The sequence below is a fragment of the Paraburkholderia sp. RL17-347-BIC-D genome (assembly GCF_046027915.1).
Lineage (GTDB): Bacteria > Pseudomonadota > Gammaproteobacteria > Burkholderiales > Burkholderiaceae > Paraburkholderia.
Window position 1 is genome coordinate 115,344 of record NZ_JARESS010000017.1, and the last position, 57,671, is coordinate 173,014.

Below are 57,671 nucleotides of genomic sequence, written 5' to 3' on the forward strand. Positions count from 1 at the left end.
ACGTGAGATTCGTCTGCGTGCCGACGATGCTCACGGCCGCAAGCAGCGGTTGCGCACGCAATAGCGATAGCGTGCCGCCTCGTTCGGCCAGGACGGCCCAGCCGCACGACCAGTCAGCGACGCCATTGCCGCACGGCTGACCCGCGGCAAGACAATGCCGCGCGGCGTCGATCCGGCACACGGTGACGCGTGCGCCTCGGCGTAACGCCTCACTGCGCGCATAAGCGAGCGTCGACGCAAGCGCCTTTGCGCGGGCGTCGACCTGGTCGCGTACGTACCACGCTACGAACGACGGCGTGGCCATCACAGCGATGACAGCCAGCAGCGCGACCACGGCCAGCGTTTCGACAAGCGTAAAGCCGCGGCATCGCGGCGGACGGACTGCATTTCGATTCATCTGCATCCCTGATCGATTCGAAGAATGCAGTCAATCTAGCGATTTGCAAATCGCCCAACAATCGGCCGAATGGCCAGGTAGCACTCAGACGCTATCCCGCGCAAGAATGCACGCGACGAACCATAACGGCAGCGGGGGATACAGATGCGCGAAACAACGCGGGAGAAAACGGCGACTCAAACGCGACGCGAGATGCGACTACGTTCAGCGTTTGCGGGGGGGCTTGGGAGGAGAAGAGGCGCGGCGAAATTCTTCGATCACGTCTTCGAATTCGGAGACGTCTTCGAAACGCCGGTAGACGGAAGCGAAACGAACGTAGGCAATGGTATCGAGCGCACGCAACTCGTTCATCACGAGTTCGCCGAGACGCTCGCTGCGCACTTCGCGCTCGCCGCTGCCGAGCAACAGATACTCGATGCGGGCGACCGCCGCGTCGATCGCGTCCGCTGCCACCGGGCGCTTGCGCAGCGCCAGTTGCATGCTCGCGACGATCTTGCGACGGTCGAATTCGGTGCGGCTGCCATCCTTCTTGACGACCGACGGCAACGCCAGCTCGACCCGCTCATATGTCGTAAAACGTTTGTCGCAGGCCGGGCAGCGGCGGCGCCGGCGAATCGTCGCGCCGTCTTCGGATACGCGCGAGTCGACCACTTGCGTATCGGCGTGACGGCAGAAGGGGCAATGCATGGCGGCTTAGCGGTAAACCGGGAAGCGCTGGGTCAGCTCAGCGACTTGCCCGCGCACACGTTCGATCGTGGCCGCGTCTTCCGGGTTGTCCAGCACATCGGCGATCAGGTTACCCACCTGCTCCGCTTCCTTCACGCCAAAGCCGCGCGTGGTCATGGCCGGCGAGCCGAGACGCACGCCACTCGTCACAAACGGCTTTTCCGGATCATTCGGGATCGCGTTCTTGTTGACGGTGATGTGAGCGGCGCCCAGCGCGGCTTCAGCAACCTTGCCGGTGATCTTCTTCGCACGCAGGTCAACGAGCATCACGTGGCTTTCGGTGCGGCCCGACACGATGCGCAAACCACGCTTGACCAGCGTCTCAGCCAGCACGCGCGCGTTTTCGACGACTTGCTGCTGATAGGCCTTGAACTCCGGCGACAGCGCTTCCTTGAACGCGACAGCCTTGCCGGCGATCACGTGCATCAACGGACCGCCTTGAATGCCCGGAAAGATTGCCGAATTGATCTGCTTTTCGAACTCGGCCTTCATCAGGATCACGCCGCCGCGCGGGCCGCGCAGGCTCTTGTGCGTGGTGGTGGTAACGAAATCGGCGTGCGGCACTGGATTCGGATAGACACCCGCGGCGATCAGGCCGGCGTAATGCGCCATGTCGACCATGAAGTACGCGCCGACCGACTTGGCGATCTTCGACAGGCGTTCGAAATCGATACGCAGCGCGAACGCGGAGGCGCCCGCCACGATCAGCTTCGGCTTGTGTTCCTGAGCGAGCTTCTCCGCGGCGTCGTAGTCGATGTCTTCGGCTTCGTTCAGGCCGTAGCTGACCACGTTGAACCACTTGCCCGACATGTTGACCGGCGAACCGTGCGTGAGGTGGCCACCATGCGCGAGGCTCATGCCCATGATCGTGTCGCCCGGCTTGAGCATGGCGAAGAACACGCCCTGGTTGGCTTGCGAGCCGGAGTTCGGCTGCACGTTGGCGGCTTCGGCGCCGAACAGTTGCTTCACACGGTCGATCGCCAGCTGCTCGGCGACGTCGACGTACTCGCAGCCGCCGTAGTAGCGCTTGCCCGGATACCCTTCAGCGTACTTGTTCGTGAGTTGCGAGCCTTGTGCAGCCATGACAGCCGGGCTCGTGTAGTTTTCCGACGCGATCAGCTCGATATGCTCTTCCTGACGGCGGTTTTCCTGCTCGATGACCTTCCAGAGTTCAGGATCGACGTTGGCGATGGTGCTTTGGGCTCTGTCAAACATACGGATTCCGTTGAATGTGTTCAGGTTAACCGGATCGTGCGCCGAATCTTGCGTAGAGGGTACGCAGCGCTGCTGGCGGCTGGGCCAGCCCTGACGTGGCGGATGGAGAGTCGCCGCACACGCGAGGCAGGACAGCCACCGTCAGCGCAGATCAATGCGCGCGGATCACGGCTGCCCAGGCGAACGGCAAAACGGCACCCTGCGCTTCACGGTGGGTTGTTCCACCTTGAACCCGGTTGCTTGAACCGGTTCTATCGCCAGTCACGCAGGGATGAGCGCGTTAGTTTATTGGAAGAGGATCGAATAGGCAACCAGCTTCCGGCCGCTGCCGCAGGCGCTCGCCGGGCGGCCCGCAGCGCCCTCTTGCGCGGCGCGCAAACATCTGAGGAAAGTCTTGCGAAAACCCGCGGCGCGTCCCTGCCACGGCCACTCGTACGGCTGGTTCATCCTTGCCGCAGCGCCGCAATGGAAGTAGGCTTGGGGCCTTTCTCTCTTATCAGCCTGGGAACCACTGCAATGATCGTGTTCGTCACCGGAGCGTCCGCGGGATTCGGCGCCGCCATCGCTCGCGCCTTCGTCAAAGGCGGCCATCGCGTCGTCGCCACCGCACGCCGCAAGGACCGCCTGCAAGAACTCGCCGACGAACTCGGCGACGCACTTCTGCCGTACGAACTCGACGTCCGCGACCGCGCCGCCGTCGAAGCCGTACCGGCCTCGCTGCCGGCCGATTTCGCCGCAGTCGACGTGCTGGTCAACAATGCCGGCCTCGCACTCGGCATCGAACCGGCGCAAAAAGCGAGTCTCGACGAATGGAACACCATGATCGAGACCAACTGCACCGGACTCGTTCAAGTCACCCACGCGCTCCTGCCCGGCATGGTGGAGCGCAATCGCGGCCACATTTTCAATCTCGGCTCGGCGGCCGGCAGCTGGCCCTACGCGGGCGGCAACGTGTACGGCGCCACCAAAGCGTTCGTGCATCAGTTCAGCCTGAATCTGCGCGCCGATGTCGCCGGCACCGCGCTGCGGGTGACGAACGTCGAACCGGGCCTGTGCGGTGGTACCGAGTTCTCGAACGTGCGCTTTCGCGGCGACGATGAAAAGGCCGGCAAAATGTACGAAAACGTGCAGCCGCTGACGCCCGAAGACATCGCCGACTCGATCTACTGGATCGCCACGCGCCCGGCGCACGTCAACATCAATACGATCGAACTGATGCCGGTGGCTCAATCGTTCTCCGCTTTGTCCGTTCATCGCGGCTGAAAAACGCGGCTGAGGGCCGCCGGACGGGGCACACATCTTGAAACAGACCTAGGGGTGTGCGTTCCGGTAAAATGCGCCGCATGAATATGTCGACCAGCCAGCCCGGCGCGGAAATCGGCTACACGTGGCCGATTCGCGTGTACTACGAAGATACCGACGCCGGCGGCATCGTGTTTTACGCGAACTACCTGAAGTTTTTCGAACGGGCGCGCACCGAATGGCTGCGCGCGTGCGGCGTCGACCAGAATCGGCTCGCGGACGAAACGGGCGCGATTTTCATCGTCCGCAGCACCGCGGTCGATTATCGGGCGCCGGCCCGGCTCGACGACGTGGTCAACGTGGTCAGCCGGATCGAGCGGCTCGGCAGAGCGTCGGTCGATTTCGCGCAGGAAGCGTGGCGGGACGGCACGCTGCTTGCTACCGGGTCCATCCGGGTCGGCTGCGTGGACCGGATTACGCTGCGGCCGGCCGCGATTCCTCCGCCGGTTCTCGCCGCCTTGCGGCGCGGGCCGGGCGTGAGCGAGCCCGGCGTGTCAACGGACAATGACTGAACCCCGTTGTTACGGGGCCAGTGAACTCGTAACGATCAAGCAACACAAAGCATGGTTCGGCTTGCAATATCGCCGATGCTTCCGTTTTGCTCACGGCAAGCTTCGAGCGGCCTTGCAGCCGGACGCCCCCTTCCGGGACGTTAAAACGAACCTTTATGAACACTACACAAGATCTGTCGATCGTTTCACTCGTACTCAACGCGAGCCTGCTGGCGCAGGCTGTCATGGCTCTGCTGCTGTTGCTGTCGCTGCTGTCCTGGACTTTCATCTTCCGCAAGTGGTTTGCGATCCGCCGGGCGCGCGCGCAAACTGAGCGTTTCGAACGCGATTTCTGGTCGGGCGGCGACCTGCAGGCGCTTTATCAAAGTGCGGCGAACAACCGTCACACCATCGGCGCGCTGGAACGGATTTTCGAGTCCGGCATGCGCGAATTCCTGAAAGGCAAGGAAAAGCGCCTGAACGATTCGGGCGCGATTCTCGACGGCGCACGGCGGGCCATGCGTGCCGCGTTCCAGCGTGAAATGGACGTGCTGGAAGCCAACCTCGCGTTTCTCGCGTCGGTCGGCTCGGTCAGCCCGTATATCGGTCTGTTCGGCACGGTGTGGGGGATCATGAATGCGTTCCGCGGCCTCGCCAATGTGCAGCAGGCCACGCTGGCCAACGTCGCGCCGGGCATCGCCGAAGCGCTGACCGCCACCGCGATCGGCCTGTTCGCCGCGATTCCGGCCGTGGTTGCCTACAACCGCTACGCGCACGATATCGACCGTCTGGCAATCCGCTTCGAGACTTTCATCGAAGAGTTCTCGAATATCCTGCAGCGTCAGGCACAGTAAGGAGTCCACGATGGCAGGCTCTCGCTCCTCCAGCATGCGCGGCAGCCGCTCGCGCCGCGCGATGGCCGACATCAACGTCGTGCCGTATATCGACGTGATGCTCGTGCTGCTCGTGATCTTCATGGTGACCGCGCCGCTCGTGGCCCCGTCGATCGTCAATCTGCCGACCGTCGGCGGCGCGGCGCCGCAGCAGCAAACGCCGCCCGTGATCGTGAACATTCGCGCGGACGGCAACATGAGCGTCAAGTACAAGGACGATTCGGGTGCGCAGCAGCAGGAGAACATGACGAAAGCCGATCTGAACGGCTTTATCGCCGACCGTGCACAGTCGCATCCTGACCAGCCCGTCGTGATCGCCGCCGACAAGACCGTCAAGTACGAAGTCGTGATGAACGTGATGTCCGAACTGAAAGCTCGCGGCGTCAAGCGCGTTGGATTGCTCGTCAAATCGCAATGATCCGCAAGAATTCCGAATACCCGCTCCAGCCACCGCGTGAACGCGGCACCGGGCGAGCCTTTGTGTTTGCGCTGGTGATGCACGCGCTGCTCGGGTTCTTCCTGTATCACGGCATTCAGTGGCAAAACAGTACGCCCGAAGGCGCGGAAGCGGAACTGTGGACCGAAGTGCCGGATACGGCGATCCCGCGTCCCGTTCCGCCGCCGCCCGTGCCGGTGGCCCCTCCTCCGCCGGTGCGAGACGAACAGGCCGACATCGCGCTGCAGGAAAAGAAGCGCCAGCAACAGGAGGCGGCTCGCCAGGCCCAGTTGGCTGAACAGCAGCGTCAGCAGAAGCTGCAGGCGCAACAGGAAGCCGAAGCGAAGCGTCAGCAGCAACTGGCGGCCGACCAGGCAGCGCAGCTCGCCGCGCAGAAGGCTGCGGCAGCCAAGCAGAAGCAGCAGCAACAGCAGCAGGCCGACAAGCTGAAGCAGCAGCAATTGGCCGACCAGCAAAAGCAGCAGCAGTTGAAGGAACAGCAGCAGGAACAGCAGAAGCAAGCCGAGGCTGAAGCGCAGAAGAAGGCCGATGCGCAGAAAGCGGCGAAGGCCAAGGCGCAAGCCGACGCCGCGGCGCAGGCGAAGAAAGTGGATGCGGAACGTCGCGCACGTCTTGCGCAGATGCAGGGCCTCGCGACCGGCGGCACCGGCTCGACGACCAGCGATGGTCTCGGCAAGAGCGGCACGGGCAGCGGCTCGGGTGGCACGGCGACATCGCCGGGGTACTCGGACAAGGTGCGTCGTGCGGTACGCCCGAATATCTCGTGGGGCGGCGAAACGAGCGGTCTGGAGACGGTGGTCTCCGTGCGCTGTTCACCAACGGGCACCTTGCTGGGCGCAACGATTTCGCGCAGCAGCGGCAACGCTGCGTGGGACGACGCCGCACTGCGGGCCGTCCAACGTACCGATCCGATGCCACAGGACATCAATGGCAAGACACCGACCAACTTCCTGATTACGTTGCGCCCGGCCGGTTGAGTCCAGTAGTTTGACAGTCAGTTGACAGCAGACGCCGCGCCCCGCCCACCGGGGCGTGCTCGGGAACGAATCAGTTCTTTTCGGGTCTGTCTGCTGTCTTGAAGCGTTAGTAAAACCGTTTTTGGGGAATCCATACAGCATGAGTTTGATGACCAAGCTAGGCCTGCGGACACTTGTAGCGTCGTGCCTGATCGCCGTCGGCGGCGCCGCCCACGCACAACTCAACGTCCTCGTGACAGGCGTCGGGTCCACCCAGTTTCCGATCGCAACGGCGAATTTCGCCAATGAAGCGAACTCGCCGCAACAGGTCAGCACGATCGTGCGCCAGGACCTGCAACGCAGCGGCAAATTCACGAACATCGACGCGGGCTCCACGCCGATTTCCGAAACCGATTCCGTCGACCTCGGCAGCTGGAAGGCCAAGGGGGCCAACGCATTCGTGTCGGGCAGCGTGAACCGCCTGCCGAACGGCCAGTACGAAGTGCGCTTCAAGCTGTACGACACCGTCAAGGGCGAAAGCCTCGGCGGCCTCGTGCTGGTGAGCCCGGAAAGCGGCTTGCGCATGAGCGCGCACAAGGTCGCGGACTACATCTACGCGAAGCTGGTGGGCGGCCGCGGCGTGTTCGCCACGCGCCTGTCGTACGTCATCAAGACGGGCGGCCGTTATCAATTGCAGATCTCCGATTCGGACGGCCAGGACGCGCACATCGCGCTGTCGAGCCCCGAGCCGATCATCTCGCCGGCATGGTCGCCTGACGGCACCAAGGTCGCTTACGTTTCGTTCGAAAAGAAGAAGCCGATCGTCTACATCCACGATCTGCCTACGGGCCGTCGCGTGGTCGTTTCGGACCAGAAGGGCAATAACAGTGCGCCGGCGTGGTCGCCGGATGGACGCACGCTGGCCGTCGCGCTTTCGCGCACCGGCAACACGCAGATTTTCGCCGTCAATGCGGACGGCAGCGGCCTGCGCCGTCTCACGCAAGGTAGCTCGATCGACACCGAACCGTGCTTCTCGCCTGACGGCCAGTCGATCTATTTCACCAGCGACCGTGGCGGCCAGCCGCAGATTTACAAGATGTCAGCGCAGGGCGAAAGCGCCGGCGCCGCTCAGCGCGTCACGTTCACGGGCAGCTACAACACCAGTCCGCGCGTGAGCCCGGACGGCAAACAGCTCGCTTACATCTCGCGCGTCGGCGGCGGGTTCAAGCTTTATATTCAGGACCTGCAGGGCAACACCGCCACAGGCCTGACGGACACGACACATGACGAATCGCCGAGCTTCGCGGCGAACGGTCAGTACATTCTTTACGCCACACAGGTGAACGGCCGTGGCGTGTTGGCCGCAGTATCGACCGACGGTCGCACTCGGCAGGTCCTGTCCGTTCAGGGTGGCAGCGTACGCGAGCCGTCCTGGGGCCCGTTTATGCAATAACGTTGATGCAATAACACAAGGAGAGTACTCAAATGATGTCAAAACTTCGCTTCGCTTTCGCCGTATTGATGCTTGGTGCGCTGGCCGCATGTCACTCGGGCGTCAAGCTCGACGAAAACGCTAACAAGGGTGGCGCAGTCTCGACGCAGCCGAACCCGACCGATGTCGCACAGGTCAATGTCGACCCGCTGAACGATCCGAACAGCCCGCTCGCCAAGCGCAGCATTTACTTCGACTTCGACAGCTACTCGGTCAAGGACGACTATCAGTCGCTGCTGCAACAACACGCGCAGTACCTGAAGAGCCATCCGCAACGCCACGTCCTGATCCAGGGCAACACCGACGAACGCGGCACCAGCGAGTACAACCTGGCACTCGGCCAGAAGCGTGCTGAAGCTGTGCGCCGTTCGCTGTCGCTGATGGGCGTGACGGACTCGCAAATGGAAGCCGTGAGCCTCGGCAAGGAAAAGCCGCAAGCTACCGGTCATGACGAATCGTCGTGGGCACAGAACCGCCGCGCCGACCTCGTGTACCAACAGTAAGTAACGGGTGATGAGCCGAATGACGCATCGTTTCTCCTGGCTGCGGTTTGCCGCAGCGGCCTGCGTCGCAGGCACGGCCTTCGCGGCTGTGCCCGCGCATGCGGGCATCTTCGACGACGATCAGGCCCGTCAGGCCATTCTCGATCTGCGTTCGAAGACCGATAGCCTGTCGAGTCAGTTGTCGGCCGCGCAGCGCACGATCCTCGATCAGTCCAACCGTCTCGACCAGTTGAACCAGCAGGTCGCTACGCTGCGTGGGCAGAACGAGGACATGGCCAACCAGCTCGCCACGGTGCAAAAGCAGCAAAAGGACTACTACACCGATCTGGACACGCGTCTGAAGAAATTCGAGCCGCAGCAGCAGACGGTGGACGGCGTCCAGGGCGAGGTGCAGCCGGGTGAGACCGATTCGTTCAACGCGGCTTCGCAGCAGTTCCGCAACGGCGACTTCAAGAATGCGGCGGCGTCGTTCCGCACCTTCATCTCCAAGTTCCCGAACAGCCCTTACCAGCCGACCGCGCAGTACTGGCTCGGCAACGCGCTGTATGCTCTGCGCGACTACAAGGGTTCGACGGCGACCTGGCAGGGTGTGGTGCAGAAATATCCGCAGCATCCGCGGGCGCCGGAAGCGCTGCTGGCAATTGCGAACAATCAGCTCGAGCAAGGTCAGAAGGCTGCGGCCAAGAAGACACTGGAGCAGATCGTCGCGCAATACGGCGGCTCGGACGTCGCGCAGTCGGCCCAGAGCAAGCTGTCGCAGATCAAGTAGTTCATACTGGTTGAGTAGCTGGCAGTAACGCGCAGTGTCCGACGTCATAGCCACGCGCGCCTCTCGCTGGAAAGCCCGGGTAGTGATGCCCGGGCTTTTCACTATCTGAAGTGCTGATAGCTCGGATGGCCGTGATGGGTTGACAGCGCGCCGCGGCTATCGCTATAATTTCGCTTCTCTTTTGGGTCGTTAGCTCAGCTGGTAGAGCAGCGGACTTTTAATCCGTTGGTCACAGGTTCGAATCCCGTACGGCCTACCAAAAGATTCAAGGGCTTGCACGCGTTTGCGTGCGAGCCCTTTTCTTTTTGCGGTTCGGCTTAAGTGATGCGTCCACGCGTGGCGCCGCTGCCGTCACCGGCAAATGTGGCTTTTCACGCCGGCTCCTTCTGCACTTCCCCTTCTCGCGCGCATCAACACCCAAACTCGCGCAAGAACGCCCGCAAAAATTTATATCACAGCCGCATATAATTGCCGATCAGCGGCTGCCCGCTTTCCTGCGGAAATCTTCGCGTACGCAGACATCTTTTTTGACGACCGCAGATTTTTCCCACAACACTCGCCACGATTTCACACAACGCGATCAGCATTTTCCAGCGTCCAATCTGACCGGCACAAACAGGAAACAACGGACACCGAACAGAACATTTATTGAGACATAAAGACGTGCAATGATCGCCGCCGATTCAGCGAAACCCGCTGCGACTCTGCGTGAGCAGACGCTTTGGCAACGCCGCAGCCCCCTGCGCTTTCATTCCACCGATATGACCAATTTTCTGTTCGACCTGTTCTCGAACCTGGCTTTGCTTGCCTTGGTGCTGGCCGCATCTCATCTGTGCAACCGCCTCATCCCCGGCGCTTCGCTCAACGGTTCGCACATATTCGCCGCATTGGCATCGGTTGCACTCCTGCTCGATGCCGCGCTGACCTTTCTGGTGTTCGCCGACTCGCAGAACCGCTACGGCCAGTTCAGCACATCAACTGCGTTCTTCGAGCGCGGCTGCGCGTACCTGCTTGCGATCATCGCCGCTTTCACGTGGCGTCGTGTCGCGCGGGGCGCGAAAGTCGGGGCCGGCAAAGCGCTCGTCGTCCACACGTCTCCGTATTCGAAATCGAACCTGCCGATGTAAGGCACGGCAAGCGCCATCGCGTCGAACGCGTCCGCCGAATCGCCTGCTTTTCCCGCCAGACAAGCCATATGAGCAACGGGAACGCTCCTTGCGAATGCCCGCGCCGTCGCCTATAACTTCCGAAGACCGAGTGTTACCCCGAGTTACCGCTTGCGCCCGTCGCCGGGCATTTGCCGCTGTATTGCACCACCGCTGTTCAATCAGTCGAAGGCAACTCACCCAACGAGGAACATCTTGGATCTCGAAACCGTACGCGTCTTCATCATGACCCGAGGCATCGACCTCGGCACCAAGGTCGTCGGGGCGATCGTTCTGTGGATCGTCGGCCGTTGGCTCATCGGCCTGATCACCGGCTTACTGCGCAAGGTGCTGGCGCGTAACGGCCGGGTCGATCCCACGCTAGCGCATTATCTCGGCTCGATTCTCGGCGCGCTGCTGAACCTGCTGCTGATACTCGCGATCCTGCAGGTGTTCGGTGTGCAGACGACGTCGTTCGCCGCACTGCTCGCCGGCTTCGGCCTCGCCATCGGCACCGCTTGGGGCGGCCTGCTTGGCCACTTCGCGGCGGGTGTATTCATGCAAGTGCTGCGACCGTTCAAGGTCGGCGATTTCGTCACCGCGGGCGGTGTCACCGGCACGGTTTCGGAGTTGGGGCTGTTCGGCACGACCATCGTGACGCCGGACAACGTAACGACCATCGTCGGCAACAACAAGATCTTTTCCGACACGATCTCGAACTACAGCATCCTGCCGGTGCGGCGTGTCGAGCTGACGGCGAAAATCGCCAACGGCGTCGATCCAACGGATGCGATGAACCGGTTGAAGGCCGCCGTCATGCAGATTCCGAATGTGGCCGAGAGTCCCGCGCCGGACATCGAAGTGCTAAGCTTCACGCCGGAAGGCCCCCTGCTTTGCGTGCGGCCTTACGCGCACAATGAGCACTACTGGCAGGTCTACTTCGACACCAATCGCGCGATCATCCAGACGTTCAAGGAAGCCGGCTACCCGACGCCGGAAACGCCGCTGGCGCCGCGTGCGGTGACCTGAGCATCGTCGTGCGACGCGGATTGCTCGCGTCGTCGATTGTTAAATCCACGAGATTCAGAAGTACCAAACGAAAACGGCGTCGCGAGATTCGCGACGCCGTTTTTTCATCTGGCTAGCTGTGCGATAAAAACGTCAGTGGCTACCCGGATTTGACGCGTTCTTACGCATCATCTTCCATACCGCGCCAAGCACGACGGGCACGATGGCCGCGCCGATACCCACCAGCACGATCACATTCAGATACTGACGGATAAACGGAATGTTGCCGAAGAAGTAGCCGAGCAGCGTCAGCAGCAACACCCAGAAAAACGCGCCGGCAAAGTTGAACAACTGAAACCGGCTCACCGTCATTTCCGATGCACCCGCAACGAACGGGGCGAAGGTCCGCACCACCGGAATAAAACGCGCGAGCACAATGGTTTTGCCGCCATGCTTCTCATAGAAGTTGTGCGTCTTCTGCAGCGCGCTGCGATCGAGAAAGCGTTCGAGAAAAGGAATGTGCGAATTGAACACCCGCGGCCCGATGGCTCGCCCGATCATATAGTTCACGGTATTGCCGCCGATGGCGGCCACGAGCAGCAACACGATCAGCAAACCAATATTCATCTCGCCGGTCGCGCAAAAAGCACCGCCGATGAACAGAAGCGAATCGCCTGGCAGAAACGGCAGAATGACGAGCCCGGTTTCGCAGAACACGATCAGAAACAGCACCGCGTAGACCCAGGCGCCGTACACGTGAATAAAGTCTCCGAGGAACTTGTCGATGTGCAAGACAAGGTTGACGAAATGTAGCAACGTGTCCAAAGAGAATCCTTTATTAAGCGAATGTGACGGTGGCGGAAACGGCCGTATCAACAGGCCTGTTTGCGATGGCGGCAAGCCCTCACTCGCCGCCGGAAATTGACCGCGTCATGATACAGAAAGTGCCCCGCTACAATTAAAAAACTCCCGCGTTGGGGTGCGCTTGCCCGCGCTACAGGCTTGTCGCGCCGAATCGCTATAATTTCGCCATGTCCGAATTCTCCGAAACGCCTGCCGGCCTCGACGCCGCGGCCGCGATTTCCGCCGCCGCGCCCGCCCCACGCCCGTTACGCGCGATCCAGCCCCTTCCCGATCAGTTGATCAGCCAGATCGCCGCCGGCGAAGTGGTCGAGCGGCCGGCCTCGGTCGTCAAGGAACTGCTGGAAAATGCACTCGATGCGGGCGCGCAGTCGCTGCGCATCCTGCTCGACGAAGGCGGCGTCAAGCGCATCTCGATCACCGACGACGGCTGCGGCATCCCCGAGAACGAACTCGTGCTGGCGCTGATGCGCCACGCCACCAGCAAAATCCGCTCGCTTGCCGAACTGGAAGCGGTTGCTACGCTGGGTTTCCGCGGCGAGGCGCTGGCCTCGATCGCCTCGGTCGCGCAGATGACCATCACGAGCCGCACGGCCGACGCGGCGCACGCGGTGCGCGTCGACGCGGAAACCGGCGTGCTGAGCCCCGCAGCCGGCACTCAGGGCACCACGATCGAAGTCCGCGAGTTGTACTTCAATACGCCGGCGCGCCGCAAGTTTCTGAAGAGCGAGCAGACCGAACTCGGCCATTGTCTCGAACAGATTCGCCGCGCGGCGCTGGCGCGGCCGGATGTCGCGATTTCGGTGCTGCATAACGGCAAGGCGGTCGAGCACTGGAACGCCAGCGAGCCGCCGGTGCGGGTTGCGAAGATTCTCGGCGAGACGTTCGCGACGGCCCACCTGCCGCTCGACGAATCCGCCGGACCGCTTGCCGTCTACGGTTGCGCGGGCCTGCCGACCGCGAGCCGCGGACGTGCCGATCAGCAGTATTTTTTCGTCAACGGCCGCTTTGTGCGCGACAAGCTGCTCACGCACGCCGTGCGCGCCGCTTATGAAGATGTCTTGCATGGCGAGCGCTATCCGTCCTACGTGCTGTTCCTCGATCTGCCGCCTGAAGCGGTCGATGTGAACGTGCATCCATCGAAGATCGAAGTGCGGTTCCGCGATTCGCGCTCGATCCACCAGTTCGTCTTTCACGCCGTGCAGCGCGCCCTGGCGCGGCATGCGGGCGCATCGCCGGAAACGACGGCGGGCGGGCATGCGGCGCATCTGGAGCCGTCCGTCGGTGGACCGGCTTCGTTTGGCGCAACGCCGCTGGGTGGCGCGGGCGTCGGCGGTGCCAGCTTTGGTGCGGGCAGCGGTGCAAGCGGCACCGGCGGCGGCTTTGGTGGTGCATCAGGCGGCAGCTTCGCAGCGTCGTCGCAGCCCGGCAATACCTGGATGCGCCAGGCGCGCATGACGCAAGGTACGCTGCCGGTCGCGCAACCGCTCGCGTTTTACGACGCGCTCTTCGGCCGCAAAGACACCAACGCCGGCACAGCGGAAGGCGCCACGCTCTTCGAGGCGCGCGATTCGGCTGCCGAATCGCCATCGCCGTACAACACGTCCGCGCCCTACCCGGCTCCCGCTTTTCATGCCGCCGACGAACAGCCGCTCGGCTTCGCACTCGGCCAGATCCACGGCATCTATGTGCTGGCGCAGAACGCGCACGGTCTGGTGATCGTCGACATGCACGCGGCACACGAACGCATTCTGTACGAGCAGTTCAAAAACGCGTTGGCCGATCGCACGATTGCCGTGCAACCGCTGCTGATCCCGCAATCGATGCAGGCCGACCCGGTCGAGATCGGCACGGTGGAAGAAGAGCGCGACACGCTCGACGCGCTCGGCTTCGACCTCGCCGTACTGTCGCCGACCACGCTCGCGATCCGCGCCGTCCCGGCGCTGCTGAAAGACGCCGATCTGCAGGTGCTGGCGCGCGCGGTCCTCTCCGACCTGCATGCGTTCGGCGGCTCGCGCGTGTTGACCGAACGTCAGCACGAACTGCTCGGCACGCTCGCCTGCCATCACGCGGTGCGCGCGAACCGGCGTCTGACGCTCGATGAAATGAACGCGCTGCTGCGTCAGATGGAAGCCACCGAGCGCGCCGATCAATGCAATCACGGGCGTCCCACGTGGTACCAGTTGACGCTGTCCGATCTCGATCGGTTGTTCATGCGTGGTCAGTGACGTGACGCTGTTTCGACGGGCGCCCGCTTGCCCATGACTTCACGCCTAGCCACGGTTGTTCCGTGCCTGCTCGGCCCGACCGCATCCGGCAAAACCGCTGCCGCACTGGCGCTCGCCGCGCGGCGCCCGGTGGAAATCATCAGTGTCGATTCGGCGCTGGTCTATCGCGAGATGGATATCGGCACGGCCAAACCGACCGCTGAAGAACGCGCGGTGGCGCCGCATCATCTGATCGATATCGTCGATCCGACCGACGCCTATTCCGCCGCGCAATTTCGCGCCGACACCTTGCGGCTGACTGGCGAGATCCATGTGCGCGGGCGTCTGCCGCTGCTGGTCGGCGGCACCATGCTGTACTACAAGGCGCTCACGCAAGGGCTCAACGATTTGCCCGCCGCCGACGCAGACGTGCGCGCCACGCTAGATGCCGACGCCGCACGCGAAGGCTGGCCTGCCCTGCACGCGCGGCTTGCCTCGATCGATCCCGTGACGGCTGCGCGCCTCGCGCCGAACGATTCGCAGCGGATTCAGCGGGCGCTCGAGGTTTTCATGCTGACCGGACAGACCATGTCCGCTTTGCTGGCCGAGCCCGCTCGACAGGACGACGCTGCGGCCGCGTGGCGCTTCGTGCCGATTACGCTGGAGCCGTCCGAGCGCAGCGTGCTCCATGCGCGCATCGAGAAGCGCTTCGATGCGATGCTGGCCGGCGGTTTCGTCGATGAAGTGGTGAAGTTGCGCGAACGCGGCGATTTATCGCCCGAGATGCCGTCCATGCGTTGCGTGGGCTACCGGCAGGTCTGGGAGTATCTGGATGGCGCCGTCGACTATTCGACCATGCGCGACAAGGGCGTCTTCGCGACGCGGCAGTTATGCAAGCGGCAGCTCACATGGCTGCGCAGCATGACAGAGCGTGTAGTGGTGGATTGCTGCGATCCGCACGCGACGGCGCGGGTGCTTGAAGCGATTGAAGCGTTGCTTTGAAATTGTGAAGCTTTGAACTCGCGCGGCGCCAACCATCGCACACCGCGCGGGTCCCAACAGCCTTTAGACCACGACAGTCTGAGCTTCACCGGCCGCGCTTTCGCGAATCACGCCGATCTTCCAGACTTGCTCACCGGCAGCCGACAGCAGACCGACCGCAGCCTCAGCATCCGCAGCGGACACGATCACGGCCATGCCGATACCGCAGTTGAACACCCGGTGCATTTCCGCATCCGCCACGCCGCCGTGCTTTTGCAGCCACGAGAACAGCGGCGGCAACGGCCAGCCGCGATGATCCAACTCAGCCGTCAGGCCTTCACGCAGCACGCGCGGAATATTCTCGACGAGGCCACCACCGGTGATGTGCGCCATGCCCTTGACAGCGATCTGCTGCATCAGCGCCAGCAGCGGCTTCACGTAAATGTGCGTGGGCGCCATCAGCGCGTCGGCGAGCGACCGGCCGTCGAAATCCGCGTTCAGATCAGGCTGCGCGCGCTCGATGATTTTGCGCACCAGCGAAAAACCGTTCGAATGGATGCCGCTCGAAGCCAGACCCAGCACAATGTCGCCCGGAGCGATGGTGCTGCCGTCGATAATCTTGCTCTTTTCCACCGCACCGACCGCGAAACCGGCCAGATCGTACTCGCCGTCCGGGTACATGCCCGGCATTTCCGCCGTCTCGCCGCCGATCAGCGCGCAGCCCGACAGTTCGCAGCCATGCGCGATGCCCTTGACAACCGTTGCCGCCGTGCCCACATCCAGCTTGCCACAGGCGAAATAGTCGAGGAAGAACAGCGGCTCGGCGCCCTGCACGAGAATGTCGTTCACGCTCATCGCGACCAGATCCTGGCCGACGGTGTCGTGTTTGTTCAGCTGAAAAGCGAGACGCAGCTTGGTGCCGACGCCGTCCGTGCCGGACACCAGCACCGGCTCCTTGTACTTCTTCGGCACTTCGAACAGCGCGCCGAACCCGCCGATGCCACCCAGCACGCCGTCGCGCATCGTCTTTTTGGCAAAGGGCTTGATCGCGTCGACAAGGGCGTCGCCCGCGTCGATGTCCACGCCGGCGTCGCGATACGACAGACCTTGGGCCGAATCAGTTGAATTCGGGGCGGATTTCGGTTGATTCATGGGGAAGAGCTCGAAGGTCGGTAAAATGCGATTTTACCCGATGCCGGCCGACTGGCTGGAATTTGCATCATCCTTAATGATCCGGTCGCGACGACACCTGGGAAACAACCTTGCAAGAGAACTCCTCGATTCTGACGCCGGTTCAGCGGCGCGCCTTCATCTGGCTGGCTATCGCGCTGGGCGTCGGCATTCTGCTGTGGCTGCTGAGTCCGGTCCTCACGCCGTTTCTGCTCGGCGCGATTCTCGCGTACATTCTGCAACCGGGCGTCACGTGGATGGTGCGCCGGCGCGTGCCGCGCGGTCTCGCCGCCTTGCTGATGATGCTGCTCTTCACGCTGCTGATGACGCTGCTGGTGCTGCTGGTGCTCGCCGTCATCCAGAAAGAAGGGCCGCAGTTGCGGCAGCAGGTCCCCGTGCTATTCACGCACGTGAACGCCTGGCTGCAACCCAAGCTCGCCATGCTGGGACTCGCCGATTCACTCGATTTCGCCAGCATCCGCGATCTCGTGATGGGGCAACTGGAAGGCAGCGCGCAGACCGTGGCGCTGTATGCGTGGACCTCCATCCGCACGAGCGGCAATGTGATGATGACGCTGGTCGGCAACGTGGTGATGGTGCCGCTCGTGCTGTTCTACCTGCTGTACGACTGGAACCGCATGCTCGCCCGCGTGCAGATCGTGGTGCCGCGCCGCTGGCTCGACAAGACGCTGCAGCTCGCGCACGACATGGACCAGATGCTGTCGCAATACCTGCGCGGCCAGTTACTCGTGATGGGCGTGCTCGCCGCGTACTATGCGATTGCGCTGAGCCTCGCGCGCTTCGAGATCGCGTTGCCGGTCGGTATTTTCACGGGACTCGCGGTGTTCATCCCGTACATTGGTTTTGCCACCGGCCTCGCGCTGGCGCTGCTCGCGGCGCTGCTGCAATTCGGCGACTGGTACGGCTTCGGCGCGGTGGCGGTGATTTACGGTGTCGGCCAGATCCTCGAGAGCTTTTTTCTCACGCCGCGCCTTGTCGGTGAACGGATCGGCCTGCACCCGCTCGCGGTGATTTTCGCGTTGCTCGCGTTCGGGCAGTTGTTCGGCTTTTTCGGCGTATTGCTGGCGTTGCCGGTCAGCGCGATTCTGTCGGTCGCCATGCGCGAGTTGCGGCAAAGCTATCTGACGAGCACGCTTTATAACAACTGATTGCTCTTTGACTATTTCGGCCCGTTCTGCGGGCCATTTGCGGCCCAAGCCTCATTTTCGGCATTCACCTACTGTGCTTCGTCAACTGACGCTCGATCTCGGCACCCCGCCGCCATCGACATTCGACAATTTCTTCGCCGGTGCCAACGCGGAGCTGGTCACGCGCTTGCGCGAGCTCGAGAACGCGCTCGCCGCCGGGCCGGTCGCCGATCGCACGTTCTACATCTGGGGTGAGTCCGGCAGCGGCCGCACGCACCTGTTGCAGGCGCTCGTGCACGAAGCGTCGCCGGGGCACGCGCGTTTCGCCGGCCCGCAGAGCAGTCTCGCCGCCTTCAGCTTCGACCCGCGCGTCGCGCTCTATGCAATCGACGATTGCGACGGCCTGTCGGCCGCGCAGCAGATCGCCGTCTTCAACCTGTTCAACGAAGTGCGCGCGCATCCCACCAGCGCGCTGGTCGCCGCGGGCAACGCGCCGCCCATCGGCATGACGGTGCGCGAGGATCTGCGCACGCGCCTCGGCTGGGGACTCGTGTTCCATCTCGCGCCGCTGCCGGACGAAGGCAAGGCCGCAGTGCTGAAACACGCGGCGCGCGAGCGCGGCATCATGCTCGCCGACGACGTGCCGGCCTACCTGCTCACGCATTTTCGCCGCGACATGCCGAGTCTGATGGCGCTGCTCGACGCGCTCGACCGCTTCTCGCTCGAACAGAAACGCGCGGTCACGCTGCCGCTGTTGCGTACCATGCTGGCTTCGCCGGACGCCGAAGAACGGCGCGCTGTGCCGACCTCAGCGGCCTCATCCGCGTCATCCGCCGCTTCAAGTAAAATAGGCCCCCATGGCTAACCTCGCACTCTTCGACCTCGACCACACGCTCATCCCCACCGACAGCGACCACGAATGGGGCCGCTTCATGGTGAAACACGGCATGGTCGACGCCGAAAATTTCGCCCGTGAAAACGACCGCTTTTTCGCCGACTACAAAGCCGGCAGGCTCGACATTCACGCCTATCTGATCGCCATGCTCACGCCGCTGTCGAAGTACACGCGCGCGCAGCTGGCCGACTTCCACGCGCAGTACATGCACGAAGTCATCAAGCCGGCGATTTTCCCCGTCGCGCTCGAACTGGTGAAGCAGCACCGCGAAGCGGGCGACCTGTGTTGCGTGGTCACCGCCACCAACGAATTCATCACCCGCCCGATCGCTCAGGCATTCGGCGTCGACACGCTGATCGCCTGCGAAGCGGAAACCGTCGACGGCGAGCCGCATTCGCCGTACACCGGCCGCCCCACCGGCACGCCGAGCTACAAGGAAGGCAAGATCGTGCGCACCGAAGCATGGCTCGCCTCGCTCGGCAAGACGTGGAGCGACTTCGAGCGCAGCTATTTCTATAGCGATTCGCACAACGACATTCCGCTGCTCGAAAAAGTCACGGACCCGATCGCGACCAATCCGGACGACACATTGCGCGCCCATGCGCAGGCCAAAGGCTGGCGCATCCTCGAACTCTTTCAACCCTCGTGATCAAAAAACTTATCCGCAAGCTATTCGGCCAGGACTCGGCGCCCGCTGACGACAGCCTGCCCGCCGAAGCCGAAGCAGACGAAACCGGCAGCGCACCGGCGCGCGCATCGTCAAGTGCCAGCAAGGCGCGCCGCAAACCCGCCCGCGCGCCCGTCAAGACCGTGCGTGACCCAGACGTGCCGGTCATCATTCCGCACGACGTGCACGGCATCGACCAGGCGCTGATCTCGAGGAACGCGATTCGCGTGACCGAAGGTCTGCAACAGGCGGGGCACCGCGCGTTCATCGTCGGCGGCGCTGTGCGCGATCTGCTGCTCGGCATCAAGCCGAAAGACTTCGACGTCGCCACCGACGCCACGCCCGAGCAGGTGCAGAAGCTGTTCCGCCGCGCGCGCATCATCGGCCGCCGGTTTCAGATCGTGCATGTGCAGTTCGGCCAGGAAATCATCGAGACCTCGACGTTTCGCGCACTGGTCGATCCGCCCGCGGCAGACGCGCCTCCGGCCCGTCGCCTGAAACGCGACGAACTCGACCGCCGCACGCACGCGGTGGACGCAAGCGGCCGCGTGTTGCGCGACAACGTGTGGGGCGAGCAGCACGAAGACGCCACGCGCCGCGACTTCACGATCAACGCGATGTACTACGATCCGGCCACGCAAACCGTGCTGGACTATCACAACGGCATGGCCGACATGCGCGCGCGTCTGTTGCGCATGATCGGCGACCCGGCCACGCGGTATCGCGAAGATCCGGTGCGTATGCTGCGCGTGGTGCGTTTCGCGGCGAAGCTCGACTTCGAGATCGAGGACAGCACGCGCGAGCCGATCGCCAACATGGCCGATCTGATCAACAACGTGCCCGCCGCGCGTCTCTTCGACGAGATGCTCAAGCTGATGCTGTCGGGGCATGCGCTCGCGTGTTTGAAACGCCTGCGCCAGGAAGGCCTGCATCATGGCCTGCTGCCCTTGCTCGACGTGGTGCTCGAGCAACCTATCGGCGAGAAGTTCATCACGTTGGCCCTGAACAACACGGATGCCCGCGTGCGCGCCGGCAAGCCGGTGTCGCCGGGCTTCCTGTTCGCCACGCTGTTGTGGCACGACGTGCAGCAGCGCTGGCAAAAATTTGAAGCGAACGGCGAATATCCGGTACCCGCACTGCATCGCGCGATGGACGACGTCCTCGACATGCAGACGGAGAAACTCGCGATCCACAAGCGCTTCTCGTCGGATATGCGCGAGATCTGGGGCCTGCAGTTGCGCCTCGAAAAACGCTCCGGAAGAAGTGCGCTGAAGCTGCTGGAACACCAAAGATTTAGAGCGGGGTATGATTTCCTCCTGTTGCGCTGCGAATCGGGCGAACTCGATGAGTCGGTCGGTGCGTGGTGGACGGAGTTCATTGAAGGAGACATCGCCGCACGTGAGGCATTGCTCACGCAAGGCGGGAAGGACCGAAGCCCCAGAAAACGACGGCGGCGCAGCAGTGGCGCCAGAAACCGCAAGCCGGGGGACGGATTGGAGGGCGGTACGCCAGCCGAACGCACAGCCGACGACGCGAGCCATGACGGCCCGCACGAAGACTGACCTAGCGTTCGCTGTTGCCGTCGAACGAAAGTTGCAGGAAGTTATGCCATGACGGTTGCTTATCTCGGCCTCGGCGCGAATCTCGGGGACGCGCGCCAGACCCTGAAAGACGCGGTGGTGTGCCTCGCACAACAGCACACCATCACCGTGCTCGCCAAGTCGAGCCTGTATCGCACTGCCCCGATCGACGCGGGCGGTGACGATTATTTCAACTGCGTCGTGAAGATCGATACGACGCTCCCCGTGCGGCATCTGCTTGCGCTGTGCCACAAGATCGAGCATCAGTTCGGCCGCGAGCGGCCGTTTCGCAATGCCCCGCGCACGCTCGATCTGGACATTCTGCTGTTCGGCGATCAATCGATCGACGAAGCCGATCTGATCGTGCCGCATCCACGTTTGATCGAACGCGCTTTCGCGCTGGTGCCGCTCATCGAGATCGACCCCACGCTGGTCATCCCGCAACATGGCCGCGCCGAAGCGCTGCTCAGCGGCGTGAGCGATCAGCGCATCGAGAAGGTGAAGGGGCCTTGCCAGTGTCCTATGCTCAATGCATTGGCCGCCGAGAGCACGCCACCCAAAGGCCGCTGCGAATGAATTCAACGCCGCTCACCGTCACGGCGCCGCAACTGCGGCCTCCGTTCGGCTATCTCGCGATCGAAGGGCCGATCGGCGTCGGCAAGACGTCGCTCGCACGCCGCCTCGCGCAGCGCTGGTCGATGCACGAACTGTTCGAACGGCCGCAGGACAATCCTTTCCTCGAACGCTTTTATCGCGACACCGCGCGTTACGCGTTGCCCACGCAACTGCACTTTGCCTTGCAGCGCGCGCAGCAGGCGCAGGACGTGAGCGCGGCGCACTTGTCGGGCACGCCGCTGATCGCCGATTTCATGACGCAGAAGAACGACATCTTCGCGCGTCTGACGCTACAGGAAGACGAGTGGCAGTTGTATCGCGCGCTTGCCGCGCGGATCGACGTCAACGCGCCGGCGCCCGACTTCGTGGTCTATCTGCAGGCGAGTCCCGAGGTGCTGTTCGCGCGCATCCAGAAGCGTGCGGTGCCAATGGAACTGCAGATTTCCGACGCGTATTTGCACGCGCTGTGCGACGCGTACAACGAGTTTTTCTATCACTACGACCGCACGCCCGTGCTGACGGTCAACGCCGAACACCTCAATCTGCTCGACTCGGACGCGGACCTTGCGCTGCTCGCCGAACGCATCGAAACCATGCGCGGCCGCAAGGAGTTCTTTGTCAAGGGCACGTCGCTGTAAGCGGCGCCGCCACCTCTCTTTTCTCAACGGATTGACCCATGACCTATTTGCAGGAAGCGAGCCGGAACGCCATCACCGTGCCGAAACTGCAGGCAATGCGCGATGCCGGCGAAAAAATCGCCATGCTCACCTGCTACGACGCGAGCTTTGCCGCGCTGCTGGATCGCGCGGGCGTCGACGTGCTGTTGATCGGCGACTCGCTCGGCAACGTGCTGCAAGGCCAGACGACCACCCTGCCCGTGGCGCTCGCCGACATCGCGTATCACACGGCTAGCGTGGCGCGTGCGCGGCCCGCGGCGCTGATCGTGGCCGACTTGCCGTTCGGCACCTACGGCACGCCGGAAGACGCCTTCAGAAGCTCGGTGGAGTTGATGCGCGCCGGCGCGCAGATGGTGAAGCTCGAAGGCGGCGAATGGCTCGCGGACACGGTGCGCTTCCTGGTGGAACGTTCGATTCCCGTATGCGCGCACGTCGGTCTGACGCCGCAATCCGTGCATGCGTTCGGCGGCTTCAAGGTGCAGGGCAAAACCGAGGCGGGCGCGACGCAGTTGATGCGCGACTCGCTCGCCGTGCAGCAGGCCGGCGCGCAGTTGATCGTGATGGAAGCGATTCCGACGCTGCTCGCAAGCGACGTGACGAAACAGTTGCGCATTCCGACGATCGGCATCGGCGCGGGCGTGGATTGTTCGGGTCAGGTGCTGGTGCTGCACGACATGCTGGGCATTTTCCCCGGCAAACGGCCGCGCTTCGTGAAGGATTTCATGCAAGGGCAGCCAAGTATTCTGGCGGCCGTGGAAGCGTACGTGTCTGCGGTGAAGGACGGTTCGTTTCCTGGGCCGGAGCACACGTTCTGAGTTTCAAGCGATAGAGAATGCGGCGGAACGGGCGTCTTCGCGCCCGTTTTGAGACCGATCCGATATCGTATGCAAAGCTGGTTGTCTGTCTTCGTCTTCCTGTTAATGCGGCTTGGCCGCGAGCCGGGGAGAGACCACCCTGAGCCCATTTTGCCTGATCGATGTAGCGGGAATCCGCGACCACGCCACCGCACCTCATGACGTGCGGGAATCCGCCTGGCATGCGCGCCTGACCGGCTGGATGGCTCGGCTACGGCATGTTCTTCACGGCTGAAGCTCCAGCGGCCGGCCTGCACCGCGTTGCCTACTGCGGTCAGCGGCTTACTCTCTCGCCTCTCTCAGTCCACAATCCGCGCCGGTACCGCGCCTCGCAGCGCATTGCACACCATTAGCGCTTCGGCGTTTTGCAAATCCGTCCGGCTCAGCACACGTTCGGCCACCTGCAAATCCGACACGTCCTCGAGTAGAACGCCGCGCATCACGCCGGGTAGTACGCCCGACACAAGCGGCGGTGTCCACCAGCGCCCACCCAACTTCACCAACACATTCGAACGGCCGCCTTCGGTCAACTCGCCTTGCGCGTTGAAGAACAACGTATCGAATGCGCCCTTCGCTTCGGCTTCGCGCCAGCCGCGATCGTATTCGGCGCGGCGCGTCGTTTTGTGGCGTAGCAGCGGGTCGGCGGCGTCGGTTGCCGGGAAAGCGTGATCGGGTCCAAGCAGCACGCCGACTGTCGATTCGGCTAGCGGCGTCAATACCGCGGCAGTGATCTGTATCGTGCCGTTTTTGCTCAACGCAAGCCGCATGCGATGCGGCGTGTGCGCAGGCAGCGACGCACACTTCGCCGCGATCTCTGCGCTAATGGCGTTTGCGTCGTCAAGTTTGAAGCCGAGCGTCGCGGCGCTCGACGAGAGCCGTGCGAGATGGCGTGATAGATGCCGCACGCCCTCTTCGCGTGTCGCATACATCGTTTCGAATAGCTCGAAACCCGGCTCGGCGCCGGTCAGAAAGCTGGCCTTCAATTGGCACTCCGCATATTCGTCTGTGGCGATGCTGTCGAGCACGATGCCCGCGCCGACGCCCATCTTGCCTTCTAGTTGGCCAGTTTGTGTCGAGTGGCTCAACGTCAGCGTGCGGATCGCGACGGATAAGCAGAAGTCGCCACAGGCGGTCTGGTTTGCTTCGAGCGTGGTTGTGTCTGTGGGATCAGCAGCCGATGAAGGCGCATCCAGCCAACCAATCGCGCCGGTATAGAGCCCGCGTGGCGTGCTCTCGAGTTCATCGATCAACTGCATCGTGCGATGCTTCGGCGCGCCGGTGATCGAGCCGCAGGGAAACAACGCGCGCAATATTCCGGCGAACGACGTGCCGGGCCGCAACGTCGCATGCACCGTCGAGGTCATCTGCCACACCGACGCATACGGCTCGACCGAAAACAACGCCGGCACTTTGACCGAGCCTGTTTGCGCGACCCGCGACAGATCATTGCGCAACAGGTCGACGATCATCACGTTTTCGGCGCGGTTTTTCGGATCGTTGCCGAGGAATTCGGCAGCGCGCCGGTCCGCCGCCGGGTCGTCCGAGCGCGGCGCCGTGCCTTTCATCGGCCGCGCACGCAACATCGCGCCCTGCTTCTCGATGAAGAGCTCCGGTGAGTAGGACAACACCCAATGAGCGCCGGGCAACGTGATCAGCGCGCCATACGGCACCGGCTGACGCGCCCTCAACCGCCGATACAGTGCGGTCGGCGAGCCGAATACGTCGAACCCGAGCCGATACGTGTAGTTGACCTGATACGAATCGCCCGCGCGCAGGGCCGAGTGAATCGCATCGATCGCCGCATTGAATTGCGCCGTGTCGACGCTCGCGCGCACGTTGGCCGTACCCGCCACTGATGGCTCGGCCGTGCCTTCGTCGCGCGCCATGAGCCATGTGTCGACCTCTTCGCGAGCAAGCTTCTCGCAACGTTCGAACAATAAAAAACGCAGCGTGGCATCGCCACGCTGCGTTTTCAGAGACCGGTGTACTTCTCCGTCGAGAAGATTCCGGCCGAACTCATAGTCGGCGAGCACGACAGCATGCAAGCCTCGCTGCGTCTCAGCGACCACGGTCCCGCACACGGCTTCGAGCTGCGCGGCATCCGCACACACCCGTTCATGCACAAAACCCGTGTACAGACGACTCGAACGGCGCGCCGCCGTCGCGTCGCAATCGTCGAGCAACGCGAACACCGCGTCGCGCTCATCTGCCGTCATACCTACCGCCAACTTCAAACTGCCATTAATCGAAGAAACTCTTCACCCGATCGAACCAGCTCTTGCTTTGCGGACTATGCCGCGAGCCACCCTCGACCAATGCCTTCTCGAACTGCTTGAGCAGATCGCGTTGCGGCTCGGTGAGCTTGACCGGCGTCTCGACTTGCACGTGCACGTACAGATCGCCGGCAATGCTCGAACGCAGCCCCTTGATGCCCTTGCCACGCAGACGGAACGTCTTGCCCGACTGCGTGCCTTCCGGCACGGTGAAGCTGGCGCGGCCCGCGAGGGTCGGCACTTCGATTTCGCCGCCGAGCGCCGCGGTGGTGAACGGAATCGGCATCTGGCAATGCAGATCGTCGCCGTCGCGCTCGAAAACCGAGTGCTGCTTGATGTGAATCTCGACGTACAGATCGCCCGACGGGCCGCCGTTGATACCCGGCTCGCCATTGCCGGCGGAACGGATACGCATGCCGTCGTCGATACCTGCCGGGATCTTCACTTCCAGCGTCTTGGTTTCCTTCACCTTGCCCGCGCCGTGGCAGTGGCCGCACGGTTCAGGAATGTAGGTGCCGGTGCCGTGGCACTTCGGGCAGGTTTGCTGAATGCTGAAAAAGCCTTGCGACATACGCACCGAACCCGAACCGCTACAGGTCGGGCAGGTTTCCGGCTTGGTGCCGGGCTTGGCGCCCGAACCGTGACAGACTTCGCACGAGACCCAGCTCGGCACGCGAATCTGCGTGTCATAGCCGTGTGCGGCCTGTTCCAGCGTGATTTCCATGCTGTAGCGCAGATCGGCGCCGCGATACACCTGCGGGCCGGCGCGGCCGCCGCCGCGTGCGGCACCACCGGCCGCCTGGCCGAAGATGTCGCCGAAGATATCGCCGAATGCGTCGGCAAACCCGCCGAAGCCTTGCGCCCCGGCACCGCCCATGTTCGGATCGACGCCCGCGTGGCCGTACTGATCGTACGCGGCACGCTTTTGCGAGTCCGACAGCATTTCATAGGCTTCCTTCACCTCTTTGAAATGCTCTTCCGCATCCTTGTTGCCCGGATTGCGGTCGGGGTGGTGCTTCATCGCCAGCTTGCGATAAGCCTTCTTGATTTCGTCGTCGCTCGCGTTCTTTGCGACGCCCAGAACCTCGTAGTAATCCCGTTTCGCCATATCGGTTCAACGCCACTCGCGCAATGCGCACGGTGGCTCCTCTTGAATGCTGGAGTCTCACGACTCGTCCGGCCGTCGTTTCATGCCGCCTGAATGCGGCTCAAAACAACGCCCTCCATAAAACAAATGTGCCCGGAGAGCCTAAAAGGCTCGCCAGGCGTGATAACCGCTCTTGCACGTTTCTGCTGTCCTGCTGTTCGACAAAGCTGGCGCAGTCTCCGGTGCAGCCGGGCCGCACACAAGGCTGTGTGCGGCTTTACGGTCGAAAGGCGACCTGGCTTTAGTCTTTCTTGACTTCCTTGAACTCGGCGTCGACCACGTCGTCCTGCTGGTGGCTCGCGCCACCGGCCGTTGCACCCGGGCTTGCCGCGCCCGCTGCCGCTGCTTCGGCACCTTGCGCAGCCTGCATGTCGGCGTACATCTTCTCGCCCATCTTCTGCGAGGCGGTGGCCACCACTTCGATCTTGGCTTCGATCGCGGCCTTGTCGCTCGAACCGCTCTTCAGCGTTTCTTCGAGGTCCTTCAGCGCGGCTTCGATCTTTTCCTTCTCAGAAGCTTCCAGCTTGTCGCCGTATTCGGTGAGCGCCTTCTTCGTGCTGTGGACCAGCGCGTCGCCCTGGTTGCGGGCATCGGCCAGTTCACGCAGCTTGTGATCTTCTTCCGCGTTCGCTTCGGCGTCCTTCACCATCTTCTCGATTTCGGCTTCGGACAGACCCGAGTTCGCCTTGATCGTGATGCGGTTTTCCTTGCCGGTCGCCTTGTCTTTCGCGCCGACGTGCAGAATGCCGTTCGCGTCGATGTCGAAGCTCACCTCGATCTGCGGCGTGCCGCGCGGTGCCGGCGGAATGCCTTCCAGGTTGAACTCGCCCAGCAGCTTGTTGCCCGCGGCCATTTCGCGTTCGCCCTGGAACACCTTGATCGTCACGGCGCCCTGATTGTCGTCGGCCGTCGAATAGACCTGGGCGTGCTTGGTCGGGATCGTGGTGTTCTTGTTGATCATCTTCGTCATCACGCCGCCGAGCGTTTCGATGCCGAGCGACAGCGGGGTCACGTCGAGCAGCAGAACGTCCTTGCGGTCGCCCGACAGAACCTGGCCTTGAATCGCGGCGCCCACGGCGACGGCTTCGTCCGGGTTCACGTCACGGCGCGGATCCTTGCCGAAGAATTCCTTGACCTTTTCCTGCACCTTCGGCATGCGGGTCATACCGCCGACGAGAATCACGTCGTCGATTTCGCCGACCTTCACGCCTGCGTCCTTGATCGCCACGCGGCACGGTTCGATGGTGCGTTCGATCAGCTCTTCAACCAGCGCTTCCAGCTTCGCACGCGTAATTTTCAGGTTCAAGTGCTTCGGACCCGACGCGTCGGCCGTGATGTACGGCAGGTTGATTTCGGTTTGCTGGCTCGACGACAGTTCGATCTTCGCCTTTTCAGCCGATTCCTTCAGGCGTTGCAGCGCGAGCACATCTTTCGACAGATCCACGCCCTGTTCTTTCTTGAACTCGGCAATGATGTAATCGATGATGCGCTGGTCGAAGTCTTCACCGCCCAGGAACGTATCGCCGTTCGTGGAGAGCACTTCGAACTGCATTTCACCGTCGACGTCCGCGATTTCGATGATCGACACGTCGAACGTACCGCCGCCCAGGTCATACACCGCGATCTTGCGGTCGCCCTTTTCGGCCTTGTCCAGACCGAACGCCAGAGCGGCTGCCGTCGGCTCGTTGATGATCCGCTTCACTTCCAGACCGGCGATGCGGCCTGCATCTTTGGTTGCCTGGCGCTGGCTGTCGTTGAAGTACGCGGGAACCGTGATCACGGCTTCCGTGACCGGCTCGCCGAGATAGTCTTCAGCGGTCTTCTTCATCTTGCGCAGCACTTCCGCGGAGATTTGCGGCGGAGCGAGCTTCTGATCGCGCACTTCGACCCATGCGTCGCCGTTATCGGCTTTCATGATCTTGTACGGCATCAGGCCGATGTCTTTCTGCACTTCTTTTTCTTCGAAGCGGCGGCCGATCAGGCGCTTGACTGCGTACAGCGTGTTCTTCGGGTTGGTGACCGACTGACGCTTCGCAGGCGCGCCGACGAGGATCTCGCCGTCTTCCATGTAAGCGATGATCGACGGCGTGGTGCGCGCACCTTCCGAGTTCTCGATCACCTTGACCGAATTGCCTTCCATGATCGCCACGCACGAGTTGGTCGTGCCGAGGTCGATGCCGATGATTTTGCCCATTTTTACTAATCTCCTAACTTTGATCGCTGCGGGAAGCGCCTTGTTTGCCCAGCTGGCGGTAAGGCGATCCGCTCTCAATTCCTACCTGCACTCAACATAAGTGCGTCCGCATCGTTTTCAAGACCTCTTTTGCGATGCGGTCTTTAATTTTTTTCAATCGGGCGAACTTTTGCCCAAATTTGTTCCATTAACCGAGCCGCCTGCCTGCCGACGTGGAAGTGAAACCACGTGGCCACGCCGTGCAGCATGAAGCGCCGGCCCAGTTCGCGATGCTCGCCAACGTTGCTGTGAAACCATTCGAGACCGAGCGCGTGAATCGCGCCCGGCTCACGGGCACGGCTTTCCTGAAGATCTCACAGTTGAAGCGGTCGAGATTCTGGCAAACACCACGCCAATTCATCGTCTGCTCCGAATGACTCGGCGCCGAGCTCGCGCATCGCGAAGACGCGAAGCACCGAGGCGCCGACGAGAACACTGGCCGCGGCGCTGCCTGCCGGCCGAAACGGCTTACCGAGCCTTCCGGCGCTTACTTCGGTGCCGCGACGGTCACGAGTGCCGGCCGCAGCACGCGATCGGCGATCACGAAGCCCTTTTGCAGCACGGCCACCACGGTGTTCGGCTCCTGCTCGGCCGGCACCATGGAAATGGCCTGATGGCGGTGCGGGTCGAACTTCTCGCCAATCGGATTCAGGGCGACGACGCGGCCCTTCTCCAACGCGCCGGTGAGCTGGCGCAGCGTGAGTTCGACGCCTTCGCGCACCTTCTGCAGATCGTCGGATGAGTGGGCGACGGCTGCCTCGAGGCTGTCGATTACCGGCAGCAGATGCTCGGCGAAGCTCTCGATTGCAAACTTGTGTGCCTTGGCGACGTCTTCCTGAGCGCGGCGGCGGACGTTTTCGGTCTCAGCCTTGGCCCGCAGGAAGCTTTCCTGCAACTCGGCGATCTTCGCTTCAGCTTCGGCCAAGGCCGCTTGCTCGGCGTTGACCGGCGAGTCGGTCGCGGCGTTGGCAGCCGCTTCCTGCTGAGGTGCCGCGGCCTCGGCGGCCTGGCGCGCGGTTTCGTCGGCGGGCGTGGGATTCTGGCTCGTCGGGTTCTCTTGCGTGTTTTCCATGTCGCTGAAAGTCGTTAAATGGGTGAAAGCGAGGTAAAAGCCAACGGTGGCAGGCAGCGCATCAAACCTGGCGCGGTTTGTGCGTTGCAAAATCGCGACAGACAACTGCGCGAGTCACCGCAAATCAAAACGGCAGATGAGGCCGGGAACAACCATTTCAAGCGGTTCTCCCGGATCTTTTCGCACCACGAACGCGCGGCGGAAATGCCCGGTTACAACGATTATTGCTGCGCAATCAGATTGAGATTGAGTGCTATCGACAAGTGGCCTATGCTCCACTTAAGCATCGGAAAAGACGCGTTAACCCTAATCTGACGTCAACCTTTCCGACATATTGCAATTTCCACCCGCTTCGCCCGTCTTTATCCTGAACCTTCCCGAGGGGAGTACCGTGAAACTGACCTTTGCAATCTCGGTGGTCGCATTGGTTCTGATTGCGGGCACCACGACCATCTGCATGTCCGGGGCTGTCAACGACCACACTACCGAATACGGCGGTGTGCACGCGACCATGGAACAACTGTTCAACCCCCACCTGAAAGTTTGTCGATAGTGCGCCTGTCGCGTTTGGTCGGCCGGCCGTGCAACGCGGCCGCCGGCTCGCGATACGTCTTGCGCCGCTCCTGTTCGACCTGCCGCTTCACCTTGCTCGCTTCGGTTTCCGCATAAAGCGTTTGCGCGACGCTCGCCGGGCCGCGCACGTCGCACACGCCCAGCACTTCCACCTGCCACACAATCCGTTCGATCTCGATCTCCACCAGGTCGCCGACCCGCACGTCTTTGGCCGGCTTGACGCTGGCGCCGCCAATCCGCACGTGGCCTTTTTCGACGGCGTCGGCCGCGAGCGAACGCGTCTTGAAGAAGCGCGCCGCCCAAAGCCATTTGTCGATGCGCAGCTTCGCGCCCGCTTCAGTTGAAATCGTGTAATTCATGAGCCTGTTCAAGCTCCTGTCGTATGCGGCACCGGCAACGCCTGCACCGGCCATCCCTGGAGGTTCTGCGCGACGATCTCGCCCAGCGCGGCAATCCATGCCTGCGAGGCGTTCAAGCAGGGAATCCGATGGAAATCCTTGCCGCCCGCGTGGAGGAATTCGTCGCGCACTTCCATGCCGATTTCCTCGATGGTTTCAAGGCAATCGGCTGTAAAGCCCGGACAGAACACGTCGGCGCGACGCACACCCGCCGCACCCAGTTCTTTCAGCGTGGGCGCCGTGTACGGCTGCAGCCATTCGGCCTTGCCAAACCGCGACTGGAACGTGATGCGGCATTCCACCTGTGTCAGTTCGAGCGCCTGCATCAACAGTGCGCCGGTTTGCTGGCATTGCTCGTGGTATGGGTCGCCGAGATCCAGCGTGCGCTTGGGCACGCCGTGGAAACTCAGTACCAGCTTGTCGCCCGCGGCAAAGTCCGGCCGGCCGTGCTGATGCCAATAGTGATGCACCTGCGCGGCAAGCGCCGCAATGTAGGCCGGATGGTCGGCGTACTGCCGCACCGTGCGGACCTCCGGCTGATTGCGCATACGCTTGAGCGCCGAAAAAGCGTCGTCGAAAGCGGTGGCGGTGGTCGACGACGAATACTGCGGATACATGGGCATCAGCAGCACGCGCTCGGCGCCCGCCAGCTTGAGCTGGTTCAGCATGGCCGGAATGCCCGGCGTGCCGTAGCGCATCGCGTAATCGACCAGCACCGTGTAGTCGTTCAATTGCAACAGATGGCGCAAGCCCTCCACCTGCTTCTCTGTGTGAACGCGCAGTGGCGAGCCTTCGGGCATCCACACCGCGGCGTACTTCTTGGCGGACGCGCGGCCCCGGACCGGCAAAATCAGTAGCCGCAGAATGATCTGCCAGAGCAGCGCCGGAATTTCGACCACGCGCGGATCGGACAGAAACTGCGCGAGATAGCGGCGGACCGCACGCGGCGTCGGCGCGTCGGGCGTGCCGAGATTGATCAGCAGCACGGCGACACGGTGTGACGTGGCGTTCTGTGAGGGCCGCTCGAGGTCGAAGCGCATAGGCAGCAGAAGTAACCGGTTTTGGCGGAAAGTCGGTTCAGGTGGGATTCATTATAGCGGCGCGGCTCATGCACCGGTCCGCCGGACACCCCTGGCCATTCGGCCAATTGGCAAGCCGCGCGCGGTCACGCATTATTTGCAGCAGGTGCCGCCGCGGCCGGGAGTCGAAGCTATTTATTGCTGGCTGAGAGTCAGGGAAAGCAGCCGCGCGGTGATGTCCACAATCGGAATCACGCGGTTGTAGGCCATGCGGGTCGGCCCGATCACGCCGAGCGTGCCGACGATCTTGCCGTTCACCTCGTACGGCGCGGTGACCACGCTCATTTCCTCGATCGGTACGAGATTCGACTCACCGCCGATGAAAATCTGCACACCCGCCGCGTGACTCGACACGTCGAGCAATTGAAGGAGACTGGTCTTTTGGTCGAACACATCGAACAACTTGCGCAAGCGCGCCATGTCCGACGAAAGGTCGGCGACTTCGAGCAGGTTGCGCTCGCCGGAAATCAGCACGGTCTCGCCCGTGTCGGATTCGTCCGTGCTGGCGGTGACGGCGGCATGCATCAGCGTAGTCATGTCGCCGCGCAACTCGTCGATTTCTTCGCGCAGGCGGCGGCGCACGTCGTCGAACGAAAGGCCCGCGAAGTGCGCGTTGATGTAGTTGGACGCCTCGACCAGTTGCGACGGCGAGAAATCGCGCTGGGTAGCCATGATGCGGTTCTGCACGTCCCCTTCCGGCGTGACGATGATCAGCAGAATGCGCTTGTCGGACAAACGCATGAACTCGATCTGCTTGAACACATGGCTGCGCCGCGGCGTGAGCACCACGCCGGCGAACTGCGACAAATTGGAGAGCACGCTGGCCGCCGCCGCAACGATTTTCTGCGGTTCGCCCGCCTGCAGCGTAGTCTTGACAGTACGCGTCACGGCCTCTTCGTCTGCGGCGGACTCCACCGTCAGCATGGTGTCCACGAACAGGCGGTAGCCGCGAGGCGTGGGAATGCGGCCCGCCGAAGTATGCGGACTGATCACGAGCCCCAGGTCCTCGAGGTCGGACATCACGTTGCGGATCGTTGCGGGACTCAGTTCGAGGCCCGAATAGCGCGACAACGTGCGCGAGCCGACCGGCTGACCTTCGGCGATGTAGCGCTCGATCAGCGTTTTGAGGAGGGTTTGTGCGCGAGGATCTAGCATGACGGAAAATTTTAGCTCAATGGCACGACAACCGCGAGCGCTAGGGGCGCCCATCCCTGACGAACGCGCCGCCTGTTGCCAGCGCAGCGCATTGCCTTCGGTCCGGCCTGCTAGCCGGCGTTCCGCCCGACGCTTTGCGGACCACCTTGCGGGCCACCTTCTGGGCGGCCCCGCTGCCGGCACCCCGCCGCACTTTAACCGGCGCACATGTCATCAAGGCTTCACCATTCTAACGATAATCGCGAGATGCGCTGACGGCCCGCGCGTGCCGGCCGGCTACCGGGTCTGTCTGCGGTTCTTTTCAGGCCCTACCTATGGTGTAATGCCGGCATGCAAGTGACCAGCCAGTTCAAGACCGTCGCGCTCGTCGGGCGCAACAATACGCCGGGCATCGCCGAGCCCTTGACCACGCTCGCCTCGTGCATCGCGAAGCGCGGCTTCGAAGTCGTGTTCGAAGCCGACACCGCCGCCGAGATCGGCGTCACCGACTATCCGGCGCTGCGTCCCGCCGAGATCGGCGCGCGCGCCGACGTTGCGGTGGTGCTGGGCGGCGACGGCACCATGCTCGGCATCGGCCGCCAGCTTGCGCCGTACCGCACGCCGCTGATCGGCATCAACCACGGGCGGCTCGGCTTCATTACCGACATTCCGATCTCCGACATGCGCGAGATCGTGCCGCAAATGCTGTCGGGCAATTTCGAGCGCGAAGAACGTGTGCTGCTCGAAGCGCGCATCATGCGCGGCGGCAATCCGATCTATCACGCGCTGGCCTTCAACGACGTGGTGGTCAACCGCAGCGGCTTCTCGGGCATGGCGGAACTGCATGTCTCGGTGGACGGCCGCTTCATGTACAACCAGCGCTCGGACGGCCTGATCGTGGCCACGCCCACCGGCTCGACCGCTTACGCGCTGTCGTCGCAAGGGCCGATTCTGCATCCGCAATTGCAAGGCATCGTGTTGGTGCCGATCGCGCCGCACGCGCTCTCGAACCGGCCGATCGTGCTGCCGGACGACTCCAAGGTGAGCATCCAGATCGTCTCGGGGCGCGAAGTGAACGTCAATTTCGACATGCAGTCGTTCACCTCGCTCGAACTGAGCGACACGATCGAAGTGCGCCGCTCGCGTCATACGGTGCCGATGCTGCATCCCGTCGGCTACAGCTACTTCGCCACGCTGCGCAAGAAGCTGCACTGGAACGAATACCCGTCGCACGAAGAAGACCCCAAGCCCTGAGCGGCAAGGACACCGGAACGCGAACGCCGCCGCTGCCGAAACCCGACTATCACGCTCACCAGACGACCTCCATGCTTCGCCACCTCTCGATACGCGACTTCGTCATCGTCGCCGCGCTCGATCTCGAATTCGACAGCGGCTTTACTGTTTTCTCCGGTGAAACCGGCGCCGGCAAGTCGATCCTGATCGACGCGCTGGCGCTCGCGCTCGGCGCCCGCGCCGATGCGAACGTCGTGCGCACCGGCGAAAGCCGCGCCGACATCACCGCGGAGTTCGAGACGCACGCGCAGGTCGAGCAATGGCTCGACGAGCAGGCGCTCGGCACGACCGGCGACGACGGCCATCACGACGGCACGGTGATGCTGCGGCGCGTGGTGGATGCGAACGGCCGCTCGCGGGCCTTCATCAACGGCACCGCGGCGACGCTCGCGCAGTTGCGCGAGGTCGGCGAAATGCTGGTGGATATTCATGGTCAGCATGCGCACCAGTTGCTGATGCGCCCCGACGCGCAACGCGAACTGTTCGACACACACGCCGGCCTGTCCGACACTGCGGCAACCGTTACGCGAGCATGGCGCACGTGGCGCGAGAAGGTTCAGGCGGTCGAGCACGCGAAAACGCGTGACCGTGAACTGCAACTGGAACGCGAGCGCCTCGCCTGGCAGCTCACCGAACTGGACAAGCTCGCGCCGCAACCCGGTGAGTGGGAAGAAGTCAACGCCGAGCATCGGCGGCTGTCGCACTCCGCCAATCTCATCGACGGCGTGCAAGGTGCGCTCGGCGCGCTGTCCGAATCGGACGAGGCCATGATCACGCATCTTTCCTCGATCGTCTCGAAGGTGCGTGATCTGGCGGAGATCGATCCGGCCTTGAACGACGTGCTGGCCGCGCTCGAGCCGGCCGAAATCCAGCTGCAGGAAGCGGCTTATTCGCTGAGTCATTACGCGCAAAAGCTCGAACTCGATCCGGATCGGCTGGCGCAGGTCGAGAAGCGTCTCGACGCGTTGCATTCGGCCGCGCGCAAGTTCCGTCTGCAGCCGGAAACACTGCCTGAGGAACACGAGGCGCGTCGCGCGCAACTGGCCGCGCTCGACGCGGCCGCCGACCTCGACAGCCTGCACGCCGCCGAAGCCAAAGCCAGGGAAGACTTCCTGACCGAGGCGAAGAAACTCTCGAAGGCGCGCGCCAAGGCCGGCAAGGCGTTGGGCGCGGCGGTCACCACCGGCATGCAGGAACTGTCGATGAAAGGCGGCAGCTTCGAAGTCGCGCTGGTGCCGCTGCCCGAAGGCGGCGCGCACGGGCTCGAACAGGTCGAGTTCCGCGTCGCCGGTCATGCCGGCGTGCCGCTGCGGCCGCTTGCCAAGGTCGCCTCAGGCGGCGAACTGGCGCGGATCAGCCTCGCGCTCGCCGTGATCGCCAGCGCCGCCAGCCCGACACCCACGCTGATCTTCGATGAAGTGGACACGGGCATCGGCGGCGGCGTCGCCGAAGTGGTCGGGCGGCTTTTGCATCAGCTTGGCCAACAGCGCCAGGTGCTGTGCGTGACGCACTTGCCGCAAGTTGCCGCGCGCGGCGACCATCATTTCCAGGTGGCGAAAGCGGGCAACGGCAAAGGTGGCACGGTCAGCAGCGTGACCTCGCTCGACAAGGCGAGTCGCGTCGAGGAAGTCGCGCGCATGCTCGGCGGCCTGGAGATCACACCGACCACGCGCAAGCATGCGAAGGAAATGCTGGCGGCGTAGTTGTTCGTCGGCTGGGGATGCCCTCGCCATCCGCGACTCGCGATCGGAGCACTGGCGGCGACGAACGACGGCTAAGGGTGAATCGCTGGGCGCGTCGCCCGCTTGGCAAAGTGAAGGCCGCGACGTCGCTCACGCCGCCGCTCGAAGCGCCGCCAGGCAGGCCCCGCTTGAGAAACCCTCGCGCGCGTTCAACCAAACACACGCTTCCACAGCCCCAGCACCGCTTCACGCTCCCTAGCCACCAGCGCCGGCTCGACCCGCGCCTTCTCCATCCCATCCAGCCGCAACTGGTGCTGCAACTTGCGGTACGTTCGGTACGCCGCGCCGACCGTCTCCGCTTCCGCCTCGCTCATCAGGCCGAAGCGCGACACTTCCCGCAGCAACGCGATGTTGCCGGTATTGCGGATCAACTCGGGATCGCTCGCCGCGTGCAACAACACCCAGTACTGCACGGTGAACTCGATATCCACCATCCCGCCGCTATCGTGCTTCAGGTCGAACAGCGCCGTATGGTTCGGATGCCCCGCTTCGACGCGCGCACGCATCTCCACAATTTCCTTCATCAGCGGCGCCGCTTCGCGCGGCGTGGTCAGCACCTGTTCGCGGATGGCTTCGAACTTCGCGCCGATCTCAGCGTCGCCCGCGCAGTAACGCGCGCGGCTCAATGCCTGGTGCTCCCATACCCACGCCGTATTCGCTGCGTCGCCCTCGCGCAACTGGTAACGGCGGAACGCGTCCAGATCGGTGACGAGCAGGCCCGATTCGCCGTTCGGCCGCAGACGCAAGTCGACGTCGAACAGGGTGCCGGCGCCGGTTGCCGTCGTGAGCCAGGTGATCAGGCGGCGGGTGTAGGTGGAGTAGACGTCGGCTGCGGCGTCGTCGGGGTCGTCGTAGAGGAAGATCACGTCGAGATCGGACGCGTAGCCCAGTTCCTTGCCGCCTAGCTTGCCGTACGCGATCACCGCGAAACGCGGCACGTCGCGGTGGCGTTTCGGCAGCTGGTTCCAGACGGCCTCGAGCGTGACGTCGAGCACGGCATCGGCGAGTTCGGACAGCCGGTCGCTCACATGTTCGACGCTCAGCTTGCCGGCCAGATCGATTAGCAGAATGCGAAACACCTCGGCCTGGTGGGCATGGCGCAACAGATCCATCTGCTGCTCGACGCCGTCCGCCGCGGCAAGGCGCAGGCGCAGCGTGCGCTTGAACTCGGGCCAGTCGAACGGACTGTTGATCGCTTCGTCGTCCAGCAATTCATCGAGCAATTGCGGATGGCGGATCAGGTAGCCGGCCGCCCAGCGCGACCCGCCGAGCACCGACAGCACGCGATGCAGCGCCTGCGGATATTCGGTCAGCAGCGCGAGATACGCGCCGCGCCGGCTCACCGCTTCGAGCAGGTCGAAGAAGCGCGCCACCGTATCGCCGCGCCGCTCGGCGGGCTCCAGCGTGCGCGCGGCTTCGAGCGCCCGTTGCGCGACGATGTCGAAACGTTGCCGGCTGCGCTCGGCCAGCCCTGCATAACGCGACGACTGCCACACCGCGCGCAGCCGCGCGAGCAGTTCGCCCGGTTCGGCCACGCCGAGTTCGATCAGGCGCGCCTGCAGGGCTTCGTCGGCGCTGTCGTCGGCGAGCGCGCTGCTCCAGACCCACACGCCGGCGCCGTCTTCGGGTGCGCCACAGCCGTCGCGGCCGCTCACCTTGTCGGCGAAAATCTGATCGAACTGCTGTTCGACGAATTCGCGATGCGCGTCGAGCTTGGCCATCAGCGCGGCGTAGTCGTCGCAACCCATCGCATGAGCGAGCGCCGCGCGTTCCTCGCGATCGACCGGCATCGCATGGGTCTGCGCATCGTTGCGGTATTGCAGCCGATGCTCGAGTTCGCGCAGGAAGCGATACGCCTGCGACAGCTTCACGCAAACCGACGTGTCGATCAGCCCATGCGTGGCCGCGTGACGCAGCACGGCAAGCGTCGGCCGCACACGGAAGCCCGCATCCTGGCCGCCACGGATCAACTGGAACACCTGCGCGCTGAATTCGATTTCGCGGATGCCGCCCCGCCCGAGCTTGATGTCGTCCGCCTTGTCGGGACGCATCGACGCACGCCGCTGCGCCTCCTGGCGAATCTGCAGATGGAGTGCGCGAATCGCGCTGATCACGCCGAAGTCGAGATAGCGGCGGTAGACGAACGGCATGACGATCGCATCGAGCTGCTTCTGCAGCCGTTGCGCGGCATCGCTCGCGGCTTCGGACACGAGACGCCCCTTAATCCACGCATAGCGCTCCCACTCGCGGCCTTGCACGTAGAAATACTCTTCGAGCATGCCGAGACTGCACACGAGCGGTCCCGAGTCGCCGTTCGGCCGCAGCCGCATATCGACACGGAACACGTAGCCGTCGCCGGTCACTTCGGCGAGGGCGCCGATCAGGCGCTTGCCGAGGCGCGTGAAAAAGTCCTGCGTGGCGATCGGCGAACGCTGGCCGCCAGCGGTCTCACCGTCCTCTTCATAAATGAAGATCAAGTCGATATCGGACGACACGTTCAGCTCGCGCCCGCCAAGCTTGCCCATCCCCACCACGCCAAGCGAGAGCCGTTCGCCTTGCGGGTTGCGCGGCTCGCCATACAGCGCTTCGAGTTCGGCGGACAGGACCGCAAGCGCGCGCTGGATCGTCGTCTCCGCCAGGTCCGTCATCGCGCCGGTGACTTCGGCAACATCCGCCTCACCCGCCAGATCACGCTCCATCACGGCGCAAAAAACCTCGGTGCGCAGTTGGCGCAAGGCCCGTTTAAGTGCATCTTCACTCAATGGCGCATCGGCCGCGCCGGCCGACTCGGCGCACAAGGCGTCGAAACGCGCGTCGATACGCTCGCGCGTGAGCGGCCCGGACGCCAGCGCCGCCACGTGCGCCACGAGTTGCGGACGGGCCGCCGCAGCGCGCGCCGCGTAGTGTGAATAGTTGGAACTCAGGAGAGTGGCGTCAGTCATCAAGGGTCTGGCTCGCTCGTTGCTTGATCAGCGTGGTTCAGTTCGCAGTAGCACAGGGGTGCGGCAGCCTCGCGCAAGTCGCGAGACGGCATGCAGACAGGGTTTGCAGGAGGTCCGCCTACGCTTTCCCGTGTGTTACATTTCGTCGTTAATTCGCAAAACTACCATACGCCCTCCCGCCGCAGCATGTCCGAGCGAAACGAATCCGCCGACCAGCACGAAACTGCGCAGGTCCGGCCTGTGAGCGGACGCGACCACATCGTGCTGCGTCGGACCTTGCACGTGGTCCTCGCGCTCGCGCTCGTCCTGTACTTCATTGCGACGGGTCTGTTTCTCGGCTTGCGCTACGTGGTCCTGCCGCGGATCGATTCGTTCCGGCCGCGCATCGAAGCCGCCATCTCCGAAAAGCTGCACACGCAGTTCACCATCGGCAAGCTCGCGCCGCATTGGAGCGGCTTCCAGCCGGGTCTCGACGTCACCGACCTCGTAATCCGCGACCACGACGGCAAAGCCGCGCTGACCATCCCGCACGCCACCGCCGCGCTCTCGTGGAAGTCGCTCTGGCAGTTTCATCCCGCGCTGTCCAGCCTGATCGTCGATCAGCCGGACGTGCTGGTGTCGCGCAGCAGCGACGGCGTGCTTTCGGTGGCGGGCGTGCCGGTGCCGACTCGCCACAGCGGCAACGACACCTTGTCCACCTGGCTACTGCGTCAGCAGGCGATCGTGGTGCGCGGCGGCGCGCTGCGCTGGCGCGATGCGCAGCATGACGCGCCGGAGTTGGCGCTGCGCGACATCCGCATCGCGATTCTGAACGACGGCTACGATCACCGCCTTGCGCTGCAGGCGCCCGCCGACGGCCAGGTCCTGCACGGCCCGATCGATTTCCGCACGCACTTCAAACACGCGCGGCTCTCCGCGATCGGCAAGCCGATCAACTGGACCGGCCAGGTGTACGTCTCGACCGGCCCGGTCGATCTGCCGACGCTCGCGCGCTACGTCAATTTCCCGATCGAGACGTTTGCCGGCCGTATCGACAACGCCATCTGGATCGACTTCGCCGACGGGCGCATGAAGTCGGCGGGCGGGCAACTTGCCGGCACCGACGTCGCCATGCGGGTGCGTCCGACCCAGCCGAAGCTGCTGGTGCCGATCGCCAATTTCTCGTGGCGCCTCGAAGCCGACCAGGGCGACTACAGACTGCAACTGACCAATCTGCACGCCGAACTCGGCCAGCCGCCGCTCGACGACGGCACGCCGCTCACCCGCACACTCGCGTTCACCACGCTCAATAGCCGCTACCGGACCGCCTCGCAGCAACACGGGCAGCTCGTCAGCGTGAGCGGCGATCGTGTCGATCTCGGCATCCTCGCCGAATTCAGCCGCGCGTTGCCGCTGCCGCTGCGCCTCCTGAACAGTCTGGTGCGCTTCAATCCGCGCGGTCTGGTCGCCAATTATGTGATCGAAGTCGAACGCGGCAAACCCGAGTCCGGCGAAGCAGGCAGCGACCGCCGCCCGAGCGGCGCCGAGCCGATCGAACGCTATCGCTTCAAGGGCGACCTGCAGGGTATCAGCATCGCCGCTCAGGAACCGCCGCCGGGGCTCACACCACTGAATCACCCGCGCGCTGGCATTCCCGGCATCGAGAATCTGTGGGGCAGCGTGGATGCCGACGAGACCCACGGCACCGCCCTGCTCAACACCTCCAACGTCGCCATTACGCTGCCGGGCGTGTTCGACGACCCGCGCCTGAAGCTCGACCATCTGCATGGCCGCGCCGATTGGACCATTGCGCCGAAAGCGCCGGGCGAGAACCGCCCGGCCTTCACCGTGAAGCTGGCCGATTTCGGCGTCTCGAACGCCGACGCCGCGGCCACCGCCTCCGCCGACTACAGCAACCCCGGCCACGGACGCGGCTCGCTCGATCTGAAAGCCGACTTCCAGCGCGCGCAGGTGTCGCGCATCGTCCGCTACTTGCCGACCAGCATCAGCGAAAAGCTGCGCATCTATCTCGGCCACGGCTTGCAGGCCGGCATGTCGCACGGCGCGACCATCGAGATTCACGGCGATCTCACCAAATTTCCCTACTCGCGCGATCCGAGCGCCGGGCAGTTCCATATCGTTGCGCCGTTCAAGGGCGGCAAGTTCGATCCGACGCCATTCCCGCCGCGCAAGATGAGGAACGGCACGCCGAACGTGTGGCCCGCGCTCGACGGCATCGACGGCGTGTTCGAGCTCAAGCAGAACGTGCTGCGCTTCGACATCGACCGGGCGCATTACAAGCAGGTCGCGCTGATCGGCGTCAACGGCAGGATCGAGGACCTCGGCACCAAGGCGTCGAGCCTCGTCATCAAGGGCGATGGCCACGGGCCGCTCGCCGACATGCTCGACTACGTGAACGCCAGCTCGCTCGGCATCATGGCGAAGCATGAAACCGAGAAAGTGCGCGCCGAAGGGCCGGCGTCGCTCGCCCTTCAGCTGACGGTGCCGCGTACGCCGAAGCCGCACATCGCCGTGGAAGGCGCGGTCGGCTTCCAGAACAATCGCCTGAGCGTCGAGAACGTGCCGCCGCTGTCGCAACTGAAGGGCAAGGTGCATTTCACCGAGCACACGGCGCAGGTCGACCGGCTCTCCGGGCAATTCCTCGGCGGCGACGTGCATGCGAACGGCGGATTGCAGAAGGACGGCACCTATGAGCTCGACCTCGGCGGCCATATCGCCGTCGACGCCGCACGCGGCCTCAACCTGCATGGCCCGGCCGCGCAGGTGCTGACGCACATGAGCGGCAGCGCGCCCTACGCGCTCAACGTGCGCGGCGCCAAAGGACAGCTGCCCGAAGTGAAGGCGCACTCCGATCTGACCGGCCTCGCGCTCGACTTCCCCGCGCCTTTCAACAAGCCGGTCGGCACGCCGATGCCGCTGCGTTTCGCCGTCAGCCCGTCCGCCGCACCGGGCGAAGCGGGAATCGAGCGCGCCGATCTCACCTTCGGCCCGGTCGCCGCCACCTATCTGCTGCGCTATCAGCCGAAAACGACGCCGACGGTCGTGCGCGGCGCAATCGGCGTAAACAAGCCCGCCGACCTGCCGTCCGAAGGGGTAATCGCCGCCGTCGACCTGGACGAATTCGACGCGGACGCGTGGCGCGCGCTGATCACGCAAATACGCAGTAAAGAAGCGGCCGCCGCCGTGACGCCGGCTGTGCAGAACCCGACCGTCGCGCAATTCCTGCCGAGCCGCTTCGCGTTGCACATCGACACGCTGACGCTGCTCAAACGGCACTGGGACAGCGTGATCGTCGGCGCATCGCATACGGACCGCACATGGCAGGCGAACATCGCCTCGAACCAGGTGTCGGGCCATGTGTCATGGCTGCCGGGCGCGACGAAAGAGTCGCCGGGCACGCTGCAGGCGCGCTTTGCCCGCGTGGTGATTCCGTCAGCGACCGACAAGGACGTGCTCGGCCAGGCAATCTCGGCGCCGGCGCAGAACATGCCGACCATCGATCTGGTGGTCAACGAGTTGATCGTGCGCGACCGCAACATTGGCCGCCTCGAAGTCGACGCGCACAACTTCGACGAAGACGGCGTGCCGGTCTGGCAACTCGACAAGCTCGACATCACCAACCCCGCGGCTACGCTGACCGCCACCGCGAACTGGCGCACCTCGACCGGCCTCGGCAACAGCGCCGACGAAGCCACGCCGCGCCGCACCGTGTTCGATTTCAAGCTCGATATCAAGGACGCCGGCGCGCTGCTGGAGCGCTTCGGCCAGCCGCGCACGCTCAAGGCGGGCAGCGGTTCGCTCTCGGGCAAGGTGGTGTGGCAAGGCGGCCCGACCAAGATCGACTATCCGACCTTTAACGGCAATCTGGCCGTCGATCTGCGTCACGGCGAGATTCTCAAGGTCGATCCGGGCGTCGCCAAGCTGCTGGGAGTGCTCAGCCTGCAAAGCCTCGCGCGCTTCGCCACCATGAATTTCCACGACGTGATCGGCGAAGGCCTGCCGTTTGATCATGTCACCGGCACCGCGCAGGTTCACAACGGCATTGGCCGCACCGAGAACTTCGAGATGGTGACCGCACCGGCGCGCGCCGAGATGAAAGGCTCGGTCGATCTCGCTCAAGAAACCCAGGACCTGCACGTGCGGATCGTGCCGACGGTCAGCGCCGGCGCCGGTGTGATTGCCGCGGCGGTCATCAATCCGCTGCTCGGGCTGGGCGCGCTGGTGGCCGATGTGGCCTTCAGCCAGACGGTCTCGCACGCGTTCGCGCGGGATTACGCGATCACCGGTTCGTGGTCGAAACCGCACGTTGAGCGGGTGAAGAGCGATCGCGGTAAGATGGACGCTCCGGCTTCGACCGTGGACGCGCACTGAGCCTGCATCCGGCCCTTTGTTTGGTCAGACAGGCGCCGTGCCGCACCGGCGGCCCGAGCCAGCCTTGAACGACGTATGCGGCGCAAGCCATTCGCGCCGCCGCCTTGCCGGGAGTTTTTCGAAACGCTCATGAGCGAAACACACGTCTCGTCAACCGTCTCCAGCGGTTCCCTGGAAAGCGCATTCCCTGTCGCTGCGCTGCAAATGGTGAGCACACCGGATCGCGAGCGCAATCTCGCCGAAGCCGGGCGCCTGATTGCCGAAGCCGCCGCCGACGGCGCGCAACTCGTCCTGCTGCCTGAATACTTCTGCTTCATGGGCTTCAAGGATACGGACAAACTCGCCGTGCGCGAACCCTATCAGGACGGTCCGATCCAGCGCTTTCTCGCCGACGCCGCGCGCCGCCACCAGATCTGGGTGATCGGCGGCACGCTGCCGTTGATGTCGCCCGAAGCCTCGCGCGTGCTGAACACCACGCTGGTGTTCGACCCGCAAGGCAAAGAGGCCGCGCGCTACGACAAGATCCACCTGTTCAACTTCGAAAAGGGCGAGGAATCGTTCGACGAGGCACGCACTATCTGCCCCGGCGGCGAGGTCCGCACCTTCGAGGCGCCGTTCGGCCGCGTCGGCCTGTCGGTCTGCTACGATCTGCGCTTTCCGGAGCTGTACCGGCGCATGGGCGACTGCGCGCTGATCGTGGTGCCGTCGGCGTTCACTTACACGACCGGCCGCGCGCATTGGGAGATGCTGCTGCGCGCCCGGGCGGTCGAAAACCAGTGTTACGTGCTGGCCGCGGCGCAAGGCGGCAAACATGAAAACGGCCGCCGGACGTGGGGCCACAGCATGCTGATCGACCCGTGGGGCGAAATCGTCGCGGTGCGCGACGAAGGCGCAGGCGTGGTCGCCGGCAATCTCGAGCGTGCGCGCATCGACGAAGTGCGACAGAGTCTGCCCGCCTGGCGTCATCGTGTGCTCAGTTGACTCCTCTGACCCAGTTGATAAATCCATCCGCGTGACATTGAAACTGCGGCGTCTCCTACTCACATAGTGTGTGACAGAGGCGCTAACCGAATCCTTCGTATCGAGCAGAACATACTTCGCATGAACATCATCGAACCCGGTATCCGTAATCTCGCCACCGCCAAGGACATCCTCCTGACGCCCTACGGTCTCGACGAATCCCTGCTCACCCGCACGCTCGCCGAAATCTTCACGCACAAGATCGACTACGCGGACCTGTATTTCCAGTACACGCGCAGCGAAGCGTGGAGTCTCGAAGAAGGCATCGTGAAGTCCGGCAGCTTCAGCATCGACCAGGGTGTCGGCGTGCGCGCCGTGTCGGGCGACCGCACGGCTTTCGCCTATTCGGACGACCTGTCGCCCGAAGCGATCCGCCAGGCGGCGCTCGCCACCCGCTCGATCGCCAAGGCGGGCGGCGGCAAGCAGAAGATCAAGGTGGCGTCGTCGCTGACCGGCATCGCCGGGCGCGATCTGTACCTGCCGGCCGATCCGCTGCATTCGCTCGACGCGACGGCCAAGGTCAAGCTGCTCGAACGTATCGAACAGATGGCGCGCGGCCGCGATCCGCGCATCCAGCAGGTCATGGCCGGCCTCGCCGGCGAATACGACGTGGTGCTGGTCGCGCGCAGCGACGGCGGTTTCGCGGCGGATATTCGTCCGCTGGTGCGTGTCTCGGTCACGGTGATCGCCGAGCAGAACGGCCGCCGCGAAATCGGCAGCGGCGGCGGCGGTGGCCGCTTCGATTACGCCTATTTCACGGACGAAGTGCTGTCGGGCTATGTCGACGACGCCGTCCATGCGGCGCTGGTGAACCTCGACGCGCGCCCCGCTCCGGCCGGCGCGATGACCGTCGTGCTCGGACCGGGCTGGCCCGGCGTGCTGCTGCACGAAGCGATCGGCCACGGCCTGGAAGGCGACTTCAACCGCAAGGGTTCGTCGGCATTCGCGGGGCGGATCGGCGAGCAGGTCGCCGCCAAGGGCGTCACCGTGGTGGATGACGGCACGCTGCCGAACCGCCGCGGCTCGCTCAATATCGACGACGAAGGCAATCCGACCCAGTGCACCACGCTGATCGAAGACGGCATTCTGAAGGGCTACATCCAGGACACGCTGAACGCGCGTCTGATGAAGATGCCGGTCACGGGCAACGCGCGCCGTGAGTCGTATGCGGCGCTGCCCATGCCGCGCATGACCAACACATACATGCTCAACGGCGACAAGGATCCGCAGGAAATCATCGCTTCCGTGAGAAACGGGCTGTATGCGGTGAACTTCGGCGGCGGCCAGGTCGACATCACCAACGGCAAATTCGTGTTCTCCGCGTCCGAGGCGTACATGATCGAAAACGGCAAGGTCACGTACCCGGTGAAGGGCGCGACGCTGATCGGCAGCGGCCCGGAATCGCTCAAGTACGTCAGCATGATCGGCAACGACATGAAGCTCGATTCGGGCGTCGGCGTGTGCGGCAAGGAAGGCCAGAGCGTGCCGGTGGGCGTCGGCCAACCCACGCTGCGGATCGACAGAATGACGGTCGGCGGCACGGCCTGATTCGGCTGAAAATGCATACTTCGTGCACGTATTGCGCGAAGTATGCGGATTTTCCGCATTTTTGCACCCCGCGGCTTGCAAGCACCGCCTGCCCGGGTTATAAAGTCACTCACCCTTTTTGACCTGCGACCTCATTCGTCATGTCCGCCAAGTTTTATTTTTACTTTTTTTGGCATCTCAGACCGCTGGCGGATCGAGAGGGGTGTTAGTGCACGCAGGACACCGAGAATTCCCGAAAAACCGCCAGCTAGCCTGGCGGTTTTTTTTTCGCCTCATGCCTTTGAAACTTTAATTTTGATGGTCGTCCGCTCTGGCATCGCTGCTTCATCGCAACCCTGATTGCCCGCGCGAACACGCTACGAACCGATTGGAGAACAACATGCCCCCGCACAACACCGACGATGTCCGCATCCGCGAATTGAAAGAACTCACACCGCCCGCTCACCTGATCCGCGAATTCGCTTGCGACGAAACGGTGTCCGACGTGATCTACAACTCGCGCACCGCGATGCATCGCATTCTGCACGGCATGGAAGACCGTTTGATCGTGATCATCGGACCGTGTTCGATTCACGATACCAAGGCAGCGATGGAATACGCGGGGCGTCTGATCGAGCAGCGCAAACGCTTCGCCGGCGAACTCGAAATCGTGATGCGCGTGTACTTCGAAAAGCCGCGCACGACGGTGGGCTGGAAGGGTCTCATCAACGACCCGCACATGGACAACAGCTTCAAGATCAACGACGGCCTGCGCACCGCGCGCGAGCTGCTGTTGCACATCAACGAACTGGGCCTGCCGGCCGGCACCGAATACCTCGACATGATCAGCCCGCAGTACATCGCCGACCTGATCTCGTGGGGTGCGATCGGCGCGCGGACCACCGAATCCCAAGTGCACCGCGAACTGGCTTCGGGCCTGTCGTGCCCGGTCGGCTTCAAGAACGGCACGGACGGCAACGTCAAGATCGCCGTCGACGCGATCAAGGCCGCCTCGCAGCCGCATCATTTCCTGTCGGTCACCAAGGGCGGCCACTCGGCAATCGTCTCGACCGCGGGCAATGAGGACTGCCACATCATCCTGCGTGGCGGCAAGACGCCGAACTACGACGCGGATAGCGTCAACGCCGCGTGCGCGGACATCGGCAAGGCCGGCCTCGCCGCGCGTCTGATGATCGACGCGAGCCACGCGAACAGCTCGAAGAAACACGAGAACCAGATTCCGGTGTGCGCGGATATCGGCCGCCAGATTGCTTCGGGTGACGAACGGATTGTCGGCGTCATGGTGGAATCGCATCTGGTGGCGGGCCGCCAGGATCTGCAGGAAGGCTGCGCGCTGACGTACGGCCAGAGCATCACGGACGCGTGCATCGGTTGGGATGAAAGCGTCGCCGTACTCGAAGGCCTCGCCGACGCGGTCAAGCAACGCCGTGTGGCACGCGGCAGCGGCAACTGAACCCACGCTGATTGCAGCGGTGGATGCACAGAAGAGCCCGGCTCGATGAGCCGGGCTTTTTGTTGGCTGAACGGACGAATGGTGCTTCTTTAGTCGCCTCTGTACCGTAACAACTCATGGCCGGGTCGAATGCGACTTGACCGGGATGAATGTTACGTATAACATTTTATACATGAAAGGCGGCTATGGAGCAGGAAAAAGAAATTCGCTGGCTAGGCTCCAGCTATCACGATTTACTCGCCTTTCCCGGGGAAATGCGTCGTCAAGCGGGGGTTCAGCTCAGCGAGATTCAGGCGGGCCTAGACCCTGACGACTGGAAACCGTTCGACTCGATCGGTCCCGGAACACGCGAGATTCGAATCAGAGAAGCAGACGGCATTTTTCGCGTCATGTACGTGACCAAGTTTGTGGAAGCGCTGTATGTGCTGCATTGCTTCCAGAAGAAAACGCAAAAGCTCGGTCCGCACGACAGGAAGATTGCCGAAACGCGGTATCGCGCCATCATTAACAATAGGAAAACTTAACAAATGACGATCGACACCAAAATTCGTCACGTAACCAAGCCGGGCGCCAATCTGTTCCTCGAACTCGGCTTTTCCGCTGAAGAGGCGAAACGCCTGCACGCCGCATCGCAAAAACAGATCAACGACACGCGGCTGCTCAAGGAGCAGCTCATGACGGAACTGTCCACCTGGATCGAACAGCATCATTTGAAGCAGGCCGAGGCGGCCGAGATTCTGATGGTGTCTCGCCCGCGCGTGTCCGACGTGGTCAACAAGAAGACCACCAAGTTCACCATCGACACGCTGGTGGAAATGATGAGCCGGATCGGCAAGCCGGTCACGCTGGCGGTTGGCTAACGCACGGGGTCGTCAATGCGGCTGACGCTGCATGCGTCGTGGCGCGGTCTTGCGCCTATTGCAGCGGCTACCAGGCTTTAGCCTGCGCTGCGTTCGTGTTGCCACAGCACATCGGTGCCGCCGTCCACGCGATTGAGCACGCGCGCGAGCACGAACAGCAGATCGGAAAGCCGGTTCACATACTGGCGCGGCGCGGCGTTGATAGTCTCGTGCTCACCCAACGCAACAATCGCCCGTTCGGCACGGCGGCACACGGTGCGGCACACATGCGCAAGCGAGGCCGCACGCGAGCCAGCGGGCAGAATGAACTCCTTAAGCGGCGGCAACGCCGCGTTGTAGTCGGCAAGCCAGTCGTCGAGTTGCGCGAGTTGCCGGTCGGTAATCATCGTGTGGCCGGGAATGCACAACTCGCCGCCGAGGTCGAACAGATCATGCTGGATCGTCACGAGCGCTGTCCGCACCTTGTCCGGCAAGGTTTCACACAGCAGCACGCCGAGGTTCGAGTTGAGTTCGTCCACGTCGCCGATCGCGGCAATGCGCGCGCTGTCTTTGCGCACACGGCTGCCGTCACCGAGACCGGTGGTGCCGTCATCGCCCGTGCGGGTGGCGATCTTGCTCAAACGGTTGCCCATAAAGTCTCCCATGCATTCAGTGACGATGCGCCGCGCCATGGCCCGACATAGATCCGCAGCGGCACATCAGGCACCGCGTTTATCCATATTGCGCGCATCGTGAAGTCGCCGCCATTATAGAAGCGCTGGCCGGCTGCAACGCCGGCCCACGGGTGATCGGCGTAAAATGAAACACATGCTGCAAACCAGCACCGCCCCAAATACCAGGAGACATGCGTGAATCATCCCGTGCCGCCGGCCCCGCTGCGCCGGCCGTTTCCCGCCGAGTTGCTGAGCGCGCTCAAAGCCCTCTTCGCCGATCGCGTGTCCGTGTCCGAAGCCGTGCGCACCCATCATGGCCGCGACGAATCGCCGTTCGACCCGCAACTGCCCGATGCCGTCGTCTTCGCGCGCACGACTGAAGACGTGCAAACCGTCGTCAAACTGTGCGGCCAGTACAACGTACCGATCATCCCCTACGGCAACGGCTCGTCGCTCGAAGGGCATCTGCTCGCCGTGCAAGGCGGCGTGTCGATCGATCTGTCGGAAATGAACCGGGTGTTGTCGATCAACGCCGAAGACCTGACGGTCACGGTCGAACCCGGCATCTCGCGCAAGCAGTTGAACGAGGCATTGCGCGACACCGGTCTGTTCTTCCCGATCGACCCGGGCGCGGACGCGAGCATTGGCGGCATGTCGGCCACGCGCGCGTCGGGCACCAACGCCGTGCGCTACGGCACGATGCGCGAGAACGTGCTCGGGCTGTCCGTGGTTCTGGCCGACGGACGCGTGATCAAAACCGGCACGCGGGCTCGCAAGTCGTCCGCGGGTTACGACCTCACGCGCATGTTCGTCGGCTCGGAAGGCACGCTCGGCGTGATCACGGAAATCACCGTGCGCCTGTATCCGCAACCAGAAGCGGTGTCGGCAGCCGTGTGCGCGTTCCCGTCCATGGGCAATGCGGTGCGCGCGGTCATCGAAACGATTCAGATGGGCGTGCCGATTGCGCGCGTCGAGTTCGTCGATTCGCTCGCCATCCGCTCGATCAATCGCCACTCGAATCTGACGCTGCGTGAAGCGCCCACGCTATTCTTCGAATTCCACGGCACCGAGGCGAGCGTGAAAGAGCAGGCCGAACTGGTCCAGGAGATCGCCGCGCAGAATGCCGGCGAAGGCTTCGAATGGGCGACGCGTCCGGAGGACCGCAGCCGTCTGTGGAACGCGCGCCACAACGCCTATTTCGCCATGCTGCAGCTGAAACCCGGCTGCCGCGCGGTCACAACCGACGTCTGCGTGCCGATCTCGCGTCTCGCGGAATGCGTGGAGGAAACGGAACAGGATCTGAAAGCGTCGCCGCTGCCCTGCCCGATCGTCGGCCATGTCGGCGACGGCAACTTTCACGTCGCGATCCTGATCGATCCCAACAAGCCGGAAGAGCTCGTCGAAGCCGAACGTCTGAACCATCGCATCGTGCAACGCGCGCTGCGCATGGACGGCACCTGCACGGGCGAGCATGGCGTCGGCCTGCACAAGATGGGCTTCCTGCTCGAAGAGCACGGTGAAGTCGCGGTGGATACCATGCGCTCGATCAAGCACGCGCTCGATCCGCACAATCTGATGAACCCGGGCAAGATCTTCACCTGGGCAGCATGACGCGTATTCAGGCGCGGCTGCATGAGAGAACCAGCCGCGTTGGACTTGAAAGGCACGAGGAGACAAGTCACATGAACGCACCCGCTGAACTGACGGCCGAAGTACTCGCCCAGCGCCAGCGCGAAGTCGTGCAGGCGCTGATGGCCGTATTGCCGACCCATTGTTTGCTGTATCGCGAAGAAGACACCGTCGCCTACGAATGCGACGGTCTCGCGGCCTACCGGCGTCTACCGCTCGCGGTCGCGTTGCCGGAGACGGAATCGCAGGTGCAGCGCATCGTGCAGATCTGCCATCGCCTCGACGTGCCGCTCGTGCCGCGCGGCGCGGGCACCGGTCTGTCCGGCGGCGCCATGCCGATCCGGCACGGCGTGGTGGTATCGCTTGCGCGCTTCCGCAAGATCGTCGAGGTCGACTCGTACGCGCGGACCGCCACGGTGCAGCCGGGTGTGCGCAACCTGTCCATCTCGGAAGCCGCCGCACCTTACGGTTTGTATTACGCGCCGGACCCGTCATCGCAGATCGCCTGCACGATCGGCGGCAATGTCTCGGAGAATTCCGGCGGCGTCCACTGCCTCAAATACGGCCTCACGGTGCATAACGTGATGCGCGTGCGCGCCGTGACCATGGAAGGCGAAATCGTCGAGTTCGGCTCTCTCGCCCCTGACGCGCCCGGTCTCGATCTGCTGGCCGTGCTGATCGGCAGCGAGGGCATGTTTGCGATCGTTACCGAAGTCACCGTCAAGCTGATCCCGAAACCGCAAACGGCGCAGGTCATCATGGCCAGTTTCGACGACGTCGTGAAAGGCGGCGACGCGGTCGCCGGCATCATTGCGGCGGGCATCATTCCGGCGGGGCTGGAGATGATGGACAAGCCGGCCACGCGCGCCGTCGAGGAATTCGTCAACGCGGGCTACGATCTCGAAGCGGCGGCCATCCTGCTGTGCGAATCGGACGGCACGCCCGAAGAAGTCGCCGATGAAATCGTGCGCATGACCGCGGTGCTGCGCGAACAGGGCGCCACCCGCATCCAGATTTCCCGCTCGGAGAACGAGCGCTTGCGCTTCTGGTCCGGCCGCAAGAATGCATTCCCGGCCGCCGGGCGCATTTCACCCGACTATTACTGCATGGACGGCACGGTGCCGCGCCGCAGTATCGGGCCGCTGCTGGCGCGCATCGAGGCGATGGAGAAGACCTACAACTTGCGCTGCATCAACGTATTCCATGCGGGAGACGGCAACATGCATCCGCTGATCCTGTTCAACGGCAACGACCAGGACGAGTGGCACCGGGCCGAAGCGTTCGGTTCCGACATCCTCGAAACGTGCGTCGAACTGGGCGGCACGGTGACCGGCGAGCACGGCGTCGGCATCGAGAAGATCAATTCGATGTGCGTGCAGTTTTCGCCCGAAGAGCGCGACGCGTTCCACGCGGTCAAGCGGGCTTTCGACGCACCCGGCCTGCTCAACCCCGATAAAGGCATTCCCACGCGGGCACGCTGCGCCGAATACGGCAAGATGCACGTGCGCGGTGGCTTGCTACCGCATCCAGAGCTGCCGCGGTTTTAACGCTGTGCCGTGCCCGCCGACGCATCACGCATAGCTCGCGTGGGCGCCGGTTTTCCTGCTCTCACCCTGATTACCCGATGCGGGTCCGCTCCTGGTTGCCAGCGGGCCCCCGCCCGGTACAATCAAACGAAACACAACGAAGCAGGACACCATGGAAGAGGACGACATCGTCGCCGTGTGGTCGGAACGTGTGCGTTCGGCCAGCGCCGAGGGGCGCGCGTTGCGCATCCGTGGCGGCGGCACCAAAGACTGGTACGGTCAGACGCTGGAAGGTGACATCCTCGACACGCGCGCTTATCGCGGCATCATCGCGTACGATCCGGCAGAGCTGGTCATTACCGCGCGCGCGGGCACGCCCCTGCTGGAGATCGAGGCCGCGCTCACCGACCATCATCAGATGCTCGCCTTCGAGCCGCCGCACTTCGGGCCGCAGGCCACCTTCGGCGGCTGCATCGCGGCGGGTATCGCCGGTCCGCGCCGCCCATCGGCCGGCGCGGCGCGCGACTTCGTGCTCGGCGCCGTCATCATGAACGGCCAGGGGCAGAAGCTGCATTTCGGCGGCCAGGTGGTGAAGAACGTCGCGGGCTATGACGTCTCGCGCCTGATGGCCGGCTCGCTCGGCACCCTGGGACTGATCCTCGAACTGTCGATCAAGGTACTGCCGTTGCCGCAGGCCGAAGCCACGCTCAAATTCGACATGAACGGCACCGACGCGGTCCGTAAGCTCAACGAATGGGGCGGCCGCCCGCTGCCGATTACCGCGAGTGCCTGGCGCCATGGCACGCTGGCCGTGCGCCTCGCCGGCGCCGAGGCCGCAGTCAAGTCGGCGAAGATGGCGCTCGGCGGCGAAGTCGTCGATGCGGTTGAAGCCGAACGCTTCTGGGCGGGCCTGCGCGAACAGACCGACTCGTTCTTCGCCGCCATTCCGCCGCGGGCCGCACTGTGGCGCCTTGCGCTGCCTTCGATCACGGAGCCGCTGCAACTGCCCGGCGCGCAACTCATGGAATGGGGCGGCGGCCAGCGCTGGTGGATCACCGACACCGACGCGCAGACCGTGCGCATCAGCGCCAAGCAGGCCGGCGGCCACGCCACGATCTTCCGCACCGGCCACGGCTACGACCGCGGCGCCGGCGTATTCACCCCGCTGCCCGCGCCGCTAATGAAAATCCATCGCGGCCTGAAAACCGCTTTCGACCCGGCCCGCATCTTCAATCGCGGCCGTCTCTACCCCGACTTCTGAGCGACGCGATGCAAACCAACCTCGCGGACTTCATTCGCAACACGCCCGACGGCGACGAAGCCGACGGCATCCTGCGCAATTGCGTGCATTGCGGTTTCTGCACCGCCACCTGTCCGACGTATCAGATACTCGGCGACGAACTCGACGGCCCACGCGGACGGATCTATCTGATCAAGCAGATGGTCGAAGGCGCGCCGGTCACGCGCAGCACCCAGATCCATCTCGACCGGTGCCTGACCTGCCGAAACTGCGAAACGACCTGCCCGTCCGGCGTGCAATATGGCCGGCTGGTGGAAATCGGCCGCAAGATCACCGAAGAAAAAGTCACGCGCCCATTCAGTCAACGGGTGATGCGCCGCATGCTCGCGAGCTTCGTGCCGAACAGCGCACTGTTCACGCCGACCATGCGGATCGGCCAGCATTTTCGCCCGTTGCTGCCCAAGAAGCTGCGCGACAAAGTGCCGGCGCGGCAGCGTCCGCTCGAATGGCCGACCGCCAAACATCCGCGCAAGATGCTGATGCTGGCGGGTTGCGTGCAACCGTCGATGATGCCGAACGTCAACATCGCCACCGCGCGCGTGTTCGACGCGCTCGGTGTCGAAATGCTGATCGCGCCGGATGCGGGCTGCTGCGGCGCGATCCGTCTGCATCTGGGCTACAACGACGAAGCGCTCGACGACCTGCGCGCCAACATCGACGCATGGTGGCCCTACGTCGAACAGGGCGTGGAGGCGATCGTCATGAACGCGTCCGGCTGCGGCGCGACGGTCAAGGAATACGCGCACTTGTTGCGGCATGATCCGGCGTATGCGGAAAAGGCGCGCCGCGTGGTGGAATTGACGCGCGACGTCGCGGAAATCCTGCCGGAGTTCGAAGAAGCGCTGATCTCGGTCACGCGCCGCCGCTCGGTGCACACCGTGGCGTTTCATCCGCCTTGCACGCTGCAGCATGGTCAGCAGATACGCGGCAAGGTCGAGCATTTGCTGACCGCGCTGGGTGTCGAAGTGCGTCTGCCCGCCGACAATCATCTGTGCTGCGGCTCGGCCGGCACCTACTCGCTGACGCAGCCCAAGCTCTCGTATGCGCTGCGCGATCAGAAGCTCGAGCGGCTGCAGGCGCAGGAGCCGCAGGTGATCGTGTCGGCGAACGTCGGCTGCATTGCGCATCTGCAAAGCGGCACGTCGACGCCGGTCGCGCACTGGATCGAACTGGTCGAGCACATGCTGTCCGTATAATCGGGTAATCGACTCTCGCTGGACTTCCGGTTCCGACATGCCCGATCTGATTCACAACCTCGAGGCGGTGCAGCAGCGCATCGCCATGGCCGCGCATGTGGCCGGACGCGATACGCGTTCGGTCCATCTGCTCGCGGTCTCCAAGACCTTCCCCGCCGAAGACGTACGCGCCGCCTACAACGCCGGCCAGCGCGCATTCGGTGAAAACTACGTGCAGGAAGCCCTCACCAAGATCGAGACGCTCGCCGATCTGCGCGCTACGCTCGAATGGCACTTCATCGGTCCGTTGCAATCGAACAAGACGCGGCCGGTCGCCGAGCAGTTCGATTGGGTGCATTCGGTCGATCGGTTGAAGATCGCGCAGCGGCTCTCGGAGCAGCGTCCCGATAATTTGCCGCCGCTCAACGTGTGCCTGCAGGTCAACATCAGCGGCGAGACGTCGAAGAGCGGCGTGAGCGTTCCCGAGGCGGTGGAAGTCGCGCAGGCGATCGCCGCCCTGCCGAAGCTGAATTTGCGCGGCCTGATGGCGATTCCCGAGCCCGCCGGCGGCATCGACGAACAACGTGTGCCGCATCGGCACTTGCGCGAACTGTTCGAGCGTCTGTGCAACGACGGACTCGAACTCGACACGCTGTCCATGGGCATGTCGAGCGACCTCGAGGCCGCCGTGCTGGAAGGCGCGACGATCGTGCGCGTCGGCACTGCGATCTTCGGCGCGCGAGATTACTCTAACTGACCCTTGCGGGCCTTTTCAGGCTCTTTGGGCTCCTCACGGCACTTCCTTCGGAACATCATGAAAATTGCTTTTATCGGCGGTGGCAACATGGCTGCCGCGTTGATCGGCGGCCTCATCAAGCGTGGCGTCGCACCCGCTGACCTCTACGCAATCGATCCCAACGAAGACGCGCGCAAGCGCAACGAGCAGCAATTCGGCATCAAGACCGGCGCCGCCGCGGATGCCGCGCTCGCCGCGTACGACGCCGTCGTGCTGGCGGTGAAGCCGCAGATTCTGAAAAGCGTCGCCGAGGCGGTGGCGCCGCATCTGAATGCATCGCAACTGGCGGTGAGTATCGTCGCGGGTATTCGCATGAGCGACATGTCGCGCTGGCTGAATGGCCACAACCGTATCGTGCGCGTCATGCCGAATACGCCGGCGCTGATCGGCATGGGCGTGACGGGACTGGTGGCGACCGGCAGCGTCGACGAAGCGGGGCGCGCGCTCGCATCGCAAGTGCTGGGGGCGGTAGGCGAAACGGTCTGGTTCGACGACGAAGCGAAAATCGACGCCGTCACCGCGATCTCGGGCAGCGGACCGGCCTACGTGTTCTATTTCATCGAGGCGTTGCAGGAAGCCGCCCGCCAGCTCGGCATGGATGAAGCGCAGGGTCGCGCGCTGGCCGTGGCGACCTTCACCGGCGCGGCGCAACTGGCGGCGAATTCCGACGAGCCGCCGAGCGTGCTGCGCGAACGTGTGACATCCAAAGGCGGCACGACGGCGGCGGCGCTTGCGTCGTTCGACGCGAGCGGCATCAAGGATGCGATCGTGCACGGCGTGCTCGCCGCCGATGCGCGCGCCAAGGAAATGGGGGACGAGTTCGGCAAGCAGTGAGCGCGCTCGCGCGGCGCGAGGAAGTCGGGAAATTTCAGGAAGGGGAGCACGTTGTGGCACGCCGCGCTGCGATTCGAACCGGCGCGGCGTCTACGGCGCCGGACGCGAAGTAAGTAGCGCGGCAGAACTGACCGCGGTAGCACTTCCATTCAGGCCACGGCGACACCCGCCGATAGAAACGCAAAGCCAGCGTAAATGCCGCGCAAAAGACCGAGCGCGGTGCCTACTGCGCCGCAAGCGCGAAGAATGTAGCGCAGTAAAACTTGAAGGCCGTAGCGCTTCGATTCAAGCCGCAGCGCCGCCTGCTCAATAGAAACGCAAAACCAGCGTAAAACCGCGCAACAAAACTAAAACGACCCCACCGCGTAATGCGCGGCGATGCCGACGAACAGCGCGCCGCCCAGCCAGTTGTTATGCCGGAACGCGGCGAAGCACGCCATCCGTTCACGGTCGCGGATCAGCGTGTAGTGATAGATCGCGCAGCCCGCGGCCGCCGCCCATCCCAGCCAGTACAGCACGCCGAAGCCGAGCAGCACGCCGATACCGACGTAAATCCCCAGCGTCACCGCGTAGCAGATCATGATCGCCGCCACATCGAAGCGGCCGAACGTCAGCGCCGACGTGCGGATACCGATCTTGACGTCGTCGTCACGGTCGACCATCGCGTATTCAGTGTCGTACGCCACCGACCAGAACACATTGGCCAGCAGCATCACCCACGCGAGCAACGGCACGTGGTCCTGTATCGCGGCGAACGCCATCGGAATGCCGAAGCCGAACGCGATCCCCAGATACGCCTGCGGAATCGCGAAGAACCGCTTGGTGAAAGGATACGAACCGGCGACGAAAAGCGCCGCCACCGAGAGTTCCTTGGTCAGCGTATTCAGCGGCAGGATCAGCAGAAACGCCAGCAACGACAACGCGGCCGCCAGCGCCACGGCTTCCCACGCCTTGATCTTGCCCGACGTGATCGGACGATTCTCCGTGCGCTTCACGTAGCGATCGAAGTCGCGATCTGCGTAATCGTTGATCGCGCAGCCCGCCGAGCGCATCAGCACCGTGCCCACGATGAAAATCACCAGCAGCGGCCACGTCGGATGACCGTCGGAGGCGATCCACAGCGCGTTGAGCGTCGGCCACAGCAGCAGCAGGCTGCCGATCGGCTTGTCCATGCGCACGAGGCGCAAATACAGGGGAAGTCGGGCGAACATGGGCGGAGTCGGTGAAAGTGCGAAGACGGTGCGGCTATTTTACGGGAAGCGGACGACGGGTCGCTTCCGAGCGGGCAGGACTGACCGAGCCGGCGCTGAAAAAAACAAAGCCTCCCGTGCAGGGAGGCTTTGTTGGTGTCGCACTTTACCGAAGACGCAGACGGGTACGTCGAAACGTGACGCCTTGCGCGCTAATGCTTAAGCGAGCATCGAGCGCAGCATCCACGCGGTCTTTTCGTGCGTTTGCATGCGTTGTGTCAGCAGGTCGGCGGTCGGCTCGTCGTTGGCGGCTTCCGTCGACGGGAAAATCGCGCGTGCGGTACGCACGACGGCTTCCTGACCTTCCACCAACTGGCGGATCATTTCTTCCGCGGCCGGCACGCCGTCCGCTTCCGGAATC

Annotated in this window: 50 protein-coding genes, 1 tRNA gene and 1 riboswitch (2 of these 52 cut by a window edge); of the genes, 35 read left to right on the forward strand and 16 right to left on the reverse strand. The window is 63.6% G+C overall.

Going from position 1 to position 57,671, the window contains the following annotated elements; all coding sequences use genetic code 11:
* The 3 genes from P0D96_RS23180 to glyA form a co-directional block, all read right to left on the reverse strand.
* Positions 1-397 carry the 5' portion of a GspH/FimT family pseudopilin gene (locus tag P0D96_RS23180; protein WP_408178849.1) on the reverse strand. 164 nt of this gene lie to the left of the window's left edge, so only the first 397 of its 561 coding nucleotides appear in the window; its start codon is at positions 395-397; the stop codon falls past the left edge of the window.
* A 204-nt stretch (positions 398-601) separates the two neighbouring features.
* A complete protein-coding gene (gene nrdR / locus P0D96_RS23185; protein ID WP_132375973.1) occupies positions 602-1,084 on the reverse strand; it encodes a transcriptional regulator NrdR in 483 nt (160 codons plus the stop codon).
* 6 nt (positions 1,085-1,090) lie between these two features.
* On the reverse strand, positions 1,091-2,338 hold the full coding sequence (glyA, locus tag P0D96_RS23190; protein WP_408178850.1) for a serine hydroxymethyltransferase: 1,248 nt from the start codon (positions 2,336-2,338) through the stop codon (positions 1,091-1,093).
* Positions 2,339-2,504: 166 nt separating this feature from the next.
* Positions 2,505-2,613: riboswitch (ZMP/ZTP riboswitch) on the reverse strand.
* Positions 2,614-2,854: 241 nt separating this feature from the next.
* Between glyA and ydfG the strand changes: the two genes are divergently transcribed.
* The 11 genes from ydfG (at position 2,855) to P0D96_RS23245 (ending at position 11,375) form a co-directional block, all read left to right on the forward strand.
* Positions 2,855-3,601 (forward strand): bifunctional NADP-dependent 3-hydroxy acid dehydrogenase/3-hydroxypropionate dehydrogenase YdfG, encoded by a 747-nt coding sequence (ydfG, locus tag P0D96_RS23195; RefSeq protein WP_132375975.1) that lies wholly within the window; start codon positions 2,855-2,857, stop codon positions 3,599-3,601.
* A gap of 71 nt (positions 3,602-3,672) precedes the next feature.
* Positions 3,673-4,152, forward strand: a complete 480-nt coding sequence (gene ybgC, locus P0D96_RS23200; RefSeq protein ID WP_408178851.1) for a tol-pal system-associated acyl-CoA thioesterase — start codon at positions 3,673-3,675, stop codon at positions 4,150-4,152.
* A 155-nt stretch (positions 4,153-4,307) separates the two neighbouring features.
* Positions 4,308-4,985, forward strand: coding sequence for a protein TolQ (gene tolQ, locus P0D96_RS23205; protein ID WP_012431821.1), 678 nt, complete (start codon positions 4,308-4,310; stop codon positions 4,983-4,985).
* Positions 4,986-4,995: 10 nt separating this feature from the next.
* Complete coding sequence (gene tolR / locus P0D96_RS23210; RefSeq protein WP_012431820.1) at positions 4,996-5,442, forward strand: protein TolR; 447 nt, start codon at positions 4,996-4,998, stop codon at positions 5,440-5,442.
* Complete coding sequence (gene tolA / locus P0D96_RS23215) at positions 5,439-6,458, forward strand: cell envelope integrity protein TolA (protein ID WP_408178852.1); 1,020 nt, start codon at positions 5,439-5,441, stop codon at positions 6,456-6,458. The genes tolR and tolA overlap by 4 nt, the downstream gene beginning before the upstream one ends.
* A 139-nt stretch (positions 6,459-6,597) precedes the next feature.
* Entirely contained in the window at positions 6,598-7,890 is a 1,293-nt protein-coding gene (gene tolB / locus P0D96_RS23220; protein WP_408283376.1) for a Tol-Pal system beta propeller repeat protein TolB, read from the forward strand.
* Between the two features lie 32 nt (positions 7,891-7,922).
* Positions 7,923-8,432, forward strand: coding sequence for a peptidoglycan-associated lipoprotein Pal (gene pal, locus P0D96_RS23225; RefSeq protein WP_120297782.1), 510 nt, complete (start codon positions 7,923-7,925; stop codon positions 8,430-8,432).
* A 19-nt stretch (positions 8,433-8,451) separates the two neighbouring features.
* Positions 8,452-9,201: a tol-pal system protein YbgF gene (gene ybgF, locus P0D96_RS23230; protein WP_132375979.1), complete on the forward strand. Its 750-nt coding sequence runs from the start codon at positions 8,452-8,454 to the stop codon at positions 9,199-9,201.
* A 183-nt stretch (positions 9,202-9,384) separates the two neighbouring features.
* Positions 9,385-9,460, forward strand: a tRNA-Lys gene (locus P0D96_RS23235).
* A gap of 409 nt (positions 9,461-9,869) precedes the next feature.
* Entirely contained in the window at positions 9,870-10,328 is a 459-nt protein-coding gene (locus tag P0D96_RS23240) for a hypothetical protein (protein ID WP_408283381.1), read from the forward strand.
* Positions 10,329-10,562: 234 nt separating this feature from the next.
* Positions 10,563-11,375 carry a mechanosensitive ion channel family protein gene (locus tag P0D96_RS23245; protein ID WP_408178854.1) on the forward strand — a complete coding sequence of 271 codons (813 nt, stop codon included), beginning with the start codon at positions 10,563-10,565 and terminating at the stop codon, positions 11,373-11,375.
* A 132-nt stretch (positions 11,376-11,507) separates the two neighbouring features.
* Here P0D96_RS23245 and P0D96_RS23250 read toward each other — a convergent pair whose 3' ends face one another.
* Entirely contained in the window at positions 11,508-12,179 is a 672-nt protein-coding gene (locus P0D96_RS23250; RefSeq protein WP_132375981.1) for a DedA family protein, read from the reverse strand.
* A 206-nt stretch (positions 12,180-12,385) separates the two neighbouring features.
* Here P0D96_RS23250 and mutL point away from each other — a divergent pair, with 206 nt between their 5' ends.
* Both mutL and miaA read left to right on the forward strand, forming a co-directional pair.
* On the forward strand, positions 12,386-14,443 hold the full coding sequence (gene mutL, locus P0D96_RS23255) for a DNA mismatch repair endonuclease MutL (RefSeq protein ID WP_408178855.1): 2,058 nt from the start codon (positions 12,386-12,388) through the stop codon (positions 14,441-14,443).
* Between the two features lie 33 nt (positions 14,444-14,476).
* On the forward strand, positions 14,477-15,424 hold the full coding sequence (gene miaA / locus P0D96_RS23260; protein ID WP_408178856.1) for a tRNA (adenosine(37)-N6)-dimethylallyltransferase MiaA: 948 nt from the start codon (positions 14,477-14,479) through the stop codon (positions 15,422-15,424).
* A 63-nt stretch (positions 15,425-15,487) separates the two neighbouring features.
* On the opposite strand, the gene purM is transcribed toward miaA, so the two are convergent.
* Positions 15,488-16,555, reverse strand: a complete 1,068-nt coding sequence (gene purM, locus P0D96_RS23265) for a phosphoribosylformylglycinamidine cyclo-ligase (RefSeq protein WP_408178857.1) — start codon at positions 16,553-16,555, stop codon at positions 15,488-15,490.
* A gap of 110 nt (positions 16,556-16,665) precedes the next feature.
* Here purM and P0D96_RS23270 point away from each other — a divergent pair, with 110 nt between their 5' ends.
* The 7 genes from P0D96_RS23270 to panB all read left to right on the forward strand — a co-directional run bounded on the left by P0D96_RS23270 (position 16,666) and on the right by panB (position 22,970).
* Positions 16,666-17,742 carry an AI-2E family transporter gene (locus P0D96_RS23270; protein ID WP_408178858.1) on the forward strand — a complete coding sequence of 359 codons (1,077 nt, stop codon included), beginning with the start codon at positions 16,666-16,668 and terminating at the stop codon, positions 17,740-17,742.
* Between the two features lie 73 nt (positions 17,743-17,815).
* Positions 17,816-18,586, forward strand: a complete 771-nt coding sequence (gene hda / locus P0D96_RS23275) for a DnaA regulatory inactivator Hda (protein ID WP_132375986.1) — start codon at positions 17,816-17,818, stop codon at positions 18,584-18,586.
* The gene (locus tag P0D96_RS23280; RefSeq protein ID WP_132375987.1) at positions 18,579-19,265 is read left to right on the forward strand and encodes a histidinol-phosphatase; all 687 of its coding nucleotides are present in this window, start codon (positions 18,579-18,581) and stop codon (positions 19,263-19,265) included. Before hda ends, P0D96_RS23280 begins: the two co-directional genes overlap by 8 nt.
* Entirely contained in the window at positions 19,262-20,845 is a 1,584-nt protein-coding gene (gene pcnB / locus P0D96_RS23285) for a polynucleotide adenylyltransferase PcnB (RefSeq protein WP_408178860.1), read from the forward strand. Before P0D96_RS23280 ends, pcnB begins: the two co-directional genes overlap by 4 nt.
* A gap of 48 nt (positions 20,846-20,893) precedes the next feature.
* Positions 20,894-21,439: a 2-amino-4-hydroxy-6-hydroxymethyldihydropteridine diphosphokinase gene (gene folK, locus P0D96_RS23290; RefSeq protein ID WP_132375989.1), complete on the forward strand. Its 546-nt coding sequence runs from the start codon at positions 20,894-20,896 to the stop codon at positions 21,437-21,439.
* Complete coding sequence (locus tag P0D96_RS23295; protein ID WP_408315481.1) at positions 21,436-22,116, forward strand: deoxynucleoside kinase; 681 nt, start codon at positions 21,436-21,438, stop codon at positions 22,114-22,116. Before folK ends, P0D96_RS23295 begins: the two co-directional genes overlap by 4 nt.
* Positions 22,117-22,154: 38 nt before the next feature.
* Entirely contained in the window at positions 22,155-22,970 is an 816-nt protein-coding gene (panB, locus tag P0D96_RS23300; RefSeq protein WP_132375991.1) for a 3-methyl-2-oxobutanoate hydroxymethyltransferase, read from the forward strand.
* 338 nt (positions 22,971-23,308) lie between these two features.
* Here panB and pabB read toward each other — a convergent pair whose 3' ends face one another.
* The 4 genes from pabB to grpE all read right to left on the reverse strand — a co-directional run bounded on the left by pabB (position 23,309) and on the right by grpE (position 29,734).
* A complete protein-coding gene (gene pabB, locus P0D96_RS23305) occupies positions 23,309-25,225 on the reverse strand; it encodes an aminodeoxychorismate synthase component I (RefSeq protein ID WP_408315483.1) in 1,917 nt (638 codons plus the stop codon).
* 25 nt (positions 25,226-25,250) lie between these two features.
* Entirely contained in the window at positions 25,251-26,390 is a 1,140-nt protein-coding gene (gene dnaJ / locus P0D96_RS23310) for a molecular chaperone DnaJ (protein ID WP_132375993.1), read from the reverse strand.
* Between the two features lie 280 nt (positions 26,391-26,670).
* Positions 26,671-28,623, reverse strand: a complete 1,953-nt coding sequence (gene dnaK, locus P0D96_RS23315; RefSeq protein ID WP_132375994.1) for a molecular chaperone DnaK — start codon at positions 28,621-28,623, stop codon at positions 26,671-26,673.
* Positions 28,624-29,149: 526 nt separating this feature from the next.
* The gene (gene grpE / locus P0D96_RS23320) at positions 29,150-29,734 is read right to left on the reverse strand and encodes a nucleotide exchange factor GrpE (protein WP_132375995.1); all 585 of its coding nucleotides are present in this window, start codon (positions 29,732-29,734) and stop codon (positions 29,150-29,152) included.
* A gap of 18 nt (positions 29,735-29,752) precedes the next feature.
* Here grpE and P0D96_RS23325 point away from each other — a divergent pair, with 18 nt between their 5' ends.
* Positions 29,753-30,049 carry a hypothetical protein gene (locus tag P0D96_RS23325; RefSeq protein ID WP_408283404.1) on the forward strand — a complete coding sequence of 99 codons (297 nt, stop codon included), beginning with the start codon at positions 29,753-29,755 and terminating at the stop codon, positions 30,047-30,049.
* Positions 30,050-30,258: 209 nt separating this feature from the next.
* On the opposite strand, the gene P0D96_RS23330 is transcribed toward P0D96_RS23325, so the two are convergent.
* From P0D96_RS23330 to hrcA, 3 genes are all read right to left on the reverse strand, one after another.
* The gene (locus tag P0D96_RS23330) at positions 30,259-30,666 is read right to left on the reverse strand and encodes an RNA-binding S4 domain-containing protein (RefSeq protein ID WP_132375997.1); all 408 of its coding nucleotides are present in this window, start codon (positions 30,664-30,666) and stop codon (positions 30,259-30,261) included.
* A gap of 8 nt (positions 30,667-30,674) precedes the next feature.
* Positions 30,675-31,745 (reverse strand): ferrochelatase, encoded by a 1,071-nt coding sequence (hemH, locus tag P0D96_RS23335; RefSeq protein WP_408283408.1) that lies wholly within the window; start codon positions 31,743-31,745, stop codon positions 30,675-30,677.
* A 174-nt stretch (positions 31,746-31,919) separates the two neighbouring features.
* Entirely contained in the window at positions 31,920-32,939 is a 1,020-nt protein-coding gene (gene hrcA / locus P0D96_RS23340) for a heat-inducible transcriptional repressor HrcA (RefSeq protein ID WP_106284494.1), read from the reverse strand.
* Between the two features lie 330 nt (positions 32,940-33,269).
* On the opposite strand from hrcA, the gene P0D96_RS23345 reads away from it, so the two are divergent.
* Both P0D96_RS23345 and recN read left to right on the forward strand, forming a co-directional pair.
* A complete protein-coding gene (locus P0D96_RS23345) occupies positions 33,270-34,172 on the forward strand; it encodes an NAD kinase (protein ID WP_408178867.1) in 903 nt (300 codons plus the stop codon).
* A 71-nt stretch (positions 34,173-34,243) separates the two neighbouring features.
* Complete coding sequence (gene recN, locus P0D96_RS23350; RefSeq protein ID WP_408315485.1) at positions 34,244-35,914, forward strand: DNA repair protein RecN; 1,671 nt, start codon at positions 34,244-34,246, stop codon at positions 35,912-35,914.
* Positions 35,915-36,102: 188 nt separating this feature from the next.
* Here the strand turns inward: recN and glnE are convergent, their stop codons facing one another.
* Positions 36,103-38,895 carry a bifunctional [glutamate--ammonia ligase]-adenylyl-L-tyrosine phosphorylase/[glutamate--ammonia-ligase] adenylyltransferase gene (glnE, locus tag P0D96_RS23355; RefSeq protein WP_408178869.1) on the reverse strand — a complete coding sequence of 931 codons (2,793 nt, stop codon included), beginning with the start codon at positions 38,893-38,895 and terminating at the stop codon, positions 36,103-36,105.
* A 186-nt stretch (positions 38,896-39,081) separates the two neighbouring features.
* Between glnE and P0D96_RS23360 the strand changes: the two genes are divergently transcribed.
* The 6 genes from P0D96_RS23360 (at position 39,082) to P0D96_RS23385 (ending at position 48,147) form a co-directional block, all read left to right on the forward strand.
* Positions 39,082-43,266: a YhdP family protein gene (locus P0D96_RS23360; protein WP_408283417.1), complete on the forward strand. Its 4,185-nt coding sequence runs from the start codon at positions 39,082-39,084 to the stop codon at positions 43,264-43,266.
* A 129-nt stretch (positions 43,267-43,395) separates the two neighbouring features.
* The gene (locus P0D96_RS23365) at positions 43,396-44,247 is read left to right on the forward strand and encodes a carbon-nitrogen hydrolase family protein (protein WP_408283420.1); all 852 of its coding nucleotides are present in this window, start codon (positions 43,396-43,398) and stop codon (positions 44,245-44,247) included.
* A gap of 120 nt (positions 44,248-44,367) precedes the next feature.
* The gene (gene tldD / locus P0D96_RS23370) at positions 44,368-45,834 is read left to right on the forward strand and encodes a metalloprotease TldD (RefSeq protein ID WP_408315487.1); all 1,467 of its coding nucleotides are present in this window, start codon (positions 44,368-44,370) and stop codon (positions 45,832-45,834) included.
* A 379-nt stretch (positions 45,835-46,213) separates the two neighbouring features.
* Positions 46,214-47,287 carry a 3-deoxy-7-phosphoheptulonate synthase AroG gene (gene aroG / locus P0D96_RS23375; protein ID WP_408315489.1) on the forward strand — a complete coding sequence of 358 codons (1,074 nt, stop codon included), beginning with the start codon at positions 46,214-46,216 and terminating at the stop codon, positions 47,285-47,287.
* A gap of 185 nt (positions 47,288-47,472) precedes the next feature.
* Positions 47,473-47,811, forward strand: coding sequence for a type II toxin-antitoxin system RelE/ParE family toxin (locus P0D96_RS23380; RefSeq protein WP_408178872.1), 339 nt, complete (start codon positions 47,473-47,475; stop codon positions 47,809-47,811).
* A gap of 3 nt (positions 47,812-47,814) precedes the next feature.
* Positions 47,815-48,147, forward strand: a complete 333-nt coding sequence (locus tag P0D96_RS23385; RefSeq protein WP_116142847.1) for a helix-turn-helix domain-containing protein — start codon at positions 47,815-47,817, stop codon at positions 48,145-48,147.
* Positions 48,148-48,224: 77 nt separating this feature from the next.
* On the opposite strand, the gene P0D96_RS23390 is transcribed toward P0D96_RS23385, so the two are convergent.
* On the reverse strand, positions 48,225-48,779 hold the full coding sequence (locus P0D96_RS23390) for a cob(I)yrinic acid a,c-diamide adenosyltransferase (protein WP_132376005.1): 555 nt from the start codon (positions 48,777-48,779) through the stop codon (positions 48,225-48,227).
* A 216-nt stretch (positions 48,780-48,995) separates the two neighbouring features.
* Here P0D96_RS23390 and P0D96_RS23395 point away from each other — a divergent pair, with 216 nt between their 5' ends.
* From P0D96_RS23395 to proC, 6 genes are all read left to right on the forward strand, one after another.
* Positions 48,996-50,411, forward strand: coding sequence for an FAD-linked oxidase C-terminal domain-containing protein (locus tag P0D96_RS23395; RefSeq protein WP_408178873.1), 1,416 nt, complete (start codon positions 48,996-48,998; stop codon positions 50,409-50,411).
* Between the two features lie 71 nt (positions 50,412-50,482).
* Entirely contained in the window at positions 50,483-51,976 is a 1,494-nt protein-coding gene (locus tag P0D96_RS23400; RefSeq protein ID WP_408315492.1) for an FAD-linked oxidase C-terminal domain-containing protein, read from the forward strand.
* A gap of 151 nt (positions 51,977-52,127) precedes the next feature.
* On the forward strand, positions 52,128-53,216 hold the full coding sequence (glcE, locus tag P0D96_RS23405; protein ID WP_408178875.1) for a glycolate oxidase subunit GlcE: 1,089 nt from the start codon (positions 52,128-52,130) through the stop codon (positions 53,214-53,216).
* An 8-nt stretch (positions 53,217-53,224) separates the two neighbouring features.
* Positions 53,225-54,451, forward strand: a complete 1,227-nt coding sequence (gene glcF / locus P0D96_RS23410; RefSeq protein WP_408315494.1) for a glycolate oxidase subunit GlcF — start codon at positions 53,225-53,227, stop codon at positions 54,449-54,451.
* A gap of 37 nt (positions 54,452-54,488) precedes the next feature.
* On the forward strand, positions 54,489-55,187 hold the full coding sequence (locus tag P0D96_RS23415) for a YggS family pyridoxal phosphate-dependent enzyme (RefSeq protein ID WP_408283434.1): 699 nt from the start codon (positions 54,489-54,491) through the stop codon (positions 55,185-55,187).
* A 57-nt stretch (positions 55,188-55,244) separates the two neighbouring features.
* A complete protein-coding gene (gene proC / locus P0D96_RS23420; protein ID WP_408283437.1) occupies positions 55,245-56,060 on the forward strand; it encodes a pyrroline-5-carboxylate reductase in 816 nt (271 codons plus the stop codon).
* 347 nt (positions 56,061-56,407) lie between these two features.
* On the opposite strand, the gene ubiA is transcribed toward proC, so the two are convergent.
* Both ubiA and P0D96_RS23430 read right to left on the reverse strand, forming a co-directional pair.
* Positions 56,408-57,271 carry a 4-hydroxybenzoate octaprenyltransferase gene (gene ubiA, locus P0D96_RS23425; RefSeq protein ID WP_408283440.1) on the reverse strand — a complete coding sequence of 288 codons (864 nt, stop codon included), beginning with the start codon at positions 57,269-57,271 and terminating at the stop codon, positions 56,408-56,410.
* Positions 57,272-57,469: 198 nt separating this feature from the next.
* Positions 57,470-57,671, reverse strand: the 3' end of a protein-coding gene (locus P0D96_RS23430) for a Dps family protein (protein ID WP_132376013.1). Its footprint extends 296 nt past the window's final position; only the last 202 of its 498 coding nucleotides appear in the window; its start codon lies beyond the right edge, outside the window — the gene reads right to left on this strand; it ends in the stop codon at positions 57,470-57,472.

What these genes read in the sequence shown, in the direction of transcription:
- pal (WP_120297782.1), top strand. Translation starts at nt 7,923, where the DNA reads ATGATGTCAAAACTTCGCTTCGCTTTCGCCGTATTGATGCTTGGTGCG.
- aroG (WP_408315489.1), top strand. Translation starts at nt 46,214, where the DNA reads ATGCCCCCGCACAACACCGACGATGTCCGCATCCGCGAATTGAAAGAA.
- tolR (WP_012431820.1), top strand. Translation starts at nt 4,996, where the DNA reads ATGGCAGGCTCTCGCTCCTCCAGCATGCGCGGCAGCCGCTCGCGCCGC.
- dnaK (WP_132375994.1), bottom strand. Translation starts at nt 28,623, where the DNA reads ATGGGCAAAATCATCGGCATCGACCTCGGCACGACCAACTCGTGCGTG.
- P0D96_RS23295 (WP_408315481.1), top strand. Translation starts at nt 21,436, where the DNA reads ATGAATTCAACGCCGCTCACCGTCACGGCGCCGCAACTGCGGCCTCCG.
- mutL (WP_408178855.1), top strand. Translation starts at nt 12,386, where the DNA reads ATGTCCGAATTCTCCGAAACGCCTGCCGGCCTCGACGCCGCGGCCGCG.
- tolB (WP_408283376.1), top strand. Translation starts at nt 6,598, where the DNA reads ATGAGTTTGATGACCAAGCTAGGCCTGCGGACACTTGTAGCGTCGTGC.
- proC (WP_408283437.1), top strand. Translation starts at nt 55,245, where the DNA reads ATGAAAATTGCTTTTATCGGCGGTGGCAACATGGCTGCCGCGTTGATC.
- P0D96_RS23330 (WP_132375997.1), bottom strand. Translation starts at nt 30,666, where the DNA reads ATGAATTACACGATTTCAACTGAAGCGGGCGCGAAGCTGCGCATCGAC.
- tolQ (WP_012431821.1), top strand. Translation starts at nt 4,308, where the DNA reads ATGAACACTACACAAGATCTGTCGATCGTTTCACTCGTACTCAACGCG.
- hemH (WP_408283408.1), bottom strand. Translation starts at nt 31,745, where the DNA reads ATGCGCTTCGACCTCGAGCGGCCCTCACAGAACGCCACGTCACACCGT.
- folK (WP_132375989.1), top strand. Translation starts at nt 20,894, where the DNA reads ATGACGGTTGCTTATCTCGGCCTCGGCGCGAATCTCGGGGACGCGCGC.
- glnE (WP_408178869.1), bottom strand. Translation starts at nt 38,895, where the DNA reads ATGACTGACGCCACTCTCCTGAGTTCCAACTATTCACACTACGCGGCG.
- P0D96_RS23325 (WP_408283404.1), top strand. Translation starts at nt 29,753, where the DNA reads ATGGGTGAAAGCGAGGTAAAAGCCAACGGTGGCAGGCAGCGCATCAAA.
- P0D96_RS23365 (WP_408283420.1), top strand. Translation starts at nt 43,396, where the DNA reads ATGAGCGAAACACACGTCTCGTCAACCGTCTCCAGCGGTTCCCTGGAA.
- purM (WP_408178857.1), bottom strand. Translation starts at nt 16,555, where the DNA reads ATGAATCAACCGAAATCCGCCCCGAATTCAACTGATTCGGCCCAAGGT.
- grpE (WP_132375995.1), bottom strand. Translation starts at nt 29,734, where the DNA reads ATGGAAAACACGCAAGAGAACCCGACGAGCCAGAATCCCACGCCCGCC.
- P0D96_RS23400 (WP_408315492.1), top strand. Translation starts at nt 50,483, where the DNA reads ATGAACGCACCCGCTGAACTGACGGCCGAAGTACTCGCCCAGCGCCAG.
- hrcA (WP_106284494.1), bottom strand. Translation starts at nt 32,939, where the DNA reads ATGCTAGATCCTCGCGCACAAACCCTCCTCAAAACGCTGATCGAGCGC.
- P0D96_RS23280 (WP_132375987.1), top strand. Translation starts at nt 18,579, where the DNA reads ATGGCTAACCTCGCACTCTTCGACCTCGACCACACGCTCATCCCCACC.
- ybgC (WP_408178851.1), top strand. Translation starts at nt 3,673, where the DNA reads ATGCGCCGCATGAATATGTCGACCAGCCAGCCCGGCGCGGAAATCGGC.
- glcF (WP_408315494.1), top strand. Translation starts at nt 53,225, where the DNA reads ATGCAAACCAACCTCGCGGACTTCATTCGCAACACGCCCGACGGCGAC.
- nrdR (WP_132375973.1), bottom strand. Translation starts at nt 1,084, where the DNA reads ATGCATTGCCCCTTCTGCCGTCACGCCGATACGCAAGTGGTCGACTCG.
- P0D96_RS23345 (WP_408178867.1), top strand. Translation starts at nt 33,270, where the DNA reads ATGCAAGTGACCAGCCAGTTCAAGACCGTCGCGCTCGTCGGGCGCAAC.
- tldD (WP_408315487.1), top strand. Translation starts at nt 44,368, where the DNA reads ATGAACATCATCGAACCCGGTATCCGTAATCTCGCCACCGCCAAGGAC.
- recN (WP_408315485.1), top strand. Translation starts at nt 34,244, where the DNA reads ATGCTTCGCCACCTCTCGATACGCGACTTCGTCATCGTCGCCGCGCTC.
- dnaJ (WP_132375993.1), bottom strand. Translation starts at nt 26,390, where the DNA reads ATGGCGAAACGGGATTACTACGAGGTTCTGGGCGTCGCAAAGAACGCG.
- P0D96_RS23390 (WP_132376005.1), bottom strand. Translation starts at nt 48,779, where the DNA reads ATGGGCAACCGTTTGAGCAAGATCGCCACCCGCACGGGCGATGACGGC.
- pabB (WP_408315483.1), bottom strand. Translation starts at nt 25,225, where the DNA reads ATGACGGCAGATGAGCGCGACGCGGTGTTCGCGTTGCTCGACGATTGC.
- panB (WP_132375991.1), top strand. Translation starts at nt 22,155, where the DNA reads ATGACCTATTTGCAGGAAGCGAGCCGGAACGCCATCACCGTGCCGAAA.
- P0D96_RS23240 (WP_408283381.1), top strand. Translation starts at nt 9,870, where the DNA reads ATGATCGCCGCCGATTCAGCGAAACCCGCTGCGACTCTGCGTGAGCAG.
- ybgF (WP_132375979.1), top strand. Translation starts at nt 8,452, where the DNA reads ATGACGCATCGTTTCTCCTGGCTGCGGTTTGCCGCAGCGGCCTGCGTC.
- glyA (WP_408178850.1), bottom strand. Translation starts at nt 2,338, where the DNA reads ATGTTTGACAGAGCCCAAAGCACCATCGCCAACGTCGATCCTGAACTC.
- ubiA (WP_408283440.1), bottom strand. Translation starts at nt 57,271, where the DNA reads ATGTTCGCCCGACTTCCCCTGTATTTGCGCCTCGTGCGCATGGACAAG.
- tolA (WP_408178852.1), top strand. Translation starts at nt 5,439, where the DNA reads ATGATCCGCAAGAATTCCGAATACCCGCTCCAGCCACCGCGTGAACGC.
- ydfG (WP_132375975.1), top strand. Translation starts at nt 2,855, where the DNA reads ATGATCGTGTTCGTCACCGGAGCGTCCGCGGGATTCGGCGCCGCCATC.
- P0D96_RS23385 (WP_116142847.1), top strand. Translation starts at nt 47,815, where the DNA reads ATGACGATCGACACCAAAATTCGTCACGTAACCAAGCCGGGCGCCAAT.
- P0D96_RS23415 (WP_408283434.1), top strand. Translation starts at nt 54,489, where the DNA reads ATGCCCGATCTGATTCACAACCTCGAGGCGGTGCAGCAGCGCATCGCC.
- miaA (WP_408178856.1), top strand. Translation starts at nt 14,477, where the DNA reads ATGACTTCACGCCTAGCCACGGTTGTTCCGTGCCTGCTCGGCCCGACC.
- P0D96_RS23380 (WP_408178872.1), top strand. Translation starts at nt 47,473, where the DNA reads ATGGAGCAGGAAAAAGAAATTCGCTGGCTAGGCTCCAGCTATCACGAT.
- glcE (WP_408178875.1), top strand. Translation starts at nt 52,128, where the DNA reads ATGGAAGAGGACGACATCGTCGCCGTGTGGTCGGAACGTGTGCGTTCG.
- P0D96_RS23360 (WP_408283417.1), top strand. Translation starts at nt 39,082, where the DNA reads ATGTCCGAGCGAAACGAATCCGCCGACCAGCACGAAACTGCGCAGGTC.